Here is a 44718-nt window from a genome sequence, read left to right as displayed (position 1 = left end):
TTAAGGCCGGGGGCCTGGGGCCGGGCCTGTCAGGAGGCGCGGGTCCTGCGCCGTCCTCGGGTGCCGGTGCCGGCCTTCGAGAGGGCCTTGATCAGTTCCTCCCGGGTCATCGTCGACCGGCCGGGGACGTCGGCCTCCGAGGCCCGCTTGTAGAGTTCGGCCTTGCTCAGGCTCTCCAGCTTCGAGGCCTTCGCCGTCCTCTTCTCCGTCTTCCCGCCCTGAGGGGTCGCCTGCCGCTTCTCGGCGGCCTTCCGCAACTGGGTGGGCGGCCGCCCACCGTCGGACTCGGCCTTCTTCTCCTCCGCGGCCCCGCCCTTGGCGGACTTGGCCCGGTCCACGCTGGCCTGCAGCGCCGCCATCAGGTCGATGACGTTGGTGGACGACGGCGGCGCCTCGCCCTTCTCCACCACCGCACCGGAGCGCTTGGCCTCGACCAGTTCCCGGACCTTCTCCTGGTACGTGTCGTGGTAGGCGTGCGGGTCCCAGTCGATGCTCAGCGCGTCGACCAGTTGCACGGCCGTCTGCAGCTCGCGGTCGGCGACGTCCTGCGCCTCCGGGATGCTCCCGACCTCGCGCCGCGGGTCGCGGACCTCGTCGGCCCAGTGCAGGGTGTGCAGCGCCAGGACGTCCTCCTCCGCCTTCACGGCGACGAGGTACTCGCGGTTGCGCATGACGACGGTGGCGACCCCCACCTTGCCGGACCGGGCCAGCGCCTGGTGCAGGAGGGTGTAGACCTTGGCGTACTCCTGGCCGCGCGGCGCCAGGTAGTAGCTCCTGTCGAAGTAGATGGGGTCGACCTTCTCGAGGTCGACGAAGCCCGTGATGTCCAGGGCCTTGGAACGTCCAGGGGCGATCTCGTCGAGCTCCTCGGGCTCGACCACCACGTACTCGTCCCCCATGTCGAAGCCCTTGACGATCTCCTCGAGGGGGACCTCCTCGCCGGTGCGCTCGTTCACCCGCTTGTTGCGCACGCGGTCGGAGGTCCCGCGCTGGATCTGGTTGAAGCGGATCGTATGGCTCTCGGTCGCGGTGAAGAGCTGCACCGGCACGGACACCAGGCCGAAGGTCAGTACGCCGCTCCAGACTGCGCGAGCCATGGGTGATCCGCCTTTCTTGATCTCTCCAGCTCCATCGGACCCCTGCCGGGCCGTGATCGCATCTCGGCGACGCCGAACGAAGTGCTCGGAGAGTCGGCGGCGGCCCCGGGCGAGCCCGGGGCCGGGCGTCAGACGGGCTCGCGCAGCAGCTCGGCCGCCTCGGGGAAGGCCAGCGCCGCGCCCTCGCGGTAGGCGGCGGCGAACTCCTCCTCTCCCAAATGGCCGCGCAGCCGTACCGCGTCCTCCTCCAGGCTCGTGCGCTCCCACGGGGTGGTGGCGGTCTGCCGCAGCGCGTCGTGCGCGCCCATGAGCACCGCGGCGCGGCGCGCCGGAGCGCGGACGTCGTCGCCGCTTCGCAGCCCGGCGACACCGGTGAAGAGCGCGACGCCCGGCGTGAAGAGCAGCACCCCCACGCGCGGCCCGATGACCGGGGTGAGCGGGTCTCCCTCCAGGGAGGCGACGGCCTCGACGAGGTGGCGCAGCCCGCCGTACGGATCGCCGGCCATGCCGGTGAGCCAGCCGCGGATCGCGGAGAGCAGCCTGACGATGAACGAGGGCATCCCGCGCGGCGGGTCGGCCTGCATGGCGTCCAGCAGCTCGAAGGCCTCGTCCAGATCCCCGCGCCGGGCCAGCAGGGCGATCAGCAGCACCTTGCCGTAGTACCCGGCGTCGTCGCCCGCAGGCCGGAAGGCCCCGGACTCCGCCACCCCCTCGCGGATCAGCCGCTCGCCCTCCACGAGGTCGCCGCCGTTGGCGAGGGCGTCGCCCAGGCGGACCTTCATGATGGGCACATGCTGGTGGGCGCCGAGGGTGCGGGCGAGGGCGATGGCCTCGCGGCAGCTCGCCGCGGCACGGTCCCAGTCGCCCGCGTTGGCGGTCGCCTCCGCCTCCGCCGCCAGCGCCTCGGCCATGCCCCAGTCGTCGCCGACCCTGCCGAACAGCTCGCGGGCCTCGCGGATGTCCTCCATGGAGGCCTCGAGCCGGTCGGCCACGTCGTTCATCACCTTGGCGCGGAACTGCAGCGCGAACGCCAGCTCCCACACGCGGCCGTGCCGTCGGCAGCTGTCGACCGTGTCGTCGACGAGCTCGGACATGAGGTCGAAGCGCCCGGTCAGCATGGCGCCGAGCATGCGGAAGAGGCCAGGCCTGAGGCTGGACTGCGGCAGCTCCGGCGGATAGGCCTCGATGATCGCCTCGCCCAGCGGAACCAGCTCCGGGTCGTTCCACACGTCGCGCTCGCCCATGTACGCGAACAGCTCGGCGGTGCGCACCCAGCGCCGCGCCTCGGTGAGCTGCTGCGGGCTCATCGGCAGCGGGTCGTCCAGCGGCCCGCGGTCCAGCGGCGGCAGCCGCAGCGGTTCGGCGAAGGCGTCCACCGGGCTCATCCCGGCCACCACCGCGGGCCAGTGGGCCATCTCACTGCGGTAGTCGCGCATCTCCCAGAACCAGCCGCAGGACAGCACCAGGCAGAGCGCCTCCTGCTCGTCCCCGGTGTCCACCGCCCGGCGGATCGCCGCCCGCAGGTTGTCGTGCTCGCGCTCCAGCCGCTCCAGCCACCGCAGTTGGCGCGGCCCGCGCAGCTCGGGGTCGGCGGTGCGGACGTACTCGCGGAAGTACGCGGTGTGGCGGCGCCCCACGGCGGCGCGCTCGCCTGCCTCGTCGAGGCGTTCGGCGGCGTACTCGCCGATGGTCTCCAGCATGCGGTAGCGGGCGCCGTCCTCGGTGAGGTCGGCGACGACCAGCGACTTGTCGACGAGCGAGGCCAGGACGGAGGCGACGTCGCGGGCGTCCACGGCGTCGCCGTCCCCGCCGCACACCGCCTCGGCGGCGGCGAGGTCCCAGCCGCCGGCGAAGACGGCGAAGCGGCGCAGCACGATCCGCTCGGCCTCGCTGAGCAGGCCCCAGCTCCAGTCGACGACCGCGCGCAGCGTCTGCTGGCGGGGCAGCACCGTGCGGCTGCCCGCGGTGAGGATGCGGAAGCGGTCGTCGAGCCGGTCCGCGAGCTGGCGAGGCGTCATCATCCGCAGGCGGGCCGCGGCCAGTTCGATGGCGAGCGGCAGTCCGTCGAGCCTGCGGCACAGCTCCGCGCAGGCCTCCGGGTCCTCCTCCGGGGTGAATCCCGGCCGGGCCGACGCGCCGCGGTCGGCGAGCAGACGCAGGGCCGGGGTGCGCGGCAGCGGGTCCAGGGGACGGATCAGCTCGCCGGGCACCCCGAGCGGCTCGCGGCTGGTGGCCAGCACCGCCACGCCGGGGCAGTGCACGAGCAGCCGTTCCGCGAGCTCGGCGGCGGCGCCGATCACATGCTCGCAGTTGTCCAGGACGAGCAGCATGCGGCGGTCCGCGCAGTACTCCGTGAGCTGCAGCAGCGGGTCCTTCGCCGCGGCCTTCGCCTCGGCGGTCAGCGCCGCCTCGGTCGCCGAGGCCGGGTGCAGCAGCGTCTCGCGCAGACCCAGCGCGTTCACCACGGCGACGGCCACGGTGCGCGGGTCCTCCACGGGCGCCAGCTCCGCGAACCAGACCCCGTCCGGCCACCGCCCGGCGACCAGGTCGCCGGCCTCCTGCGCCAGGCGGGTCTTGCCGGTGCCGCCGGGGCCGGTGACGGTGACCAGCCGCGCGGCCGCCAGATCCGCGGCGATCGCGGACAGGTCCGTCTCACGGCCGACGAAGCTGGTCAGCCGGGCCCGCGCGTTGCCGCGCCGCGGCGCGGCGGCGGGCGCCGGGGCCGGTACGGGTGCCGGTGCGGGCGCCGGGGCCGGCTCTGGGGCATCGGCGGAGGGGCGCAGCAACTCGGCATGGAGAGAGCGCAGTTCGGGGCCGGGGTCGGCGCCCAGCGTCTCCGCGAGCTCGCGCCGGACCTCCTCGTACGCCGCCAGCGCGTCGGCGCCCCGGCCCGCCTCGCGCAGCGCACGCAGCCGCAGCACCTGCACCGCCTCGTTCAGCGGATGGGCCGCGGCCAGCTCCACAGCCCGCGGCAGCGCCTGCTCCGCGCGGCCGAGCGCCACCTGAGCGGTGATCAGCAGCCGCTCGGCGTCCAGCCGCAGCGCGTCGTAGCGGGGCGCGACGGACGCGCGGTCCGGGAGGTCGGCCAGCACCGGGCCGCGCCACAGCGCGAGCCCGGAGTCCAGGGCCTCGGCGGCCTTGGCGGCGTCGCCGTCGGCGAGCGTCCGGCCGCCGTCGTCCACCAGCCGCTCGAAGCGGTACAGGTCCACGGCGTCCGGCGCCACGACCAGGCGGTAGCCGCCGTCCGCCGAGCCGACCGCCTCATGCCCGACCGCCCGCCGCAACCGGGCGACCAGCGCCTGCAGCGCGCCGGTGGCGTCGGCGGGCGGTTCGTCCGCCCACACCTCGCCGATCAGCGCCTCGGTGGTCCGCACCCGGCCCGGGCGCAGCGCCAGCGCGGCGAGCAGCGCCCTCAGCCGCGGGCCGGCCAGAGGCACGACGGTGCCGTCGTCGTGATGGGCCTGGGTCGTCCCGAGAATGCCGTAGCGCACGCCCCCATTCTGTCCGAGGCGCCTTCAGCGCCGCCCCCGGGTTGTCAGAGCTCGCCGCCCGCGCCGTTCGCAGGCGGGCGGCCGCACCGGGCCACTCCGGCGCAGCGGGCGCGGAACCGGTCATACGCCCCTGCAGGCGTCCGCGCGGAACTGTGCCAACGGCTCGGTGGCGTCTCCGTCGTCGGGGGCGTAGAGCGTGGCCCCGTCGATGCGGTCGTGGCAGACCGGCATCACCCGCGAGGGCGTGCCGTCCTCGCTCACGGCGATGCCGGTGACCCCCGCCGCCGCCGGCACGGTGCATCCGGTCAGTGTGCCGAGCGCCACGACGCAGAGCGCCGCCGGCACGGCGAACCTCTTCCCCCGCAGGATCCCCTGTTCGCCCCGGGCCCCGGGCTCGGGCCCGTCTCCGTGGCTTCCCAGTGCCCCCGCCGCCGCCTCCGGCGCAGCGGGCGCGGCCCGACCGATGACGGGTCGCAACGCGGGGGCGCTCGCGAGGAACGTCAGGCGTTCGCGGAGCGTTACCCCGCCGTGGGTGTGCCCGGCGGCAGCCGAATGGCATGATCGGGCGGCCAGCACCACGACCGTTGACGCACCGCCTCCGCAGGAGCCCACCCGATGACCACCGCAGCCGCCCGCAGCGAACGGCAGATCAGTCCCATCTTCCTGGGCCTGGTCGCGATCATGGCCGTCTCGGGGTGGGGGGTGTGGACGGGCTTCTCCAACAGCCCCGGCTTCGCCGTCTTCCTCTTCGTCGTGTCAGGCTGGGTCGTCTCCCTGTGCCTGCACGAGTACGCGCACGCCCGCACCGCCCTGCACGGCGGCGACATCTCGATCGGCGCCAAGGGCTACCTGACCCTGAACCCGCTGAAGTACACGCACGCGCTGCTGAGCATCGTGCTGCCGGTGATCTTCGTGATCCTGGGCGGCATCGGCCTGCCCGGCGGCGCCGTTTTCATCGAGCGCGGCAGGATCGACGGCCGCTGGAAGCACAGCCTCATCTCGGCCGCGGGGCCGCTGACCAACGTGCTGTTCGCGATCGCCCTGATGCTGCCCTTCACCTTCGGCGTCGTCCCCCTCGACCTCGCCCACGCGCCCTTCTCGTCCGCGCTGGCGTTCCTGGCGATGCTGCAGGTCACGGCGGCGATCCTGAACCTGCTGCCGGTGCCGGGCCTGGACGGCTACGGCGTGATCGAGCCGTGGCTCTCGTACCGGACGCGGCGGCAGCTGGAGCCGTTCGGGCAGTTCGGGCTGCTGGCCGTCTTCGGCGTGCTGTGGATCCCCGAGGTCAATGCCGCCTTCTTCGGCTTCATCGACTCCGTGACGGGGGCCTTCGGGATCCCGGACGGGCTGTCGGGCCTGGGCCACGCCTACTTCCAGTTCTGGAACGGTGACCCGCTCAGCCAGTGACGCGCTCCCGGTCGGACTCGCGCTCCGCCTTCGCCTTGCGCACGTAGTACCAGCACATGTTGCTGGTGAGGCCCGCGATCAGGAGCCAGAAGACACCGAGCCAACTGCCCTGCACGAAGGAGACGACGGCGGCGGCCACGGCGAGCGCGCACAGGACGAGCGCGTAGAGGGCGAGGCGGGGCATGGGGGCGGCTCCTGTCGGATCGGTCACGAACCCGGCCATTGTCCCCCATGCCCTCGCGGCCCCTGGCTCGCGGCCCCTATACGTCGGTCACCCGCAGACCGGCGTGGGCCTTGTAGCGGCGGTTGACCGAGATCAGGTTGGCGACCAGCGCCTCCACCTGGTGCGCGTTCCGCAGCCGCCCGGCGAAGACGCCGCGGATGCCGGGGATGCGCGCGGCGAGCGCCTGGACCAGGTCGGTGTCGGCGCGGCTGTCGCCGAGGACGAGGACGTCGGTGTCGATGGAGTCGATCTCCGGGTCCTCGAGCGTCACCGCGGACAGGTGGTGGAAGGCGGCGGTGACGCGGGAATCCGGCAGCAGCGCGGCGGCCTGCTGGGCGGCGCTGCCCTCCTCCGGCCTCAGGGCGTACGCGCCCTGCTTGTCGAAGCCGAGCGGGTTGACGCAGTCCACCACGAGCTTGCCGGCGAGTTCCTCGCGCAGGGACTCCAGGGTCGCGCCGTGGCCCTCCCACGGGACGGCGACGATGACGACGTCGCTGCGGCGGGCGGTCTCCGCGTTGTCGGCGCCCTGCACCCCGAGGCCGAGCCGGTCGGCCGTGGCCTGGGCGCGGTCCGCCGCGCGCGAGCCGATGATCACCCGCTGGCTGGCCTTGGCGAACCGGTACGCCAGGCCCCGGCCCTGCGGGCCGGTGCCACCGAGGACGCCGACGACGAGGCCCGACACGTCGGGCAGCTGCCAGGGGTCCTTCGCCGGGGCTTTCGGGGCGGGGGTCTCATTGCCACTGTCAACAGTCATACCGCGATCCTGCCAGGCGGGGGCGGCGCCCGGCCCGCCCGGCCGGTGTGAGCGGTTCCGCACGGCCCATCCCCCGCGAGGTCCGGCGTGACCGCCGCGGCGCACAGCAGGCGCGCCGCGCACTCCGATGGAGCCCGTGCCGCGGCGGCTTCGCCGCTGCCGCCGCCTGGTGTGACGCCTCCACGGCCCTAGCGGGCGCACCTCGCCTCGATCCGTCTCGCCCCGCGCCGCCGACCGCGGGCAGGGTGCCCCCGGGCGTGGTCTGCCCGCCGTCCCGGGGCCGCGGACACCTCGCGGACCGCCTCGTCGGAGAGCGGCGGAGCCGTGCGGCCCCCGGACGTCTCGCAGATGCGGCCCGGCCACGGCGGATGACGGGCGGGTGGAGACTCGCCCGTCCACCCGCGGTCGCCGCGGCACCCGCCGCGCACCGCGGGCGCAGATCCCGGGCGCGGCCGGGCCGCCGTGCGGCGGCGGGTCGCGGAGGAGCGGGAAGCGGAGCCCCACGCCCGACCGCGGGCAAAAGCCGACCCCCTTCGAGTGAGCGAGACCCGAAGCGGGGCGGGGCGGGAGCGCGGTCGGCGAGGATGGGCGCATGGATGCCGCACGGGTGGAGGTCGTCCGCGAACTGCTGGCCGGCAGCGGGTGGCCGGAGCTGACCCGCTCCTTCGCCGGATCGCTGCGCGGTGCCGTCCGCCGGGGACCGGCGGGCGGGTTGCTGCTCGTCGGCAGCGGGGAGTACGAGCCCTGGCACATGGCGGCCCACCTTGACGAGGAGGCCGCCTGGAGCGGGCTGCCGGAGCTGTCGCCGACGCTGGTACGGCACCATGTGCCGCCGGGCGCGCCCCCGCACCTCGCGGTCGGTACGGCCCGCCTCGAGGCGGCGCGCAGGGGCGAGACGGTGCTGGTGGTCACGCCGCAGCGCGCCGAGGCCGGGCTGCTGGAGCGGGTGGACGACGCCCGGCGCTCCGGCGCGACGGTGCTGGCGATGGACGCGGGCGACCCGGAGCTGCGCGGGCTGGCCCACGACGCGCTCACCGTGCCGCCGGAGCCCGCCGAGGTCGGCATGGACGTGCTGCAGCACCTGGTCAGCGCGGCGGCCGGACGCCGGCTGCGGCTGCGGGACCGGTTGCCCGGGCTCGCGCGGCTCGCCGAGCAGTTGGTGTCGCCGCCTCAGGCCGGCTGGTAGCGGAGCCGTCCTCGGTCGCCGCCGGACCGCCCGGCCACACGGAGGGACGGGTGCGCGGGCGGACGGGCGCGCGGGGGGACCGGCGGGAGGCCGGCGCTGCGCTGCGGGGCTGAGCTGCGTGGACGGACGGGCGAGTTGCGGACGGGCGTGCGGGCTCTCAGGGCACGGGACCCGGGCCCGGGGAAAACCGTTTGCGCCGACGGCTTCGCGCCCCGAGCATGCGGCCTCGTGCCCAGACTCCTTCCCGACCTCGCACCGTGGCGGGCCTCGCGCGACTTCCGCCTGATGTGGTGCGCCGGCCTGATCACCAACTTCGGCAGCTTCCTGACCTTCGTGGCCGTGCCGGTCCAGGTCAAGGAGCTGACCGGCTCCACCCTCGCGGTCGGCGCGCTCGGCGCCGTCGAACTGGTGCCGCTGATCGTCTGCGGTCTCTACGGCGGGGCGCTCGCGGACGCCCTGGACCGGCGCAAGCTCATCGTGTGGACGGAGGCGGCGCTCGGGGTGCTGTCGGCCGTGCTGCTCGTCAACGCCCTGCTGCCGCGGCCGGTGATCTGGCCGCTGTATGTGGTCGCCGCGCTGACCAGCGCGCTGGGCGGACTCCGGCGGCCGGCCCTGGACGCGATCGTGCCGCGCGTCGTCCCGCACGAGCACCTGACCGCGGCGGCCTCCTTGAACGCGCTGCGCTGGCAGATCGGCGCGATCGCCGCGCCCTCGCTGGCGGGCGTGCTGATCGCGTACGCCGGACTGCGGTGGGCGTACGCCATCGACGCGCTCACCTTCGCCGTCTCCGTCGTCCTCGGCCTCGGGCTGCGGCCCTCGCCGCCCGCGCACGACGCGAAGCGCCCCTCGCTGCACTCGATCGCGGAGGGCGCGCGCTACGCGTGGAGCCGCAAGGAACTGCTCGGCACCTACGCGGTGGACCTCGCCGCGACCGGGCTGGCGTTCCCGATCGCCGTCTTCCCCTTCCTGGCGGACGAGTTGGGCGCGCCCTGGTCGCTCGGCCTGATGTACGCGGCCCTGCCGGCCGGTGCGCTGCTGACGAGCCTCACCGGCGGCTGGTCGTCGCGCGTGCACCGGCACGGACGGGCCATCGTGCTGGCCGCGGCGGGCTTCGGGCTGTGCATGGCGGCGGCCGGCTGGTCCCGCAACGTGTGGGCGGTGCTGGCCTTCCTGGCGCTGGCGGGGGCGTTCGACATGGTCAGCGGCGTCTTCCGGGCCACGATGTGGAACCAGACGATCCCCGACGCGCTGCGCGGGCGGCTGGCCGGCATCGAGTTGCTCTCCTTCACCCTCGGCCCGCAGGTCGGCCAGGTGCGGGCGGGCGGCTCGGCGGCGCTGCTGGGTCTGCGCACTTCGGTGTGGACGGGCGGGCTGGCGTGTGTGGCGGCGGTCGGGGCACTGGCCGCGTGCCTGCCGACGCTGATGGCGTACGACGCCCGGACCGACGAGCACGCCCTGCGCATGCGCGAGGCGGCGGAGGACGTGGCGTCCCCCGCCGCCTGACCCGTGGGGAGGGTCTGGTCGCGGATCAGCCGGTGAAGCCGGCGGTGATCGAGGTGAACTGCCAGGTGCTCTGGCTGATGCCGGAGCAGTTGCTGGTCACGCCGCCGCCGGGGCACGGGCGGTCGCGGTTGACGGCCCAGTAGGCGAGCCGGGCGATGTGGTGGGAGTTGGCCCAGTCCCGGATCTGGGTCCAGATGGCCGGGGTGGTGTTCTCCTGCTGGTCGCTCAGCCCGTTCATGCCGGAGATGCCGAGGTGGGCGTAGGCGGTGGCGTCGTCCCAGCCGAAGGCGGACTTCAGCTTGGCCTTGAGGCCTTCGGCGGCGTTCACGGTGTTGCCGTACATGTCGGCGCCCCCGCCGAAGTTGAACGGCATGATCGTGAAGACGTCGATGTCCGCGCCGAGCGCCGCGGCCCGCTCGATGAGGCGGTTGCCCGAGTCGTCCGGGCCGGTCCTCGAGGTGCCGAAGGTGACGATCGTGCGGATGCCCGGGTTGTTCTGCTTGACGATCTTCAGGGCGTTCAGGATGCGGTCCTGGACGGCCGCGTTCTCGAACTCGTCGGTGTTCTCGATGTCGACGTCGATCGCCTTGAGGCCGTAGGCGTTGATCACCTTCTGGTACGCGCCGGCGAGCGCCTCGGGCGTGGAGCAGTTGGGCCCGAGCTTGTTGCCGCTCCAACCGCCGATGGACGGGACGATGTCGCCGCCGGCGGCCCGGATGGCGTTGATGGTCGACTGGTCGGTGCCGCCGGTCAGCGGACGGGAGCCGTCCCAGGCGGGGTTGCAGCCGCCGGAGGAGAGGATGAAGGCCATCGTGAACCACTTGACGCCGGTGGCGTTCATCACCGTGGCCGGGCTCGGCGGGTCGCCCCAGCCGAGGAAGAGATAGGGCGCGGCCTGCTTGAAGCCGGTGCCCCCGCCGCCGCCGCCCGCGCTGGTGGTGACAGTCACCGCGTTGGAGGCTGCCGAGGTGTTGCCCGCGGCGTCGCGGGCCCTGACGGTGAAGGTGTACGACGTGTTCGCGGCCAGTCCGGTGACGGTGGCGGAGGTGCCGGTCACGGTGGTGGCCAAGGTGCTGCCGCGGTAGACGTCGTAGCCGGTCACACCGGTGTTGTCGGTGGCGGCGTTCCAGGACAGCGAGACGCTGGAGGCGGTCTTGCCGGTGGAGGTGAGGCCGCCGGGCGCGCTGGGTGCCTGGGTGTCCCCGCCCGGGCCGCCTCCGCCGCCCGGACCGTCCAGGCTGATGTCGTCGGCGTTGTAGGCGCCTTGCGCGTACCAGCCGTGGACATAGATCTGGACGCTGGTCTGCGACGCGCCGGTGGTGAAGGGGACGGTCAGCTGGGTGTAGGCGGCGGCGGACGGGGTCCAGGTGGACGGGCCGCCGGTGACGCCGAGGTAGACGTACGCGCCGCGCACCCAGCCGGAGAGCGTGTACGCGGTGTTCGGCTGCACGGAGACGGTCTGGGTGCACTGGGCGGTGTCGCTGCTGCTGACCGCGCCGGCGAGTGCCCTGGTGCCGCTGTGGACGGGGCTGCTGACGACCGATCCGCCGGAACAGGACCAGCCGGAGAGGCTGCCGCTCTCGAAGCCCGGGTTGGTCAGGAGGTTGGCGGCCTGGGCGGTGCCGGGTAAGGCGATCAGGCTGCCCGCGGCGGCGAGGAAGGCGGCGGTGACACCCGCGAGGAAGCGGGATCTGCGCGCTCGGGTGCGGGGCGCTCGGGTGCGGGGGACATGACGACGGAAGAGCACGTGACCTCCCTGTGGGGGGCGGGGGGCTGCGCTGCGCGAAGCGTCCGACCGGTGGTCTGGACCTTTCATCGCGGATTGAAGCGGACTGTCGTGCCCCCGTCAAGAGCCCTCGGCCGCCGCCGTCCCGTCCCAGCGCACGACCAACCGCCCGCCCTCCTCCGCGACCCGCTGCCCGAACACCGCACACGCCCGCCGGAACCGCCGCGCGATCCACGCCCGTTCGACTCGATCCGCCAGCCGCGTACGGCAGAAGTCAAGGGCGATCGGCACCCCCTCCACCCGCACGGCCCTCCCACCGGCCAGGTCGAGGGTGACGAGGAAGAGGAGCCCGCGGTCGTTGCGCAGCCGCGCGTCGGTCGCGTAGTCGTCGACGAAGTCGCCGAGGTCGTAGAGCACTCCGTCCGCCACGCCGTGGAAGACGTGCGCGGAGGTGCCCGCCACGAGGGTGGCGCCGGCCGCGCGCAGCGCCGCCGCCGCGTCCCGGACGCCGCGGGAGGGGCCGGTGGTCATGTTGGGCCCCCAGTGCGGGGTGACCAGCACCGCCGGGGTCCGCTCGCGCAGGCTCGCGACGGCGTCGGTGAGCCGGCGCGGCACGCCGCCGGCCAGATCGGCGTAGGCGACCCCGGGGCGGTCGGGGCCCGCGGCGTACTCCGGGGGGTGGTCGGTGAAGCCGAGCACGCCGAGGGCCGGGGAACCAGCCGCGCCTCCCGTGTGGCCGAGCAGTGCCGGGGCGCGCGCCGCGCTCTCGTCCGGTCCGGCGCCCACGGCGGCTATCCCGGCGCCGGCAAGGTGGTCGAGGGTGTCCAGCAACGCCGTCCGGCCGTAGTCCAGGGCGTGGTTGTTGGCCAGGTTGACGCAGCTCACGCCCAGGTGCGTCAGGGCGCGCACGGCGACCGGAGGGGCGCGGAAGAAGAAGGGCTTCAACGGGTCGGGCCAGGGTTGCCCGCGGTCGGAGATCGCGCACTCCAGATTGAGCACGAAAAGGTCCGCCTCCCGCGCGACGGCCACGACCTCGTCGGAGAACAGCGCCTCCGCAGGGGCCTCGGCCAGCCGCGCGGCGACCGAGCGGCCGAGCATGGTGTCGCCGGCCAGACCGAGCTTCACCCTTCCATCGTGCACCCGGCCTCCGGGGCGGGTCAGTCCTCCCCGTCGTCCTGCACCCGGTCCTTCCACCGCGGGTCGTTCTCCCATTGAAGGTTCCGCTCGGCGGCCGTCTGCATGGCCCGCTCCGCGTCCACGCGGCTCGGGTACGGCCCCATGCGGTCCTTGGCGGGGCACTCGGGCCCCTCCTCGACCTTGTGGTGCTCGATGCAGTAGAACCACTCGCCGGGCTTCCCCGCGGGTTTGCGGACTCTCCTGAACAGCGCCATCGTCCCTCCTCGTACGACGTCCTGCCGCCATGCTGCCCGACCGGCCGCCGATACACTCGCTGACATGTCTGTCCTGGTTCCCGGCAAGCTCTCCCCCACCCGTCCCGTACCCGCCTCGATCCCGCGTCCCGAGTACGTGGGCCGGCCGGCGCCGCGGCCGTACGACGGCCCCGAGGTGCAGTCCACGGAGACGATCGAGAAGATGCGGATCGCCTCGCGGATCGCCGCACGGGCCATGGAGGAGGCGGCGAAGGCGATCGCCCCCGGGGTCACGACCGACGAACTCGACCGCATCGCGCACGAGTACATGTGCGACCACCGGGCCTACCCCTCGGACCTCGGGTACCGGGGCTTCCCCAAGTCGCTGTGCTCCTCCATCAACGAAGTCATCTGCCACGGCATCCCCGACTCCACCGAGCTCCGCGACGGCGACATCGTCAACCTCGACGTGACCGCCTATATCCACGGGGTGCACGGAGACACCAACGCCACCTATCTCGTCGGTGAAGTCGCCGAGGAATCAAGGCTGTTGGTGGAACGCACCCGGGAATCCCTGAGTCGCGCCATCAAGGCGGTCAAGCCCGGACGGCAGATCAACGTGATCGGCCGGGTCATCGAGTCCTACGCCAAGCGGTTCGGTTACGGCGTCGTGCGCGACTTCACGGGCCACGGGATCAACACCGCCTTCCACTCCGGCCTGATCATCCCCCACTACGACGACCCCCGCGCCACCACGGTGATGCGGCCGGGGATGACCTTCACCATCGAGCCGATGCTGACCCTGGGCACCCACGAGTACGAGATCTGGGACGACGGCTGGACGGTCGTCACGAAGGACCGCAAGCGAACGGCGCAGTTCGAGCACACGCTGGTGGTGACGGACACCGGCGCGGAGGTCCTGACCGCGCCTTGACCTTTTCATTAATCGGTCTTTACGAAAAACAGAAGAAGGCGCCGGGCGCCTCGGATAGGTTAGGCAAGCCTTTCGAAGGAAAGGCTTGCCTAAGCTTTCCCTGAGCCGCCTGGAGACCGCATGTCCGCCTCCCGCATGTCCGCCGTAGCCGCCGCCGGCATCGTGGTCGCCGTCACCGCCGTCACGGGGTGCGCGCAGAAGGCGGAGGGCGAGGCCTCCGACGCGATCAAGGTGGTCGCCTCGGACACCGCGTGCAAGGTCTCCCCGGCCAGCTTCCCGGCCGGGCACGTGCGGCTGGCTGTCGAGAACGAGGGCTCCAAGGTCACCGAGGTGTACGTCTACACCCCCAGCGACCGGATCGTGACCGAGCGGGAGAACATCGGCCCCGGCACCAAGGTCACCGTCACCGCCGAGATCAAGCCCGGGACGTACCAGATCGCCTGCAAGCCCGGTATGAAGGGCGACGGCATCCGCCAGAAGATCACCGTCACCGGCAAGGGCGCCGCCAAGAGCGACCCGCGCCTGGACGCCGCGGTGGCCTCCTACCGCCGGTACGTCCAGGAGCAGGCCGACCAGACCATCCCCGTGGTCCAGCGGTTCGCCGACGCGGTCAAGGCCGGCGACGTGGCGAAGGCCCAGTCGCTCTTCGCACCCTCCCGGGTCGGCTGGGAGCGCACCGAGCCGGTGGCGGAGTCCTTCGGCGACATCGACCCGCTGACCGACACCCGCGAGGACGGCCTGGAGGACGGCCAGAAGTGGACCGGCTGGCACCGGCTGGAGAAGTCCCTGTGGCAGGAGAAGAAGGCGGGGCCCGAGGAGGGCGCCCTCGCCGACCAGCTGGTCTCCGACCTGAAGGACTGGCAGACCCGGGTCGGCACGGCCGACATCACCGCCACCAGCATGGCCAACGGCGCCAAGGAGCTGCTGGACGAGGTCGCCACCGGCAAGATCACCGGTGAGGAGGACCGCTACTCCCACACTGACCTGTCCGACTTCCAGGCCAACGTCGAAGGCGCCCTGAAGGCGTACGAGCTGCTGAAGCCGGTCGCCGCCGAGAACGACCCGGCGCTCACCGCCGAGCTGGACAAGCAGTTCCCGGCTCTGACGGCGCTGCTCGACACCTACCGCAAGAGCGGCAGCCAGGCGGAGTTCGTCTCCTACGACACGGTCGGCAAGGACCAGCGCAAGAAGCTCTCGGACGCGGTCAACGCGCTCGCCGAGCCGCTGTCGAAGCTCGCCGCGGCCGTCGCGAAGTGACCGGGGGGAGCAGCGGGACCATGGCCGAAGAGACCGTCACCTCGCGTCGCAGGGTGCTCGGGTGGACCGGTGCCGGCGTCGTCGCCGCGGCCGCCGCCGGCGGCGCCGTGGCGGCGGTCCGCTCCGGGGGCGACGCGCGCCTCGCGGGCGCCGCGGGCAGCGCCATCGCCTTCCACGGGGAGAACCAGGCCGGCATCACGACCCCGGTGCAGGACCGGCTCCACTTCGCGTCCTTCGACGTCACCACCGAGGACCGCGAGGAGCTGGTCGAGCTCCTCAAGGAGTGGACCGACGCCGCCCGCAAGATGACGCAGGGCCGGCCTGTGGGCGAGGGCGCGGTCGGCGGCCTCGCCGAGGCCCCTCCGGACGACACCGGTGAGGCCCTGGGCCTGCCGGCCGCCCGGCTCACCCTCACCATCGGCTTCGGCCCCTCCCTGTTCGCCGCGAAGGACGGCGCCGACCGCTTCGGGCTCAAGGCGCGCCGCCCCGAGGCGCTGGTGGAGCTGCCCAAGTTCCCCGGCGACGCCCTCGACCCGAACCGCAGCGGCGGCGACCTGTGCATCCAGGCCTGCGCCGACGACCCGCAGGTGGCGGTGCACGCGATCCGCAACCTGGCCCGGATCGGCTTCGGCAAGGTCGCGATCCGCTGGTCGCAACTCGGCTTCGGCAAGACCTCCTCGACCACGCCCGAGGAGCAGACGCCGCGCAACCTGATGGGCTTCAAGGACGGCACGAACAACGTCGCGGGCTCCGACCGCGCCACGCAGGACAAGCACGTGTGGGTGTCCCCGAAGGACGGCCCGGCGTGGATGGCCGGCGGCTCGTACCTGGTCGCCCGCCGCATCCGGATGCACATCGAGACCTGGGACCGCACCTCTCTGCGGGAGCAGGAGGAGGTCTTCGGGCGGACGAAGGGCGAGGGCGCCCCGATCGGCAGGCAGCGCGAGCACGACGCACCGGACTTCTCGGCGATGCTCCCGGACGCGCACGTCCGCCTGGCCCACCCGGACAACAGCGGGGTGACGATCCTGCGCCGCGGCTACTCCTTCACCGACGGCACCGACGGCCTGGGCCGCCTGGACGCCGGGCTGTTCTTCATCGCCTACCAGCGCGACGTCCGGGACGGCTTCGTGCCGCTGCAGATGCGGCTGGCGAAGCACGACTCGCTCAACGAGTACATCCAGCACGTGGGTTCGGCCGTCTACGCCGTGCCGCCGGGCGTCCGCGACGAGGACGACTGGTGGGGCCGCGCGCTCTTCCAGACCAACTGAAGGGAGATGACCGCGGTGTTCGCCAACTACCTGATCGGGCTCCGGGAGGGCCTGGAGGCCAGCCTGGTCGTCTGCATCCTGGTCGCGTACCTGGTGAAGACCGGCCGCAGGGAGAAACTGCCGCCGGTCTGGCTGGGCGTGGGCGCCGCCGTCCTGGTGAGCATGGCCTTCGGCGCCGCCCTGCAGTTCGGCTCCTCCACGCTCACCTTCCAGGCGCAGGAGGCGCTGGGCGGTTCGCTGTCGATCGTCGCGGTCGGCCTGGTGACGTGGATGGTCTTCTGGATGCGGCGCACCGCCCGCCATCTGAAGGCCGAGCTCCACGGGAAGCTGGACGCGGCCATCGCCATGGGCACCGGAGCGCTGGTCGTCACCTCCTTCCTCGCCGTGGGGCGAGAGGGGCTGGAGACCTCGCTGTTCGTCTGGACGGCGGTACAGGCCACCGACGACGGTGTGCGCCCGCTGGCCGGCGCCGTGCTCGGGCTGCTGACCGCGGTGGTGCTGGGCTGGCTCTTCTACCGGGGCGCGCTGCACATCAACCTCGGCAGGTTCTTCACCTGGACCGGCGCCATGCTGGTCGTCGTGGCGGCGGGCGTGCTCGGCTACGGCTTCCACGACCTGCAGGAGGCCTCCTGGCTGCCGGGGCTGCAGGCGACGGCCTTCGACGTCAGCGGCACGGTGCCGGCCGACTCCTGGTACGGGACGCTGCTGAAGGGCGTGTTCAACTTCCAGCCGGACCCGACCTGGCTGCAGGTCACGGTCTGGGCGCTGTATCTCGCGCCCACGATGTGCCTGTTCCTCCGCCCCGGTAGGGTTACCGCGCCGGCCGTGAAGCCGTCCGCCGCAGCCCCGAAGGAGCCGACGTCCGATGACCCGCAGGTCGCGATTCCTGCCAGCGCTCGTCCTGTTGACGCTGACGGCGGCACCGCTGACCGGGTGCGTGACGGTGCACGGGGAGCGGGCGCTCATCCCCTCGGTGACGAAGGCTGAGGCCGCCGAGGCGCTGGACCGCTTCACCGAGGTCAACAACAAGGCGAACAAGGGCTTCGACGCGAGGCTGATCGCCACCGTCGAGTCCGGCCCCCTCGCCGCCGTCGACGTGGCCGGGCTGCGAGCCCGCCATGCCGTCGAGCCGGGCGGCAACCGCGACTTCAAGCCGCTGAGCCTGAACGACCCACGCTTTCTGATACCCCGCCAGGTGGGCTGGCCCAAGTGGTTCGTGGCCGATGTCGCGCCGCGGACGGGCGGGTCGGGCCCCGGTACGAACCGCTGGCTGATGGTCTTCGAACGGGGCGGAGCACGCGAGGCGTGGCAGGTCTCGTACGTCGCCGCCGTCCGGGCCTCCGCCGTTCCGGAGTTCACCCGTGACGCGCAGGGGTACGTGGAGCCGGTGGCGGCCGAGGACTCGGGGCTGGCGGTGGATCCCGCCGGGCTGGGCCGCGCCTACACCGACTACCTGGCCAAGGGCGACGCGAAGGACACCTCCGTGTTCGCTCCCGGGGCGTCGACCTCGGAGCTGGTCGCAGGCCGGGCGAAGAGCGCCCGTACCGCCCAGTCGGCCACCCAGTTCGCCGACCAACCCGCCACGGAGGGCGACTTCGCCCCACTGGGACTGCGCACCAAGGGCGGCGGCGCGCTGGTCTTCTTCGTCACGCACCACACCGCGAAGATCACCATGCTGCGGGCCGGCGTCGCGCCGCAGATCGACGCCTACACCAGGGCCCTGATGACCGGCACCATGCAGTCGTCGGTCACCTTGGGCCGGGTCGCCCGCCAGGCCGTGCTCGTCCCGCCGGAGAAGGACGGCGACGGCCGGGTCGTCTTCCTGGCCCGCACCATCGGTCTGGTCGCCGCACGCGGAGAGTGACGGGGCGGCGCGTCGTGCCCCCGGGTACAGGGCGGCGCCGGCCGGTGCCGCCCGGGCCGGGCGTCAGTGCAGCCAGCCGGCCGTCTCGGGTTCCGGCTCGACCTGGGCGCAGGCGTCGGTCAGCACCCCGAGCAGCGGCAGCGGGTCGGGCAGCGCCCGGTCCGGGCCGTGGCCGGCGACCCACGCGACGATGCCGCCCGAGGGCAGCCGCGAGGGCGGCAGCAGCACATAGCTGGCCCGGCAGTGCCAGCGCAGGCCCGGGTGCTCGTCGAGGGTCTCGGGATGGCAGTCCAGCTCGCAGGGCCACCACTCGTCCTCGTCGGCCGTGGCGCGGGTGGCGGTGAAGAACAGCATCCGCTCGTCGGAGACCGCGACGGGCCCGACCGCGTGGCCCTCGGAGGCCAGCCGCTGCAACGCGATCCGGCCCGCCTCGGCGGGTACGTCCAGGACATCGTGGGCGATGCCGGTCGCGGTGATGAAGTTGGCCAGCGGGTGCGTGCGCAGCCAGCGCCTGACCTGCTCGGGGTCGGTGGTGGCCTGGGTCTGCCAGGCGAAGGAGACAGGGTGGGTGCCCGGGGTGGGGCAGCCGATCCGGTCGCAGGAGCAGCGGTAACCGGAGACGGGCGAGGGATGGGCGGCCGGCGCCAGCGGCAGGCCCGCGCCCGCGGCTTCCTGCAGGAGCTCGTCCCGGCGCAGATCGTCCCCGTTCCGGCCGCCGGCGGCCGCGCGGACCGCGGCCCCGTCCACTCCGGCGCCTCGCTCCCCCGCTCTGCGGCGCAGCCAGCCGGACAACCTGCCTTTGGTGACCATCGAGCCCCTTTCCTCGCCCGTGCAGCCTGGCCCCACCCTACGTAACGAGACAAAGGGCGTTGGCGGAATCCACGGATGGCGGAAACCATCCTGCGCCTCGTTCACGTCCCGGTGGCACGCGGGGTCCCCCTGGTGGGGAATCCTTTACCTTTGCCGCACAACACATAAAGGGACCAACGCGACTAAAGTGCCATAGGGTATCCAAGCTGCCAGACAGGACGATATTCATCGTCGCCGCTGCTGGCGGCGGTGGCGGCGAGCGCCGGACGGGCGCCGGAGGGCCGTGAGCACCGTCACCCGTGAGCCGAAGCACTTCCCGCGCCCGGCGGGCACCGGCGTTAGCCTGGCTTTCCCGACACCTCGTCGGCAAGCCGTCGACTCCGACCGCCTTCGTCCCGACGTTCCTGCCGCCCGACGCAGGAGGATTCCCTTGAGGTCAGCCCGCGCCTCCGCGACCGCGCCGTTCTCGGCCGTCCTCCGCGCCGCCAGCCACGACCGGCACACCGAGGCGGAGACCTCGGCGTTCATCGGCGACCTGCTCGGCGGCCGCCTGCCGGTTGCGGCGTACGCGCGCTACACCGAGCAGCTCTGGTTCGTCTACCGGGCGCTGGAGGACGCCGCCGTGCGACTGTCCGGCGACCGGGTGGCCGCGCCCTTCCTGCGGCCCGAGCTGATGCGCGTCCGCGCCCTGGAACGCGACCTCGACCACCTGCTCGCCCCCGGCTGGCGCGGACGCCGTCGCCCTGCCCGAGACCCTCGCCTACGCGGCCCGCATCACCGAGACCGCCCGCGCGTGGCCGGCGGGCTACGTAGCCCACCACTACACCCGCTACCTCGGCGACCTCTCCGGCGGCCAGGTCGTCCGCAGCGTCGCGGAACGGACCTGGGGCTTCGCCCGCAAGGGCGACGGTGTGCGCTTCTACGTCTTCGAGGCGATCGGCGACCCGGCGGCGTTCAAGCGCGAGTACCGGCGCCTGCTGGACGCCCTCCCGGTCGACGAGTCCGAGAAGCAGCGTGTCGTCGAGGAGTGCCGGCGCGCCTTCGCCCACAACGCGGCCGTCTTCGCCGCGCTCGGCCGCGAGTTCCCCCGACCTGACGCCCTGTCCGCCTGACGCCCTGTCCGCCTGACGACGTGTCGGCCTGACGTGGCTCGGCCGCCCGATTCCGCGGCGTGGCTCGGCGGCTTACTGCGCCGCGCATCGTGGTCGAGACACTCGGGCTGTCGGGTCGGCCCCACGTGCGCCGGATCAAGCCCCGGTATATCGCTTAGACGGCCCCGACAATGATGTGGTGCAGCGCATCATCGTCGGGGCCCCTTCAGACCTCAAAGGCCTCCGACCGGTAAGCGAAGCACAACGGAGGCCGTCCGGTCAGCTTCCGTTGTAGGCCTGCTTCCACCACACCGCACCGTCGTTCTCCCCCGTGAGGAGCATGATTGCGACGGCACCCGCGACCGAGAGGAAGGGCGCAACCAGGGAATGCCAGTGCTGGCTTTCCTGCTGCCAGCCCGTGGAATGGAACGCGATGCCGTTGCGCTCCAGCCGATTCATCCAGATGCTGTTGTCGGCTGCTCTGGCGGCCACGAGCATATTTCCCGTACTGGTCGCCGCGACCACTGGGGACGCGTCCGCGTCGCCGTCGAGGCTGTCAGCGTAGAACCAGTCACTGTGCCCAATCGGCTGGCGCAGCAGCTGGACTTCACCGTTGGGTTCCGCGTAAGCAACGTAAAGGTAATTGTTGACCTCGTTGTATGTCACGGTCGGCGCCCATATGCTCTGATAGGACAAACCGTCATAGTCCTCTTGGGCTTCCAATTGACGGGCGTTGTTCCAGTTGACCGAGTTGATGGGGAGCCAACTGGACCACATCCGCTGATCGGATGCGCCGCGGTACACCATCATCATTCCCACATAGGGCACCGAAGCGAGCGACACGGACTGATGCGTTGTCTGGCCGGCCAGTACCTGCCAGTTCGACCAGGCTATGCCGGTTGAGGGAGCTGTTCCATTGTCCTGGGCACGACTCCAGTAGATCCGCCCTGACGTGGAGGTGTAGAACGCGTAGTACCAGCCGTTGGAGTTGATCACTCGAGGCGCGACACCCGTCAAGGGCGCGGAGCCGTCTGCGTTCGAGAAACTGAATGCCCTGAGATGGTTGACGCTGAGCCAGACTATGTTGTTGTCCCATCCGCGCCATATTTGCACCAAACCGCTGTACCCATTCGCCTCGGCCATGGTGTCGCGTGATTGGATGGGTGACCTGTTCTGCGTTTCCCCGGCCCATGAATTGCTCTCTCCGGGCTCATTCGCAAAGGCCTCGGTTCCCGCCGCAAGGGTCATGGCGAACGCCGCGATCAGCGCTATGATCACGCTTCTCCGACGCCCTCGCCAGAATCTAGTGTTCACAAATTTCACAACTTACCTCGCACTGGACGCACTTCCACAGGAAATCCCCCGCCACCACTCCGAGGCGGGGGCGGCATCCGCTGGGAAGATGTGACCGTCACAGGTGCGTTCCAGGTCACGAAACCGCAATGGGCCTTCCGGCAGGTGTCCGTCGCCCACAGCAGTGGCGGTCATGACGGCGAAATACTACAACACTGTTGCACTTGTTTGTCCGCCGGTTCGCCAAGCCACTGCTGACGAGGAACGGGACCTCTGGCACCATCGAGACAGCCGCGGGTGTCCACGCGCCCCGGGCATCTGGGCGAGCCGACCCAGATCGTGGACTTCGCGCTGGTGGACGCGGTACTGGAGGAGACCGGGGCGGAACGGGCTACCGGCCGCTGCCCATGCACGTGATCGAAGCATGGATCACCGTCACCCTCGCCGACGGCACCACCCGGTGCGAGCCGTGGAGGCTGGTCACCAGCCTGCTCGACCACGAGCGCTACCCCGCCCGCGAACTCGTCGAGCGCTACCACCGCCGATGGCAGGTGGAGACCACCTACTTCTCGATCAAGGCGACCATGCTCGATGGTGGGTCCTGCGCTCACGCAGCGGCCCGGGCCTGGACCAGGAGGCCTACGCGCTCCTGGCGACCTACCAGGCGCTCATCCGTGCCGCGGCCGACGCGGTGACCACCCGGCCCTGACTGGCCATGGAGCGGATCAGCTTCACCGTCCTGCTGCAGGCCGCCGCCGACCAGGTCACCACCGCCACCGGCATACTCCGACCGGCAACCGCCGACCCCAGCCTCACGTCCGCCTCACGACCCGGACAGCGAGTGGTCACGTGACCGGCAGGACAACCTAGCCGAGCGGGGAGGTCCAGCCCGCGGGGTCGACCCCGCCGGGGACGGGGGCCGCCGGGTCGTAGGGGGCGCGGGTGAGGACGAAGGAGCCCAGGTCGAGGTGGCTGACGGCGCCGTCGGGGGTGCGCACGACGCGGAGGGTCTCGCCGTCGTAGTAGCCGTCCAGGCCCGTCCAGGTGCCGTCCTGCTCCGCGCGGAAGCGGGCGCCGCGGGCGGTTCCCGAGAGGGCGGTCAGCTCCAGGTCGCGGCCCGCACGCAGCCGCAGTACGTGCGGGGCGGAGCCCCAGTACCAGGCCCCGGTGAGGGCGAGCAGTTCCGGGTCGGGGTCGGAGACGGGCCGCCAGGGCTCGGGGACGCGGGGCTCGCGTTCGGCCACGATGCGCAGCAGGTCGGCGGCGATCGCGGTGGTCGCTGCGCCGGTGGTGGAGTTGGCGAGGACGACCGCGCCGAGGCCCTCGGCGACGTCGCACCACAGCCCGGCCACGAAACCGGGCATGGATCCGCCGTGACCCACCAGCAACCGGTCGCCCGGCGCCTGCATCAGCTGCAGACCGAGGCCCTGGTCGCCGCCCGGCGCGGCCGGCCGGCGCATCTCCTCCAGCGTCGCGGGCGCCAGGACGCGCTCGTCGCCCGCGGCGAGGAAGGCGGCCCAACGGCACAAGTCGTCGGCGGTCGACCACAGTTCGCCCGCCGGGGACATCAGACCCGTCTCCTGCACGACCTCCGCCATCATCAGCTCGGCGTGCGGGTGGACGGCCCAGCCGCCGGCGTGCGGGGCCCGCGGGCGGCGCGTCGTACGGGTCATCCCCAGGGGTTCGAGGACCTCGGCGTTCAGCACCTCGTCCCAGGGCGCTCCGTCGTGGAGGGCCTCGACGAGGGCGCCGAGCAGGGCGAAGCCGGGATTGGAGTAGTGGTGCCGTTCGCCGGCGGGGTGCAGCCGCGGCCGCTCGCCGAGCAGGTCGGCGGTCTCGGGACGCAGGCCGCCGGGCGTGCGCTCCCACCAGGGGCCCGGGGTCTCCGCGGCGAGGCCCGCGGTGTGGGAGAGGAGGTGGCGCACGGTGACCCCGTCGGCGGGTGAGGCGCCGATGTGCTTCTCGACGGGGTCGTCCAGCCCGAGGCGCCCCGCGTCGCGCAGCCGCATCACCAACACGGCCACAAAGGTCTTGGTGATGGAGCCGATCCGGTACTGGGTGTCGCCGTCGGGGGCGTGCCCGTCCACGCAGGAGCGCGCCCCGGTCCACACGGCGACGCCGTCCCGTACGACGGCCGCCACGAGGGAGGGGGTGCGGCTGCGGGACTGGGCGACCGCGACGCGGTGCAGCAGGGCTCGGCGGGTCTCGGGCAGCAGGACGTCGTCGGGCTCGGTCTGCGGTGTCGGCATGCGATCACCCTAGAGGCTGTCCCCGGCGGGCGCCGGGCACATGGGCGCTTCGTCAGCCGGTGAGGAGCACACCGGCGTAGGAGACCGTGGCGATGAGGGTCCAGGAGACCAGGCCGACGGCGGCCACCCGCGGACCGGTGCGCGCCAGGGCGCGCAGGTTCACCATGCTGCCGAGCCCCACCATGGCCATGGCCAGCAGCAGTTGCTGCAGCCGCTCCGCGCCCTCGAGGACGCCGGCCGGCAGAATTCCCGTGCTGCGTACGGCGATCATCACCAGGAAGCCGACGACGAACAGCGGCAGCAATGGAGTGCGCCCCGCGGCGGCGTCGGGCTTCGCGGCGCCGGAGGCTGCGCGCCGCCTGCGGCGCAGGGCGTAGGCGACCGAGGCGACCAGGGGCGCGAGCAGCGCGACCCGCATCAGCTTGACGAGCACCGCCTCTGCGAGCGCGGCCGGGCCGGCGGTCTGCGCCGTCGCGACGACCTGGCCCACGTCGTGCACACCGGCCCCGGTCCAGCGGCCGAACTGGATGTCGTCGAGACCGAGCGGGTGGTGGAGCAGCGGCAGCACGCCGATGGCCAGGGTGCCGCAGAGCGTGACCAGGGCGACGGACGCGGCGACGTCCTCCTCGTCGCTGCCGGTGACCTGGCTCACCGCGCCGATGGCGGAGGCGCCGCAGATGGAGTAGCCGGTGGCGATCAGCAGCGGCTGGTCCCCCCTCAGTCCCATGCGGCGGCCGAGCCAGAGGGTGCCCCAGAAGGTGGCGGCCACGACGCAGACCACCATGGCGGCCGTGGCCCAGCCGAGGCCGAGCACGTCGTCCAGGCCCAACTGCAGGCCGAGGACGACGATGCCGGCCCGCATCAGCCGTTTCCCGGCGAAGGTCAGCCCGGACCGGCCCCGTCCGCGCGTGAGCGCACGCAGGCCCGGCAGGTTGGCGGCGGCGATGCCGAGGACGACGGCGGTGGTGGGCACCGGCACGGCGGGCAGCAGTGCGTGCAGCGCGCTCGCCAGGGCGGCGCCGAGGGCCGCGGCCGCCACACCGGGCAGCACGGCCGCGACGGCCCGGCGGCGTCCCGCACCGCGTCCCGCGGAAGGCTCGGCAGGGGCGGGGGCGGTCGTGGCAGGGGCGGTCGTGGCAGGGGCGGTCGTGGCAGGGGCGGGGGCGTGGGTGCGGAGGTTCACGGTTCGCCGACCGGCAGCCGGTAGACGCGCCGCACGCTGGAGCCCAGGCGGGAGACGTCGGCGCCGTAGATGTGCAGCGATATCGCCGTGCCGGGGCCGCCGTTCCACACCTCGTGGATGTCACCGGGCGGCGCGAAACCGCAGACCTCGCCCTGGGCGTTGACGACGTCCCGGGTGGGGACGAGGCGGGAGCCGGCGCCGTCGGGGACGAGGCGGTAGCGGCGCTCGTGCTCGCGGCCCTGGTGCACACCCGTGACGCACCAGGAGACGTGGTCGTGGATGGACGTCCGCTGCCCCGGCAGCCACACCAGGGCGACGACGGAGAAGCTGCCGTCCTCCTCGGCGTGCAGGATGTGCTGGCGGTAGCGGTCCGGGTCGCCCTCGGTGTGCTGTTCGGCCAGCAGGTCGGGCGCGCCGAGGTACGGCGCGAGCCGTTCCCCCACCAGGTGGGCCGTGGGGCCGGGTGCCAGGCCGCGCCCGACGGCGTCGCGCACCTCGTCGACGAGGCGGGCCAGCCGGGTGGTGGGCGCCGAAAGCGCCGGAGCGGTCGTGGAGGTCATGTCCGCAGCGTCCGTGCGCGGGGATCCGCACGTCCACTGACAGTTCCTTCACCCGGCTGTGCCCCTCCTTATGGATGGGGCCCGTGGGCGGTATGGCCGGGTCGCCGTGGCGGATCCTCGTCGTCGGGTCGCCGTCAGCAGCCGCTGCGCCGCTCGGCGACCGTCCTGAGCGCGTCGACCACCACGGACGCCGCCGGGATCCGCAGGCGGTCCCGTGGTACGTAGGCCGCGATACGGCGGCGCGAGACCGGGTCCAGCGGGCGCCCGACGACCCGTTCCAGCCGCATGAAGGACAGCGCCAGTCCGGGCATCATCGCGACCCCCAGCCCCTCTGCGACCAGCGACTGCACCACGAGGTTGTCGTCGGTGGCGAAGGCGATGTCGGGTGCGAAGCCCAGCTCGGCGCACTCGTGGAGGAAGTTGACCCGGCAGCGCAGGCAGCCGGCGATCCAGCGCTCGCCGGCCAGGTCGCCCAGCCGGACCGAGCGGGCACCGGCCAGCCGGTGCCCGGTCGGCATCAGGACCATGAGCTGGTCCTCCAGCAGCGGGATCTCGACGAGGTCGTCGGGCACCGCCTCGTGCAGTCCCGGGTACGTGAACGCCAGGGTGATGTCGCACTCACCGCGGGTGACCCGCTCCAGCGAGTCGGGCGGCTCGTCCCCCAGCAGCTCGACCCGTATGCCCGGGTGCTCGGCCGCCACCAGGGACAGTGCCTCGGGGATCAGGGTGGCGTTGGCGCTGGGGAAGGCGCACAGCCTCACCCGTCCGGTCTCGAGCCGGGTGACCGCCCCTATCTGCTCCCAGGCCACGGACATGCTGTCGAGGATGGTCTCGGCGTGCCGCGCCAGCGCCTCGCCCGCATCGGTCAGCCGCATACGCCGCCCGACGCGGACGAAGAGCGCGGTGCCCACCGAGCGCTCCAGGGCCTTCATCTGCTGGGTGATCGCCGGCTGCGTGTACCCCAGCGCCGCGGCCGCGGCCGAGTAGGAGCCCGCCGTGACCACGGTGTGGAACGTCTTGATGTGTCTGGAATCGAACACCCGTGAATCATAAGAGGAACTTGGGGTGATCCCGCGCGCGGCTACCTGAAGCTTCTGGGAGCGCCGCGCCGGGCGTGTCCGCGACCGCAATCCGGTGCGCCGTGTCCGCTGCGGGTCCACCATGTCCTCACGGTCACAACCACACCGCGAGGAGCCCTCCTTGAGCGCAGCGCGAACCGCCTCGTCCCGCCGGTATCTGATGTGTCCTCCCACCTACTTCCGCGTCACGTACTCCATCAACCCCTGGATGGACCCCACCAAGCCGGTCGACCCCGCGCTCGCCCAGTTCCAGTGGGAGGACCTCCGCGACCGCTACCGCTCGCTGGGGCACACCGCCGAGTTCCTGCAGCCGCTGCCGGGCCTGCCGGACATGGTCTTCGCCGCCAACGGCGCCACCGTGATCGACGGCCGGGTCTTCGGCGCCCGCTTCGCCAACGCCGAGCGGGCCGCGGAGGCGCCCGCGCACCGCGAGTGGTTCCTGAGCCGCGGCTACGGCGAGGTGCACGACCCGCAGCACATCAACGAGGGCGAGGGGGACTTCGCCGTCACCGAGAGCTGGCTGCTGGCCGGGAAGGGCTTCCGCAGCAGTCCGCTGTCGCACGCCGAGCTCCAGGAGTTCTTCGGCCGCCCCGTCATCGGCCTGGAGCTCACCGACCCGCACTTCTACCACCTGGACACGGCGCTGTGCGTGCTCTCCGGCGACGAGATCATGTACTACCCGGACGCCTTCTCCCCGGGCAGCCGCGCGGTGCTGCGCCGGCTCTTCCCCGACGCGATCACCGCCGGCCGCCAGGACGCCATGGCCTTCGGGCTCAACTGCGTCAGCGACGGCCTGCACGTCCTCGTCCCGTCCGGGGCCACCGGGCTGCTGCGCCCGCTGCGCGAGCGCGCCTTCGAGCCGGTGCCGGTGGACATGTCAGAGCTGCACAAGGCCGGCGGCAGCGTGAAGTGCTGCACCATGGAGCTGCGCGACTGAGCGTGATACGAAGGGGCGCATGTCGCAGCAGCTGCCCTCCCGCACCTCGTACGACGCCGTGATCGTCGGTGGCGGCCACAACGGCCTGGTCGCCGCCGCCTACCTGGCCCGCGCGGGCCGCTCCGTGCTGCTGCTGGAGCGGCTGCCCGGCACCGGCGGCGCCGCCGTCTCCACGCGCGCGTTCACCGGTCTGGACGCACGGCTGTCCCGGTACTCGTACCTGGTGAGCCTGCTGCCCCGGAAGATCGTCGAGGACCTGGGACTGCGCTTCGCCGTACGGCGGCGGCGCATCTCCTCCTACACCCCGCACGGCGACGGCGGGCTCCTTGTCGACACCGGGTCCCCGTCCGCGACCCGGGAGAGCTTCGTCCGGCTGACCGGCTCCGACCGCGATCACGAGGCCTGGCAGCGCTTCTACGGCATGACGCAGCGGGTCGCCGAGCGCGTCTTCCCGACCCTGACCGGGCCGCTGCCGTCCCGGGCCGAGCTGGAGCGCATCGTGGACGACCCGGAGGCCTGGTCGGCGCTGTTCGAACGGCCGCTGGGCGAGACCGTCGAGTCCCTCTTCGAGGACGACGTGGTGCGCGGCGTGGTGCTGACCGACGCCCTGATCGGCACCTTCACCCATGCGCACGACCCCTCGCTGCTGCAGAACCGCTGCTTCCTCTACCACGTCATCGGCGGCGGCACGGGCGACTGGGACGTACCCGTCGGCGGCATGGGCGCCCTCACCGACGCCCTGGCGGACGCGGCACGCGCGGCCGGCGCGGAGATCGTGACCGGCGCCGAGGTCACCGCCGTCGAGACCGACGGCACCCGGGCCGAGGTGTCCTTCGAGGGCGGCGTGGTCGGCGCGCGGCACGTACTGGTCAACGCCTCCCCGTACGCGCTCGCCGGGCTGCTGGGCGAGACGCCCCCGCAGAAGCCGGAAGGCGCCCAGCTGAAGGTGAACATGCTGCTGAGGCGGCTGCCGCGGCTGCGCGACACCGCGGTCGACCCGCGCGACGCCTTCGCCGGCACCTTCCACATCGCCGAGTCGTACACCCGGCTGGAGCAGGCCTACCGCGAGGCGGCTGAGGGAGCCGTGCCCACGGCGCCGCCCTCCGAGATCTACTGCCACTCGCTGACGGACCCCTCGATCCTCTCCCCGGAGCTGGCCGCCCAGGGCGTGCACACCCTCACTCTCTTCGGGCTGCACGCCCCGGCGCGGCTGTTCGCGGACGACCCCGCGAAGACGAAGGAGACCCTGCTCGAGGCCACCCTGGCGCAACTGGACGCCGTGCTCGCGGAGCCGCTGGCGGACTGCCTGGCCGTGGACACCGACGGGCGGCCCTGCATCGAGGCCAAGTCCCCGCTCGACCTGGAGCGGGAGGTCGGCCTGCCCGGCGGGCACATCTTCCACCGGGACCTCGCCTTCCCGTACGCGGAGTCGGGTGGCGGCGCCTGGGGCGTGGGGACCGCGCACGCCAACGTGCTGCTGTGCGGGGCGGGCGCGGTACGCGGCGGCGGGGTCAGCGGTGTGCCGGGCCACAACGCGGCGATGGCGGTGCTGGGCGCCTGACGCGGCGCGCGCTACTCCTGCTCGGCCGCGGGCGGCCAGGTCTCGCCCCAGGCGACGTCGCGGGCCGCGCGGTACAGCGGCCCGTGCCGCTTGGTGACGGTGTCGCGGCGCAGGCCCTCCTCGACCGTGCACAGGTCGATGAGGACCTGCCCCTTGCGGATCTGCGGGTGCCGGACGACCCGGTCCGGTGCTCCGGGCGGCGCCGCGGGGAAGCGGGCGGCGGCGACGTAGCTGAACTTCTCGTCCTCGTAGGGCAGTGAACCGCCCTTGACCTGCCGGTGCAGCGAGGTCCGGGCGACCCGCGCCGCGAAGTGGCACCAGTCCGGGGCCTGGACCGGGCACGTTCCGTCGTGGGGGCAGGGCGCGAGGACGTGGAAGCCGTCCGCGACGAGCCGGTCGCGTGCCGCGAGGACCCGCGCGTAGCCGTCGGGGGTGCCCGGCTCGACGACGAGCACGGCACCGCGCGCCGCCCTGGCGGCCTCGGCGACGACCGCGTCCCGGTCGGGTCCGGTCAGTTCGCCGATGACGTACGACAGTGTGACCAGGTCCGCCTCCGGCAGCCGGGCGCCGCTGCCCAGCGGCGTCTTCAGCCATCGCGCGTCCCGCACCGCGGCGTGCTCCGCGTCCGCGGCCAGCTCCCGGCCGAGCGAGAGCGCCGCCTCCGACCAGTCCAGGACCGTGCTGGTGTGCGCCCCGTCCTCCCAGGCGTCGGCGACCGCCCAGGTCGCGGCACCCGTCCCGCCGCCCACGTCCAGGTGGCTCGCCGGCGCCCACTCCCCCGCCCGGGCCCGGAACTCCGCCAGCGCCGCACCGACGGCGGCGTGGGTGGCCGGCATCCGGTACGCCGCGTAGGCGGCCACGTCGGAGCGGTCGCGCAGGATCGGGGTGCTGCTGGGCGTGCGCCCCCGGTAGGTGGCGATCAGCCGGTCGACGGCCTGGGTGGCACGGCCGGGCGGGAGCCCGTCGAGGAGACCGGCGAGGGCGGATTGCAGAGATGACACAAGGGTCAAGGGTAAGGCCCGCTCGGGTCGGGCCGGCGCGGTCGGCGGAGCTCCTGTCGCCCGGGACGCGGTCGGTCGGACCGCTCCGCCTCCACGGCTGCGGCTGACGGGCCGCGGCGGGGCCTGACGACCGTTCGGGCACGCGGGACGGGGCTTCGCGCCCGCGTTCGGCTGTCCCGCCGTCTCGCGGCCTTCGGACGCACAGCGGCGGGGGCTGAGGCCTCCTTCGACGGCGCGGCCACCCCACTCCCCGCCACTCACCGACGCCGGGCCACGGCTCGCCCCAGGCTCTGGCCCGGAACGCCCGCCGGTACGCACAGCCCTGGCCGAGCTCTTCCGTCGCGGCCCACAGCTCGACGGCTCTCGCCCGCCGCCGCTCCTGCAGCCGGTCACGCGCAGCCCGCCCGCCGGCGTCCCGGCGCGGTCGCCGGCCTCCGGCGCATCGTCGACCGTTCACGCGATCGTCCCCGGAAGGGACGGCCTAGGATCAGCCGCCATGACCTCTTCGGGCGACCAACCAGAGCATGTGCGAGGGGACTTCGGCAGGCTGTGGGGCGCCTACGCCGTCAGCGCGGCGGGGAGCGCGGTGGGGTCCGGGGCCCTTCCGCTGGTGGCCGTTCTGGCGCTGGACGTCACTGACTTCCAGGTCACCCTGCTGGCGGCGCTGTCGGCGCTGGCGGGCGCCGCCCTCACCCTCCCCCTGGGGGGCCGGGTGGAGCACCACCGCAAACGCCCCGTCATGGTCACCGCCGATCTGCTCCGCTTCCTGGTGCTGCTCAGCGTCCCGGTCGCGGCGGCCCTCAGCGTGCTGACCTTCGCGCAGCTGTGCCTGGTGGGCATCGTGCAGGCGGCCGCCGCCATCGTGTTCGGCGCGGCCAGCACCGCACACCTCAAGGGCCTCGTCCCCTCGGGGGACCGCCTGCGGGCGGTCTCACGGCTGGAGACGACCAGTTGGCTGAGCCAGAGCGCGGGGCCGCCCGTCGGCGGGTTGCTCGTCACCGCCTTCGGGGCGACGGTCACCCTCGCCGTGGACGCGTTCTCCTTCCTGCTGTCCGCCCTGGGCGTCCGCATGATCCGCCGCCCCGAGCCGGAACCACCGGCGCGGACGCCCTCGAAGGGCCGTGGCCGGGACATCCTGGCGGGGTGGACGTACATCCTGGGGCACCGCGGGCTGCGGCCGCTCTTCTGGAACGCCATGCTCTTCGGCGGCGCGATCATGATGAGCAGCCCGCTGATGACCATCCTGATGCTCCACGAACTGCGCTTCACGCCCTGGCAGTACGGACTGGCGCTGGGGCTGCCCTGCCTCGGCGGCGCACTGGGCTCCCGGCTCACCGCCCCGCTGACCGGCCGACTGGGACGGCATCGGGTCCTGCTCGTCTTCGGGGTCCTGCGCACACCCTGGCTCCTGCTGTCGGCCTGGACCCCGGCCGGCGCCCTCGCGCCCGTCGTCCTGATCACCGCCGACACCTTCCTGCTGGCGGCCGCCGGGGTCTTCAACCCCTCCTTCGCCACGTACCGGATGGCCGCGACGGCGGACGGCGTCCTGACCCGGGCGGTCACCGCGTGGTCGGTGAGCTCCCGGACGGCCCAACCCCTGTCCATGCTGTTCGGCGGCGCTGTCGCGGCCGTGGCGGGCGTCCGTGCGGCACTGGTCGTCGCGGGCGTGCTGTGCCTGGCCAGCGCCGTGCTCCTGCCGTGGCGCGCGCCCCTGTCCGCGGCCGGCGACCCCGGGGAGCCGCAGGGTCGGGAGCAGGCCGCGCCCTCGGGGAAGACCGCCACGGCGTGAGACACGGGCGCCGCGGCCGCGCGGGCGACCTCACCGCGACCCGTCGGGCTGGCGCCGGTGGCCCGTATACGGCGGCGGAACCCGGCAGACCCCCGCCGGGGCGCACGCACCGCACGCCGGGGCGCGCCCGGAGCGCAGCCGCGGCGCACCCAAGAGCCCGCCGACCTCGCGCCTTCCGCGACAGTCCGCGGGACCGCGCCGTACCCGAGCCGGCGCCACCGGGGGACAGATCAAGCCGAATGTGAACTTCAGGACAACTGACCTCCGAAATTCCGTAAACCACAGCGAACGCACAATCGTTTGCCATAGCGTTCCGGGTTACGACGGCGCACGGCTGCTTGGGGAAGCAGTAGTGCGCCCACGTTTGTCGCGTTGTGCCAGGGGGGTCCATGCGGCGTGTCGGTATACCCAGTTCAGGACCGTTGGATACGTCTCCCGCGCTCGGCGGCAAAGCCGCCCCGCGCGGGCTGAGCGACAAAGCCGGCTGGTACCTGCCGGCGGCACTCGTCACGGACGCGGCGGGGGTCGCGCTTCCGGTCGGGCTCGTCTTCGACGCCGCACTCCAGCCGCATCCGGTGCTGTGCGCCATGACGGCCGCGGCCGCCTGGCTGACCGTCCAGGCCGCCCGGCGCCGGTACGCCCAGCGGGCGCTCGGCGAGTCGCGCAGCGGGCTGTCCGTGCTCTACGACTGGCTGGTGCTGCTCGGTGTGCTCGCGGTCGTCCGCGCGCTGCTGGGCGAGCAGTCGGAACCGTCCGTGGCGCTGCTCGCCCTCGCCCCGGGTCTGCTGCTCACCACCGTCCGTCGGAAACTGATCTACGGTCATCTCCTCGCCTCCCGGCGCGAGGCGCACGCGGTGCGGCGCGTCCTGGTGATCGGTGAGCCGAGCGCGGCCGACTACGTCGTCGACCAGCTGGCCGCGCGCACCGACCACGAGTACGTCGTGGTCGGCGTCATCCCGGTCGGCCTGGCCAACCTCGAGTGCGGCGCTCCTGTGGCCGCGCGGCTGGAGTCGCTGGCGCCGGCGCGGCCGAGCGCCGATTCCGGTGCGGTGCTGACCGCGGCGCGGGACGTCGGCGCCGACCTGGTGCTGGTCGCGCCCGGGCCGCGGATGGCCGGTGAGCGCCTGCGGCAGTTGTCGTGGTCCCTGCACGACGCGGGCATCCCGCTGGCCGTGCTTCCGGGCCTCACCGATGTGGCGGTGCGGAGGGTGGAGCTCGACTCGGCCGCCGGGCTCACCCTCCTGCACATCAGCCCGCCGCTGCGGCGCGGGATCCAGGTGGGCCTGAAGGAGGCGCTGGACCGCGCCGGGGCCGCCGTGGGACTGCTGCTGCTGTCCCCGCTGTTCGGCCTCATCGCCGCGGCCATCCGGCTCGGTTCCAAGGGGCCGGTGTTCTACCAGCAGGTCCGGCACGGGATGAACTGCGTGCCCTTCACCATGTGGAAGTTCCGCACGATGGTGACGGACGCGGACGACCGCAAGCCCGAGCTGGCCGCCGCCAACGAGAGCGACGGCCTGATGTTCAAGATGCGCCGGGACCCGCGCGTCACGCGGGTCGGGCGGATCCTGCGCCGCTGCTCACTGGACGAACTGCCGCAGCTGATCAATGTGCTGCGGGGCGAGATGTCGCTGGTCGGGCCGCGGCCCCCGCTGCCGGAGGAGGTAGCCCGCTACGACGAGGTGGCGCTGCGCCGGCTGTCGGTGAAACCCGGCCTGACCGGGCTGTGGCAGGTCAGCGGGCGTTCGGACCTCTCGTGGGACGAGACGCTGCAGCTCGACCTCCGCTACGTGGACAACTGGACGTTCACCAGCGACGTGGACGTGATGGCCCGCACCTTCCGGGCTGTCGTGGACGGCCGCGGGGCGTACTGAATGTCAGGCAGCGCACGCGTCCCTCCACCAGCGGTAGGTGGCGGCGATCCCGTCCCGCAGCGGGATCGCCGGCTTCCAGCCGAGGGCGGAGAGCCGGGAGACGTCGAGCAGTTTGCGGGGGGTGCCGTCGGGCTTGGTGGTGTCCCAGGCGATGCCGCCCTCGTAACCCGTGACCTCCCTGACGGTCTCGGCGAGCTCGCGGATCGTCAGGTCGCTGCCGCAGCCGATGTTGACCGGCTCCTCGCCGTCGTAGTCGCGCAGGAGCACCGCGCACGCGGCGGCGAGGTCGTCCACGTGCAGGAACTCCCGGCGCGGGCTGCCGGTGCCCCAGAGCACCACCTCGGGGGCGCCGTCGCGCCGCGCCTCGTGGAAGCGGCGGATCAGGGCGGGCAGGACGTGCGAGGTCTCGAGGTCGAAGTTGTCGCCCGGGCCGTAGAGGTTGGTGGGCATCGCGGAGACGAAGGAGGCGCCGTACTGCCGCCGGTAGGACTGCACCTGGACGATGCCGGCGATCTTGGCGAGCGCGTACGCCTCGTTGGTCGGCTCCAGCGGGCCGGTGAGCAGGGCGTCCTCGCTGATCGGCTGCGGCGCGTGCTTGGGGTAGATGCACGAGGAGCCGAGGAAGAGCAGCCGGCCGACGCCCGCCGCGTGCGCCCCGGCGATCACGCTCAGCTGGATGCGCAGGTTGTCCTCGAGGAACTGCACCGGGTAGGTGCTGTTGGCCATGATGCCGCCGACCTTGGCGGCCGCCAGCACCACCGCGTCCGGCCGCTGCTCCTTGAGGAACGCCTCGGTGCGCGCCGCGTCGCGCAGGTCGAGTTCTCCGCGGCCGCGGGTGATCACCTCGTGCCCGTCGGCGGTCAGCCGCCGGGTCACCGCCGATCCGACCAGGCCGCGGTGGCCCGCGACGAAGATCCGGGCGCGGTCGGGCAGAAGTGCGTTCGCTTCGCTCATGGAAGCGAATTCTGCCAGCAGGGTTCACCCCATGGCGGGTGATTCCCAACATCAGCATCCAAAGGCAACATAACCGACCCTAGGGGGGAGATCGCATGGGCAAGAGCGCCCTGATCACCGGTGTCACGGGCCAGGACGGCTCCTATCTGGCGGAGCTGCTGCTGGACAAGGGGTACACCGTCCACGGCCTGGTCAGACGGTCGTCCAGCTTCAACACCGAGCGGATCGACCACATCTACCAGGGGCCGCAGGAGGCGAACCGCTCCTTCGTGCTCCACCACGCCGACCTCTCCGACGGTGTGGCGCTGGTGAACCTCCTGCGCGACCTGCGGCCCGACGAGGTGTACAACCTGGGCGCCCAGTCCCACGTCCGCGTGTCCTTCGACGCCCCGCTCTACACCGGGGACGTCACCGGCCTCGGCTCGATGCGGCTGCTGGAGGCGGTGCGGGCCAGCGGGGTGGAGACCCGGATCTACCAGGCATCCTCCTCCGAGATGTTCGGCGCCGCCCCGCCGCCGCAGAACGAGCGGACGCCCTTCCACCCCCGCAGCCCGTACGGCTGCGCCAAGGTCTACGGCTACTGGGCGACGGTCAACTACCGCGAGGCGTACGACATGTTCGCCGTCAACGGCATCCTGTTCAACCACGAGTCCCCGCGCCGCGGCGAGACCTTCGTGACGCGCAAGATCACCCGGGCCGTCGCCCGCATCAAGGCCGGCCTGCAGGACCGCCTCTACCTGGGCAACCTCGACGCCGTGCGCGACTGGGGCTACGCCCCGGAGTACGTCGACGCGATGTGGCGGATGCTGCAGCGCGACCAGCCGGACGACTACGTGGTCGCCACCGGCGAGGCCGCCACCGTACGGCAGTTCGTGGAGACCGCCTTCGCGCACGTGGACCTCGACTGGGCGGAGTACGTCCGCTACGACCCCAAGTACGAGCGCCCCAGCGAGGTGGACGCGCTGATCGGCGACGCGAGCAAGGCGGAGGAACTGCTCGGCTGGAAGCCCTCCGTACGGGTCGACGAGCTGGCCCGGATCATGGTCGACGCCGACCGCAAGCAGGTCGAGGACCAGCTCGCCGGCGTGGCCGTGCGCATAGACCGCTGAGCCGCGCCCCGGAGGACGCCGCCTCACGCGGCGGCGGCGTCCGGCGGGGCCCGGGGAACCACGGATGGGTGGCGACACCGTCGACGCCCGGCCGAACCAGCCCTCCCGCGGCCACGTCAACGGGCAGGCCCACGAGGCCGCCGTCCACCCGGGCGTGCCGGCCGCCGCCCAGGTCGCCCGGCACCACGCCCTGGCGAGCGCACCGGCCGACACCGTCACCACGCTCACCCACGACGAGGACACCTATGTCGACGCCGGTGCCCCCTCGGCCGCCTACGGCACCTCGGGCTCGCCGGCCGTCCGCGGCAGCTCGGCCCACCTGACGCACCTGCGCCTCAGCCTGCCGTCGGCCCCGGCCGGCCAGAGCCTGAAGAGCGCGGTGCTGCGGGTCATGAGCAGCAGCGACCCGGCGGCGGGCAGCAGCGACACCGTCTCCGTCGCGCCCGTCACGGGCGCGTGGACGGAGGCCGGGGTCGCGTACAGGAGCCGTCCGGCGCTGTCCTGGGCCGTGCTGGGCACGCTGAGCGGCGCGACGACGGTCTCCACGTCGTCCACGGTGCCGCTGGACGTCTCCCAGCTCTCCGGCTCGCTGGGCGGCTCCTACGGCATGGCGCCGACCAGTGCCGGCACGGACGCCCTGTGGCTGTGGCCGCGGCAGGCCGCGTCGCTGGCGACCGGACCACGACCGGAGCTCGCCTGCGGCTCCCAAGGAGCCGCAGAAAGCCCCAACAGGGCCCATGTGGTGAGAAGTTGGCGGGAAGTGCTGCCAAAGTCCCCTCCGGGCCGCCCGTCGCGGCGTAGGCTGCCGTGACAGGCGGCCCGTTCCCGGCCGCCGGGGGGCTGCGAGGGCTGGGGGGCTCATGCGCACATGGGGAAGACTGTCCGCTGCACTGGTGCTGACGACGGCCTCACTGGCCGGCGCAGGGGTCGCCGCGGCGCCGACCGCCGGGGCGCTCACCGCGCCCGTGGCCATCACCGCGGACCCGCTGCCGACCTGGCAGACCAACGGCGTGGTGTGGGCGATGGCCCAGCAGGGGGGCACGGTCTTCGCGGGCGGCACCTTCTCCACCGTCCGGCCCCCGGGGTCCGGCGGCACCACGCAGTCCGCCGTCAACTTCGCGGCGTTCAACGCCGCCACCGGCGCCCCGACCAGCTGCCGGCTCTCCTTCACCATCGGCTCCGGGAGCGCGACCGTACGCGCCCTGGAGGTCTCACCGGACGGGCGGACCCTCTACGCCGGCGGCTGGTTCAACGCCGTCAACGGAGTGGGGGTCAGCAGCCTGGCCGCGATCGACATCGCGAGCTGCACGCCGATCGCCTCCTTCCGGCCGTCCTTCTCGGCGACCGTGCGGGCGATCGACGTCAGCGACGACACCGTCTACGTGGGCGGTGACTTCACCTCGGTCGCGGGCCAGTCCCGGTCGCGCTTCGCGGCCCTGACCACCGGCGGCGCCCTGCGCCCGTGGAACCCGAACGCCGACAAGCCGGGCCGGGCGGTACAGCTGAGCCCGGACGGCGGGCACGTGGTGCTCGGCGGTGACTTCGACACCGTCGGCGGCACGGGCTCGCACGCCCTGGCCGTGGTCGACACCGGCGATGGCGCCCTGACCAGGGCCTACCCTGTGGGGTTCATCCCGGCCACCTCGGTGGTCAAGGACCTCACGGCGGACGCCACGGCGGTCTTCACCGCCAACGAGGGCACCGGCGGCGGCGTCTTCGACGGCCGCATCGCCCTGAACGCCGGCGACTTCGGACAGCGCTGGCGCGACACCTGCCTCGGCGCGACGCAGTCCGTCGAGGTCTACAAGACCGTCCTGTACAGCGGTTCGCACGCGCACGACTGCAGCAGCATGGGCGCCTTCCCCGACCAGCGGCGCAAGCACCTGCTGGCGCAGTCGGTGGACGACCCGAAGCTGCTGCCGTGGTTCCCCGACACCAACGACGGCATCGGCGAGGGCATCGGCCCGCGGGTGATGACCACCGCCTCCTCCGGCGGCACCGACTACCTGTGGGTGGGCGGCGAGTTCACCACCGTGGGCGGCGCGGCCCAGCAGGGCCTGACCCGCTTCGCCTCCGGCCCGGACACCGGGGCGCCGAGCGTCCCCGAGGTGAACGTGGCGAGCGTCCGGCCGGGCCAGGTCACCGTGCGCTGGCGCAGCAGCCTCGACCTCGACGACGGCACCCTGACCTACCGCGTCTACCGCAACGGCTCCAGCACGCCGGTCCACACCACCACCGGCTCCTCCCTGCCTTGGGCGCGCCCGCAGCTGACCTTCACCGACACCACGGTCACCCCGGGCGCCACCTACTCCTACCGGGTCACCGCGAGCGACGGCACCAACACCAGCGCCCTGTCGGCCGCCCAGTCGGTGACGGCCGCATCGGCCACCCAGGCCTACCCGGCCCGCGTGCTCGCCGACGGCGCCACGCTGTACTGGCGGTACGACGAGGCATCCGGCCAGTTCGGCGCGGACTCGTCCCCGGGCGACGACAACGCCGTCTACCTCAACGGCCCGCTGTACCGGCAGACGCCGGGCGCCGTGGCCGGCAGCACCGCCATGGGCTTCAACGGCAGCAACGACTACGCCTACAGCGACGCCCGCCACGCCCGCCCGAGCGCGTACAGCATCGAGACCTGGTTCAAGACCACGACCACGGCCGGCGGCAAGCTCATCGGCTTCGGCGACCGCAACGTCGACGACAAGCTGAGCGGCAGCTACGACAAGCACATCTACATGACCGACAACGGCCGCCTGGCCTTCGGGGTGTACTCCGGCGGCACCCGCACCATCACCACCACGGGCGCCTACAACGACGGCGGCTGGCACCATGTGGTGGCCACCCAGGGCAGCAGCGGCATGCGGCTGTACGTGGACGGCGCCCTCGTCGGCACCGACCCCACCACCGGCAGCCAGAACTACTCCGGCTTCTGGCGGGTCGGCGGCGACAGCCTCACCAGCTGGCCCAACCGCCCGAGCAGCAACTTCTTCGCCGGGCAACTGGACGAGACGGCCGTGTACCCCTCGGTGCTGACCGCCGCCCAGGTCGCCGACCACCACGCGCTGGGCACCGCGGGCGGCGGCACCCCGTCCGAGACCGAGATCGCCGTCGAGGCGGCCGAGGACTCGTACGTCAACGCCGGCGCGCCGTCCTCCACCTACGGCTCCACCGGCTCCCTCGCGGTGCGCGGCACCTCGGCGTATCTGACGTACCTGCGCTTCTCGCTGCCCGACGCGCCCGCCGGGCAGGTGCTGAAGAGCGCGCGGCTGCGCCTGCGCACCAACTCCGACACCGGAGCGGGGTCCACCGACAGCCACAGCATCGTCCCGGTCACCGGGAGCTGGACGGAGAGCGGCGTGACGTACACCAACCGGCCCGCGCTCTCCTCCACCGTGCTCGGCACGCTCAGCGGGGCCACGGCGCCGCAGAGCACCTACGAGACGGCGCTGACGACCGGTGCGCTGGCGGGGGCCCTGGGCGGGTCCTACGACCTCGCGCTGACCAGCACGGGAACCGACGCGCTGTGGCTGTGGTCGAGCGAGGCGGCGGGAGCGGTCAACCACCCGGTGCTCGTCCTCACGTTCGGCGCACCCTAGTACACATTTTCTCCAAACGGCGTCCATCGGCCGCATGTCAGCCCATACCCTGCGGTGCACGGGCGGCCAAGCGGGACGCCCGGGGGCATTGGGGCCTTGGGGGGCACATGCGCAAGCTCAGATTCATATCCGCTGCCTTGACGATGGCTGCGGGTTCCCTGGCGGCGGGGGCGGTGGCGTCGCAGCCGGCGGGGGCCCTGACGCCGCCGGTGGCGATGACGGCCGACAGCCTGCCGACCTGGCAGACCAACGGCATCGTCTTCGCCATGGCGCAGGCGAACGGCACCGTCTTCGCCGGCGGCACCTTCTCCTCGGTCCGCCCGTCCGGTGAGGCGGCGGGCGGACCGAACGAGCGGGCGGCGGTCAACTTCGCCGCCTTCAACGCCGCCACCGGAGCGCCCACCGACTGCGCGCTGTCCTTCACCGTCGGCTCCGGCACGGCCACCGTGCGGGCGCTGGCGGTGTCTCCGGACGGCGCCACGCTGTACGCGGGCGGCTTCTTCGGCGCCGTCAACGGCACCCCGGTGAGCAGCCTCGCGGCGATCGACATCGCCACGTGCACCGTCAGGAAGGACTTCGCGGTCGCGGTCAACGCCACCGTCCGGGCGCTGGCCGCCACCGGTGACACCGTCTACCTGGGCGGCGACTTCAGTTCCGTCGACGGCCAACCGCGCGGCAACTTCGCCGCCGTCACCACCACCGGCGACGTCACCGCCTTCACGGCCGACGGCGACGCGCCGGGCCGGGCCGTGGAGGTCACGCCGGACGGTGCGAACGTCCTCCTCGGCGGCGACTTCGACCGCGTCAACGGCACGGCCTCGCACGCCCTGGCGGTGGTCGACGCCACGACGGGCGCCGTCGTGAGGGGCTACGGGTCCTCCTTCATCCCGTCGACCTCGGTGGTCAAGGACATCACGACCGACGCCACCGGCTTCTACACCGGCAACGAGGGAACCGGAGGCGGCGTCTTCGACGGCCGTATCGCGCTCGACCTCGACGACTTCGACCAGCGCTGGCGCGACACCTGCCTCGGCGCCACGCAGTCCGTCGAGGTGTACAAGTCCGTGCTCTACAGCGGCTCGCACGCGCACGACTGCAGCAGCATGGGCGAGTACCCGAACCAGCGGCGCAAGCACCTGCTCGCGCAGACCGTCGACAACCCCGCGAAGCTGGGCTGGTTCCCCGACACCAACGACGGACTGGGCGAGGGCATCGGCCCCCGCGTCATGGCCGTCTCCTCCTCCGGCGGCACCGACTACCTCTGGGTCGGGGGCGAGTTCACCACCGTGAACGGCGTGGCCCAGCAGGGCCTGACCCGCTTCTCCTCGGGTCCGGACACCGGCGTGCCGACCACCCCGAACGTCAATGTCTCCAGCGTCACCCCGGGCTCGGTCGAGGTCCGCATCCAGACCAGCCTGGACCTCGACGACAGCTCGCTGACCTACCGCGTGTACAAGAACGGCGGTGCCACGCCCGTGCACACCACGACGGCCTCCTCGCTGCCGTGGGTGCGTCCGCAGCTGACCTGGACCGACACCGATGTGACGGCCGGCGCCACCTACACCTACCGGGTCACCGCGAGCGACGGGACCAACACCACCGTCAAGTCGCCCACCCAGACCGTCACGGCGGCGACCGCGCCCGAGGCCTACCCGACCCGGGTCCTCGCCGACGGCGCCACCCTGTACTGGCGCTACAACGAGACGGCCAACACCTTCGTCGCCGACAACTCGCCGGCCGGCGCGAACGGCAACCATGTCGGCGGCCCGACCCGCGGTGTGAGCCCCGGCGCGATCGCCGGCAACGGCAGCACCGCCGTGACCTTCAACGGCTCCACGCAGTGGTCGTACAGCGACGCCAAGCGCAACCGGCCCGCCGCGTACAGCATCGAGACCTGGTTCCGGACGACCACCACCGCCGGCGGCAAGATCGTCGGCTTCGGCGACCGGACGACCGAGGCGAGCGCCACCACCGACAAGCACGTCTACATGACCAACGCCGGCCGGCTGATCTTCGGTGTGCGCAGCGGCAGCAACCGCACCATCACCACCTCGGCCGCCTACAACGACGGCGCGTGGCACCACGTCGTCGCCACCCAGGGCACCGGGGGCATGCGGCTGTACGTCGACGGCTCGCTGCAGGCGTCGAACGCCCTGATCACCGGAGGCAACGACTACGTCGGCTACTGGCACGTCGGCGGGGACAGCCTGTCGGGCTGGACCAGCCGCCCGACGAGCGACTACTTCGCCGGTTCCCTCGACGAGACGGCGATCTACCCGAGCGTGCTGTCCGCCGCGCAGATCGCCCAGCACTACACCCTGGGGCGGAACGGATGACCCACCCGCCCCGCCGGGTCGCCGCCGCCGTCCTCGCGACGGCGGCGGCGGTGCTGATCGCCGGCTGCTCCAGCGGCTCCGACGCCGAGGACACCGCCGCCAAGGACGCTCCCGCACCCACCGCCGCCGCCTCCGCCTCCGTACCGGCCCCGGACCGGGGCGCGGACCCGGGCTCGGCGGAACCGACCGCCCCCACCGACCCCGCCTCCGACGCCGTCCCGAGCGGGCCCAAGGTCCCCGAGAGCGAGCTGACCCCGGCCACCGGCTCCTTCACCAAGAAGGAGAAGACCTACCTGGCGGGCCGGGTGCCCAAGGGCACCGACCCCGCGGCCGTGCTGCAGTTGGGCCAGGAGACCTGCGACCGCATCGCGCGCGTCGCCGAGGTCGACAAGGACGCCGCGATCGGCGGCATCATCACCGGGCAGATCGGCGGCGCCAAGGGCGCCGTCACCCACCTGTGCCCGGACCAGGAGGACGTCCTGGCGGCCGCCGAGACGGGATTCGCCGACGGCTCCTACACCGTGGGCGCGACAGCGAAGGCGGGCAGCGTCGTGACGCCCGGCACCTACCGCGCCCTGACCCCCACCAAGGACTGCGCGTGGACGGCCGGCACCAGGGCCGGCACGGCCCACCGGGTCACCATCACCGCGGCCACGAAGACCTTCGACTCGCGCGGCTGCTTCGCCTGGGCACGGGAGGGCCGATGACGGAACCGGACAGCAGACTGCCCATCGTGGTGGCGATACCGACCAAGAACGAGGCGGAGAACATCGCCACCACGGTCGCCTCGGTCATCGACCACGTCGAGGCGGTGGTGGTCGTCGACTCCGACAGCACCGACGACACCCGCGCCATCGCCGCGTCGCTGGGCGCGGAGGTCGTCCCCTACACCTGGGACGGCACGTACCCCAAGAAGAAGCAGTGGTGCCTGGACAACGTCCACCCGCACATCCCGTGGCTGCTCTTCCTCGACGGGGACGAGGTCCCGACACCGGAGCTGATCGCCGAGCTCCGGGAGGTCTTCGCGCGGCAGCCCGTCCTGCCCGCGGCCTTCGACATCCCGCTGCTGTACTGGTTCGCCGGGCGGCCGCTGCGGCGCGGCCACACCGTCGTCAAGCGGTCCCTGCTGGACCGCACCAAGGTGTCGTACCCGGAGGTCGACGACCTGGACGCGCCCGGCATGGGCGAGCAGGAGGGCCACTACCAGCCGCGTGCGGACGGCCCCGTGGGGCAGCTCAAGGGGCGCATCGAACACCGCGACCTGGATCCGGTGCGCACCTGGTTCGACCGGCACAACCGCTACTCGGACTGGGAGGCCTGGCTGGAGCACCACCCGAGCGCCAAAGAGCAGGTGCGCGGGCTGAAGACCCGGCAGGGACGGATCTTCCAGAAGGTGCCGTTCAAGCCGCTGCTCTTCTTCGGCTACACCTACCTCGCCCGGCGCGGCTTCCTCGACGGCCGCGCCGGCTTCGACTACGCCCTCGCCCTCAGCTTCTACCGCTGGCAGATCGGGCTGAAGACGCGGGAGAACGCTCCTTCGTAGCCGTCTCGTAGACGCCCTGGAGGACGTCGAGGACGGCGTCGAGCGACAGCTCGTCCCGGATGAGGCGCCAGGCGGCCTGCGAGGCCGCCTGGTTCGTCTCGGGCTCCAGCAGTTCCAGGACGGCCTTGCCCACGTCCTCGGGGCGGTGCACGACCCGTCCGGCGCCCGCCCGCTCGATGTCGGGGGCGAGGCCGTTGGACTCCCGTACGACCACGGGCGTGCCCACCGACATCGACTCCAGCAGCGACATCGCGAAGGGCTCGTCCACGGACGGCAGCACATAGACGTCGGCGGCGCGGAAGGCCTCCAGCGCCTCGGCGTGGCTGAGCGGACCGACATGCCGGACGACGCGCTCGACTCCCAGCGCGCGGACGGTCTCGAGGGTGCCGGCCAGCTCGCCCGAGTCCGGGCCGGCCAGGACGAAGCGGGCGTCGGGATACCGCTTGAGAACCTCGGGGATGGCCGCCGCGAAGACCTTGGGGCGCTTGCGGGCCTGGAAGCGGGCCAGGTAGAGCACGGTCGGCGGTCCACTGCGGGCCCGCGGGCGGTGAAGCGCGGTGCCGTTGGGCAGCCGTACGGGACGGGCCAGGTGGCCCGCGCCCACGACGGCCTCGAGGTCGGTGCGCTCCCACTCGGTCAGGTGCAGCACGGCGTCGGCGCGACGCAGCAACCGCTTGGTGGCGAGCGCGTCGAGCACCTTGGCCAGCGGTTTCTCACTGGGGTCGATCATCCCGTGGGTCTGCAGCACCAGCGGCCTGCCGCACTGCAGCGCGGCCACGGCGACCGGCAGGGTGATCAGGTCGCGCATCAGGTGGACGTGGACGACGTCCGCCGAGCGCACCAGCCGCCGCGCTCCGGCGAGCAGGGACGGCGAGGTGATCCCGGAGACCTCGAAGCGCGGCAGCACGTGCCGGGCCTGGTAGACCCGTGCCGGCACCCCCTCCACCTCGTCGGGCAGCGCGCCCTTGGGGAAGCCGTCGCCCAGTGTGACCAGCTCGGCGTCGACGCCGCGGCCGCGCAGCCCCCGGGCGAGGTTGAGGGCGACACGGGTCGGTCCGCCGAAGGCGTTGGTGGGCGTGTGCAGGGTGACGACGTGCAGCACCTTCACGGCTGGGGCTCCTTCACGGCTGGGGCTCCTCGAGCGTCCGGGTGCCGTCGGCGGCGTGCAGGGTCAGCTCCGGCAGGTCCTTCGACAGGACGGTGCCGGCGCCGACGACGGCGTGGCGTCCGATCGTCACGCCGGCCAGCACGACGGCCCGGGCGGCGACCCAGGCGCCGTCCTCCACGGTGATCGGCGCGTTGCGGTAGCGGAAGTCGACGGTGCGGTGGTCGTGGCTGCCGGTGCACAGCAGCGCCTCCTGGGAGACGCACACGTCGGCGCCGAGGGTGATCGGCTCCAGGTTGAGCAGCCAGGCGCCCTCGCCGATCCATGTGCGGTCGCCGACGGTCAGCTTCCAGGGCCACAGCACGCGGACGCGGTGCCGGATGAGCACCCCCTCGCCGATGGTGGCGCCGAAGGCCCGCAGGATCGCCACCCGCAGCCGGGCCGGGCAGAACCAGGCCGAGAAGACGGTGTTCATCACCGCGAACCACAATGCCTGGACGGCCTTGCCCCGTCCCTTGTCGTAACCGGCCAGTGTGAAGGCCGAAAGATCACGTGCCGTCATGGACAC

The 44718-nt window shown here is 72.9% G+C and carries 38 protein-coding genes and 1 pseudogene; 21 read left to right on the top strand and 18 right to left on the bottom strand.

Annotated features, from left to right (window positions below; genetic code table 11):
- Nucleotides 1-29 precede the first annotated feature (29 nt).
- The 3 genes from ACRWND_RS21240 to ACRWND_RS21230 form a co-directional block, all read right to left on the bottom strand.
- Nucleotides 30-1097: a Ku protein gene (locus tag ACRWND_RS21240; RefSeq protein ID WP_431951716.1), complete on the bottom strand. Its 1068-nt coding sequence runs from the start codon at nucleotides 1095-1097 to the stop codon at nucleotides 30-32.
- A 128-nt stretch (nucleotides 1098-1225) separates the two neighbouring features.
- A complete protein-coding gene (locus ACRWND_RS21235) occupies nucleotides 1226-4588 on the bottom strand; it encodes an ATP-binding protein (RefSeq protein ID WP_431951714.1) in 3363 nt (1120 codons plus the stop codon).
- Nucleotides 4589-4708: 120 nt separating this feature from the next.
- The gene (locus ACRWND_RS21230; RefSeq protein WP_431951712.1) at nucleotides 4709-4933 is read right to left on the bottom strand and encodes a hypothetical protein; all 225 of its coding nucleotides are present in this window, start codon (nucleotides 4931-4933) and stop codon (nucleotides 4709-4711) included.
- Between the two features lie 270 nt (nucleotides 4934-5203).
- Here ACRWND_RS21230 and ACRWND_RS21225 point away from each other — a divergent pair, with 270 nt between their 5' ends.
- The gene (locus ACRWND_RS21225; protein WP_431951710.1) at nucleotides 5204-5995 is read left to right on the top strand and encodes a site-2 protease family protein; all 792 of its coding nucleotides are present in this window, start codon (nucleotides 5204-5206) and stop codon (nucleotides 5993-5995) included.
- Here ACRWND_RS21225 and ACRWND_RS21220 read toward each other — a convergent pair.
- Together ACRWND_RS21220 and npdG are read right to left on the bottom strand one after the other, a co-directional pair.
- A complete protein-coding gene (locus tag ACRWND_RS21220; protein WP_431951724.1) occupies nucleotides 5985-6179 on the bottom strand; it encodes a hypothetical protein in 195 nt (64 codons plus the stop codon). The two genes, ACRWND_RS21225 and ACRWND_RS21220, sit on opposite strands and share 11 nt — an antisense overlap.
- A gap of 76 nt (nucleotides 6180-6255) precedes the next feature.
- Nucleotides 6256-6972, bottom strand: coding sequence for an NADPH-dependent F420 reductase (gene npdG / locus ACRWND_RS21215; RefSeq protein WP_431951708.1), 717 nt, complete (start codon nucleotides 6970-6972; stop codon nucleotides 6256-6258).
- Nucleotides 6973-7564: 592 nt separating this feature from the next.
- On the opposite strand from npdG, the gene ACRWND_RS21210 reads away from it, so the two are divergent.
- Both ACRWND_RS21210 and ACRWND_RS21205 read left to right on the top strand, forming a co-directional pair.
- Complete coding sequence (locus ACRWND_RS21210; protein WP_431951706.1) at nucleotides 7565-8158, top strand: hypothetical protein; 594 nt, start codon at nucleotides 7565-7567, stop codon at nucleotides 8156-8158.
- Nucleotides 8159-8443: 285 nt separating this feature from the next.
- Nucleotides 8444-9661, top strand: coding sequence for an MFS transporter (locus ACRWND_RS21205; protein WP_431951722.1), 1218 nt, complete (start codon nucleotides 8444-8446; stop codon nucleotides 9659-9661).
- A gap of 25 nt (nucleotides 9662-9686) precedes the next feature.
- Here ACRWND_RS21205 and ACRWND_RS21200 read toward each other — a convergent pair whose 3' ends face one another.
- The 3 genes from ACRWND_RS21200 to ACRWND_RS21190 all read right to left on the bottom strand — a co-directional run bounded on the left by ACRWND_RS21200 (nucleotide 9687) and on the right by ACRWND_RS21190 (nucleotide 12778).
- Entirely contained in the window at nucleotides 9687-11408 is a 1722-nt protein-coding gene (locus tag ACRWND_RS21200) for a carbohydrate binding domain-containing protein (protein ID WP_431951704.1), read from the bottom strand.
- 99 nt (nucleotides 11409-11507) lie between these two features.
- Nucleotides 11508-12512, bottom strand: coding sequence for a CapA family protein (locus tag ACRWND_RS21195; protein ID WP_431951702.1), 1005 nt, complete (start codon nucleotides 12510-12512; stop codon nucleotides 11508-11510).
- 32 nt (nucleotides 12513-12544) lie between these two features.
- Nucleotides 12545-12778, bottom strand: a complete 234-nt coding sequence (locus ACRWND_RS21190; protein WP_431951700.1) for a hypothetical protein — start codon at nucleotides 12776-12778, stop codon at nucleotides 12545-12547.
- Between the two features lie 64 nt (nucleotides 12779-12842).
- Here ACRWND_RS21190 and map point away from each other — a divergent pair, with 64 nt between their 5' ends.
- The 5 genes from map to ACRWND_RS21165 all read left to right on the top strand — a co-directional run bounded on the left by map (nucleotide 12843) and on the right by ACRWND_RS21165 (nucleotide 18083).
- Nucleotides 12843-13691 carry a type I methionyl aminopeptidase gene (gene map, locus ACRWND_RS21185; protein ID WP_431951698.1) on the top strand — a complete coding sequence of 283 codons (849 nt, stop codon included), beginning with the start codon at nucleotides 12843-12845 and terminating at the stop codon, nucleotides 13689-13691.
- Between the two features lie 120 nt (nucleotides 13692-13811).
- Nucleotides 13812-14948 carry an iron uptake system protein EfeO gene (gene efeO, locus ACRWND_RS21180; RefSeq protein WP_431951696.1) on the top strand — a complete coding sequence of 379 codons (1137 nt, stop codon included), beginning with the start codon at nucleotides 13812-13814 and terminating at the stop codon, nucleotides 14946-14948.
- Nucleotides 14949-14968: 20 nt separating this feature from the next.
- Entirely contained in the window at nucleotides 14969-16219 is a 1251-nt protein-coding gene (efeB, locus tag ACRWND_RS21175; protein ID WP_431951694.1) for an iron uptake transporter deferrochelatase/peroxidase subunit, read from the top strand.
- Nucleotides 16220-16234: 15 nt separating this feature from the next.
- Nucleotides 16235-17206, top strand: a complete 972-nt coding sequence (gene efeU / locus ACRWND_RS21170; RefSeq protein WP_431951720.1) for an iron uptake transporter permease EfeU — start codon at nucleotides 16235-16237, stop codon at nucleotides 17204-17206.
- Nucleotides 17193-18083, top strand: a complete 891-nt coding sequence (locus tag ACRWND_RS21165; protein ID WP_431951692.1) for a hypothetical protein — start codon at nucleotides 17193-17195, stop codon at nucleotides 18081-18083. The genes efeU and ACRWND_RS21165 overlap by 14 nt, the downstream gene beginning before the upstream one ends.
- 63 nt (nucleotides 18084-18146) lie before the next feature.
- On the opposite strand, the gene ACRWND_RS21160 is transcribed toward ACRWND_RS21165, so the two are convergent.
- Complete coding sequence (locus ACRWND_RS21160) at nucleotides 18147-18893, bottom strand: bifunctional DNA primase/polymerase (RefSeq protein WP_431951690.1); 747 nt, start codon at nucleotides 18891-18893, stop codon at nucleotides 18147-18149.
- Between the two features lie 430 nt (nucleotides 18894-19323).
- On the opposite strand from ACRWND_RS21160, the pseudogene ACRWND_RS21155 reads away from it, so the two are divergent.
- A pseudogene (locus ACRWND_RS21155) lies at nucleotides 19324-20005 on the top strand (heme oxygenase (biliverdin-producing)).
- Between the two features lie 258 nt (nucleotides 20006-20263).
- On the opposite strand, the gene ACRWND_RS21150 reads toward ACRWND_RS21155, so the two are convergent.
- Nucleotides 20264-21262 carry a hypothetical protein gene (locus ACRWND_RS21150; RefSeq protein ID WP_431951688.1) on the bottom strand — a complete coding sequence of 333 codons (999 nt, stop codon included), beginning with the start codon at nucleotides 21260-21262 and terminating at the stop codon, nucleotides 20264-20266.
- Nucleotides 21263-21684: 422 nt separating this feature from the next.
- Here ACRWND_RS21150 and ACRWND_RS21145 point away from each other — a divergent pair, with 422 nt between their 5' ends.
- On the top strand, nucleotides 21685-21972 hold the full coding sequence (locus ACRWND_RS21145; RefSeq protein ID WP_431951686.1) for a transposase: 288 nt from the start codon (nucleotides 21685-21687) through the stop codon (nucleotides 21970-21972).
- 20 nt (nucleotides 21973-21992) lie between these two features.
- On the top strand, nucleotides 21993-22130 hold the full coding sequence (locus ACRWND_RS21140) for a hypothetical protein (protein WP_431951684.1): 138 nt from the start codon (nucleotides 21993-21995) through the stop codon (nucleotides 22128-22130).
- Between the two features lie 13 nt (nucleotides 22131-22143).
- Here ACRWND_RS21140 and ACRWND_RS21135 read toward each other — a convergent pair whose 3' ends face one another.
- The 4 genes from ACRWND_RS21135 to ACRWND_RS21120 form a co-directional block, all read right to left on the bottom strand.
- Nucleotides 22144-23526 carry a serine hydrolase domain-containing protein gene (locus ACRWND_RS21135; RefSeq protein ID WP_431951682.1) on the bottom strand — a complete coding sequence of 461 codons (1383 nt, stop codon included), beginning with the start codon at nucleotides 23524-23526 and terminating at the stop codon, nucleotides 22144-22146.
- A gap of 52 nt (nucleotides 23527-23578) precedes the next feature.
- On the bottom strand, nucleotides 23579-24709 hold the full coding sequence (locus ACRWND_RS21130) for a YeiH family protein (protein WP_431951680.1): 1131 nt from the start codon (nucleotides 24707-24709) through the stop codon (nucleotides 23579-23581).
- Complete coding sequence (locus ACRWND_RS21125; RefSeq protein WP_431951678.1) at nucleotides 24706-25269, bottom strand: cysteine dioxygenase; 564 nt, start codon at nucleotides 25267-25269, stop codon at nucleotides 24706-24708. The genes ACRWND_RS21130 and ACRWND_RS21125 overlap by 4 nt, the downstream gene beginning before the upstream one ends.
- A gap of 134 nt (nucleotides 25270-25403) precedes the next feature.
- On the bottom strand, nucleotides 25404-26309 hold the full coding sequence (locus tag ACRWND_RS21120; RefSeq protein WP_431951676.1) for a LysR family transcriptional regulator: 906 nt from the start codon (nucleotides 26307-26309) through the stop codon (nucleotides 25404-25406).
- Between the two features lie 121 nt (nucleotides 26310-26430).
- On the opposite strand from ACRWND_RS21120, the gene ddaH reads away from it, so the two are divergent.
- Together ddaH and ACRWND_RS21110 are read left to right on the top strand one after the other, a co-directional pair.
- Nucleotides 26431-27285, top strand: coding sequence for a dimethylargininase (ddaH, locus tag ACRWND_RS21115; RefSeq protein ID WP_431951674.1), 855 nt, complete (start codon nucleotides 26431-26433; stop codon nucleotides 27283-27285).
- 19 nt (nucleotides 27286-27304) lie between these two features.
- Nucleotides 27305-28846 carry a phytoene desaturase family protein gene (locus ACRWND_RS21110; RefSeq protein ID WP_431951672.1) on the top strand — a complete coding sequence of 514 codons (1542 nt, stop codon included), beginning with the start codon at nucleotides 27305-27307 and terminating at the stop codon, nucleotides 28844-28846.
- Between the two features lie 11 nt (nucleotides 28847-28857).
- On the opposite strand, the gene ACRWND_RS21105 is transcribed toward ACRWND_RS21110, so the two are convergent.
- Nucleotides 28858-29847, bottom strand: a complete 990-nt coding sequence (locus ACRWND_RS21105) for a small ribosomal subunit Rsm22 family protein (RefSeq protein WP_431951670.1) — start codon at nucleotides 29845-29847, stop codon at nucleotides 28858-28860.
- A gap of 496 nt (nucleotides 29848-30343) precedes the next feature.
- Here ACRWND_RS21105 and ACRWND_RS21100 point away from each other — a divergent pair, with 496 nt between their 5' ends.
- Together ACRWND_RS21100 and ACRWND_RS21095 are read left to right on the top strand one after the other, a co-directional pair.
- On the top strand, nucleotides 30344-31636 hold the full coding sequence (locus tag ACRWND_RS21100; protein ID WP_431951668.1) for an MFS transporter: 1293 nt from the start codon (nucleotides 30344-30346) through the stop codon (nucleotides 31634-31636).
- A gap of 389 nt (nucleotides 31637-32025) precedes the next feature.
- Entirely contained in the window at nucleotides 32026-33507 is a 1482-nt protein-coding gene (locus tag ACRWND_RS21095; protein WP_431951666.1) for a sugar transferase, read from the top strand.
- Nucleotides 33508-33510: 3 nt separating this feature from the next.
- Here the strand turns inward: ACRWND_RS21095 and ACRWND_RS21090 are convergent, their stop codons facing one another.
- Nucleotides 33511-34461, bottom strand: a complete 951-nt coding sequence (locus ACRWND_RS21090) for a GDP-L-fucose synthase family protein (protein ID WP_431951664.1) — start codon at nucleotides 34459-34461, stop codon at nucleotides 33511-33513.
- A 95-nt stretch (nucleotides 34462-34556) separates the two neighbouring features.
- Here ACRWND_RS21090 and gmd point away from each other — a divergent pair, with 95 nt between their 5' ends.
- From gmd to ACRWND_RS21060, 6 genes are all read left to right on the top strand, one after another.
- A complete protein-coding gene (gene gmd / locus ACRWND_RS21085; RefSeq protein ID WP_431951662.1) occupies nucleotides 34557-35570 on the top strand; it encodes a GDP-mannose 4,6-dehydratase in 1014 nt (337 codons plus the stop codon).
- 64 nt (nucleotides 35571-35634) lie between these two features.
- Nucleotides 35635-36381, top strand: coding sequence for a DUF7594 domain-containing protein (locus ACRWND_RS21080; protein WP_431951660.1), 747 nt, complete (start codon nucleotides 35635-35637; stop codon nucleotides 36379-36381).
- A gap of 49 nt (nucleotides 36382-36430) precedes the next feature.
- Complete coding sequence (locus ACRWND_RS21075; protein WP_431951658.1) at nucleotides 36431-39166, top strand: LamG-like jellyroll fold domain-containing protein; 2736 nt, start codon at nucleotides 36431-36433, stop codon at nucleotides 39164-39166.
- A gap of 107 nt (nucleotides 39167-39273) precedes the next feature.
- Entirely contained in the window at nucleotides 39274-41502 is a 2229-nt protein-coding gene (locus ACRWND_RS21070; protein ID WP_431951656.1) for a LamG-like jellyroll fold domain-containing protein, read from the top strand.
- Nucleotides 41499-42209: a hypothetical protein gene (locus ACRWND_RS21065; protein WP_431951654.1), complete on the top strand. Its 711-nt coding sequence runs from the start codon at nucleotides 41499-41501 to the stop codon at nucleotides 42207-42209. Before ACRWND_RS21070 ends, ACRWND_RS21065 begins: the two co-directional genes overlap by 4 nt.
- Nucleotides 42206-43045, top strand: coding sequence for a glycosyltransferase family 2 protein (locus ACRWND_RS21060; RefSeq protein ID WP_431951652.1), 840 nt, complete (start codon nucleotides 42206-42208; stop codon nucleotides 43043-43045). The genes ACRWND_RS21065 and ACRWND_RS21060 overlap by 4 nt, the downstream gene beginning before the upstream one ends.
- Here the strand turns inward: ACRWND_RS21060 and ACRWND_RS21055 are convergent.
- A complete protein-coding gene (locus ACRWND_RS21055; protein ID WP_431951650.1) occupies nucleotides 42990-44153 on the bottom strand; it encodes a glycosyltransferase in 1164 nt (387 codons plus the stop codon). The genes ACRWND_RS21060 and ACRWND_RS21055 overlap by 56 nt on opposite strands.
- A gap of 13 nt (nucleotides 44154-44166) precedes the next feature.
- On the bottom strand, nucleotides 44167-44712 hold the full coding sequence (locus ACRWND_RS21050; RefSeq protein ID WP_431951718.1) for a WcaF family extracellular polysaccharide biosynthesis acetyltransferase: 546 nt from the start codon (nucleotides 44710-44712) through the stop codon (nucleotides 44167-44169).
- Nucleotides 44713-44718: the final 6 nt, after the last annotated feature.

Origin of the sequence: Actinacidiphila sp. bgisy167, from assembly GCF_965342175.1 — a bacterium.
GTDB lineage: Bacteria > Actinomycetota > Actinomycetes > Streptomycetales > Streptomycetaceae > Actinacidiphila.
This window is presented reverse-complemented; position numbering and strand designations above follow the sequence as displayed.

Excerpts from the sequence above, each read along its gene's own strand:
- ACRWND_RS21060 (WP_431951652.1), top strand. The coding sequence starts at position 42,206 with ATGACGGAACCGGACAGCAGACTGCCCATCGTGGTGGCGATACCGACC.
- ACRWND_RS21070 (WP_431951656.1), top strand. The coding sequence starts at position 39,274 with ATGCGCAAGCTCAGATTCATATCCGCTGCCTTGACGATGGCTGCGGGT.
- ACRWND_RS21065 (WP_431951654.1), top strand. The coding sequence starts at position 41,499 with ATGACCCACCCGCCCCGCCGGGTCGCCGCCGCCGTCCTCGCGACGGCG.
- ACRWND_RS21050 (WP_431951718.1), bottom strand. The coding sequence starts at position 44,712 with ATGACGGCACGTGATCTTTCGGCCTTCACACTGGCCGGTTACGACAAG.
- ddaH (WP_431951674.1), top strand. The coding sequence starts at position 26,431 with ATGTCCTCACGGTCACAACCACACCGCGAGGAGCCCTCCTTGAGCGCA.
- ACRWND_RS21225 (WP_431951710.1), top strand. The coding sequence starts at position 5,204 with ATGACCACCGCAGCCGCCCGCAGCGAACGGCAGATCAGTCCCATCTTC.
- ACRWND_RS21160 (WP_431951690.1), bottom strand. The coding sequence starts at position 18,893 with ATGGTCACCAAAGGCAGGTTGTCCGGCTGGCTGCGCCGCAGAGCGGGG.
- ACRWND_RS21075 (WP_431951658.1), top strand. The coding sequence starts at position 36,431 with ATGCGCACATGGGGAAGACTGTCCGCTGCACTGGTGCTGACGACGGCC.
- efeO (WP_431951696.1), top strand. The coding sequence starts at position 13,812 with ATGTCCGCCTCCCGCATGTCCGCCGTAGCCGCCGCCGGCATCGTGGTC.
- ACRWND_RS21135 (WP_431951682.1), bottom strand. The coding sequence starts at position 23,526 with ATGCCGACACCGCAGACCGAGCCCGACGACGTCCTGCTGCCCGAGACC.
- ACRWND_RS21110 (WP_431951672.1), top strand. The coding sequence starts at position 27,305 with ATGTCGCAGCAGCTGCCCTCCCGCACCTCGTACGACGCCGTGATCGTC.
- ACRWND_RS21090 (WP_431951664.1), bottom strand. The coding sequence starts at position 34,461 with ATGAGCGAAGCGAACGCACTTCTGCCCGACCGCGCCCGGATCTTCGTC.
- ACRWND_RS21095 (WP_431951666.1), top strand. The coding sequence starts at position 32,026 with ATGCGGCGTGTCGGTATACCCAGTTCAGGACCGTTGGATACGTCTCCC.
- ACRWND_RS21240 (WP_431951716.1), bottom strand. The coding sequence starts at position 1,097 with ATGGCTCGCGCAGTCTGGAGCGGCGTACTGACCTTCGGCCTGGTGTCC.
- ACRWND_RS21125 (WP_431951678.1), bottom strand. The coding sequence starts at position 25,269 with ATGACCTCCACGACCGCTCCGGCGCTTTCGGCGCCCACCACCCGGCTG.
- ACRWND_RS21100 (WP_431951668.1), top strand. The coding sequence starts at position 30,344 with ATGACCTCTTCGGGCGACCAACCAGAGCATGTGCGAGGGGACTTCGGC.
- efeB (WP_431951694.1), top strand. The coding sequence starts at position 14,969 with ATGGCCGAAGAGACCGTCACCTCGCGTCGCAGGGTGCTCGGGTGGACC.
- ACRWND_RS21145 (WP_431951686.1), top strand. The coding sequence starts at position 21,685 with ATGCACGTGATCGAAGCATGGATCACCGTCACCCTCGCCGACGGCACC.
- ACRWND_RS21210 (WP_431951706.1), top strand. The coding sequence starts at position 7,565 with ATGGATGCCGCACGGGTGGAGGTCGTCCGCGAACTGCTGGCCGGCAGC.
- ACRWND_RS21205 (WP_431951722.1), top strand. The coding sequence starts at position 8,444 with ATGTGGTGCGCCGGCCTGATCACCAACTTCGGCAGCTTCCTGACCTTC.
- map (WP_431951698.1), top strand. The coding sequence starts at position 12,843 with ATGTCTGTCCTGGTTCCCGGCAAGCTCTCCCCCACCCGTCCCGTACCC.
- npdG (WP_431951708.1), bottom strand. The coding sequence starts at position 6,972 with ATGACTGTTGACAGTGGCAATGAGACCCCCGCCCCGAAAGCCCCGGCG.
- ACRWND_RS21190 (WP_431951700.1), bottom strand. The coding sequence starts at position 12,778 with ATGGCGCTGTTCAGGAGAGTCCGCAAACCCGCGGGGAAGCCCGGCGAG.
- ACRWND_RS21140 (WP_431951684.1), top strand. The coding sequence starts at position 21,993 with ATGGAGCGGATCAGCTTCACCGTCCTGCTGCAGGCCGCCGCCGACCAG.
- gmd (WP_431951662.1), top strand. The coding sequence starts at position 34,557 with ATGGGCAAGAGCGCCCTGATCACCGGTGTCACGGGCCAGGACGGCTCC.
- ACRWND_RS21220 (WP_431951724.1), bottom strand. The coding sequence starts at position 6,179 with ATGCCCCGCCTCGCCCTCTACGCGCTCGTCCTGTGCGCGCTCGCCGTG.
- ACRWND_RS21080 (WP_431951660.1), top strand. The coding sequence starts at position 35,635 with ATGGGTGGCGACACCGTCGACGCCCGGCCGAACCAGCCCTCCCGCGGC.